Raw genomic sequence first — 57,671 nt, forward strand, 5'->3', positions numbered from 1 at the left:
ACACACACACACACACACACACACGTAATATAACGTTTTTCGGGCGATTATCCAAATTTTCAACTAATAAAATTCACCTCCCCCCGTCCCCCTCCAGCAGAGGGGGAGTAAAAATATACACTCTTTTCCTATCTCCTCCCCTTGTGGGGGAGGTAGGGAGGGGGTGCCCGAATGCTTGTGTTAATGTCAGGGGTATTTCCGGCTGCGACAGCCGTACCTACCTCCCCCCAGCCCCCTCCACAAGAGGGGGAGCGAGGGGCTATCTTTCAGTTATCAGCAGGCCCCCTCAATCCCCCGAAGGGGGAAGTATATCATCCTCTTCTATCAACAATAGAACCCTTGTAGGGGCGCACCTGCGTGTGCGCCCGCAAACCGATATATCGGGCAGACACACAGGTCTGCCCCTACACAAAAACCGAAAGAGATCCCTCGCATCCACTCGGGATGACAAAGCTAACAGCTATCAGCTAACGGCTTACAGAATTAATTTCTTAATGTGCCAATGTGTTGATGAGCTAATAGAAAAGCACCTCTTCGCTATGGGGCTGTCCGGCATTATCACATTAGCATATTACCACATTATTATATCAGCACATTATCTCATTATCATATTCACTAATTATTTTTTATTATGAAAAAATTCTTGACACAGGCTATCATTATATTAGCCTTATTTATGACAATCGGCTTGCATGGGCAGGTAACGATAGGAAGTAACCAACCGCCTGTTGCGGGGGCTTTACTTGACTTGAAAGAAGATGGGACTACTAAAAAAGGACTGGGATTGCCACGGGTAGAGTTGCAATCCTATAAAAAACTAAAGATGGGAGCAGCCGCTGAGATAACAGGTACCCTTGCCACAGAACATGCAGGACTTATCGTGTATAACACACTTGACCAACCCGAATGCGGAACGCCCACCGGCTTGTTTGTCTGGGAAGGGGCGCAATGGATGCAACTATCAGGCGAACAAGTTGACCTTGATGAATTAGGTAGTTACGAAGAAGATGTACAGGCATTGAAAAACCTTTACAATGCGAACCCTGGGAATACCCTCGGTTGGAATCTGGCAGCAGACCCGTCTACTTTCGAAGGGGTTACGTGGACAAGCATTTGCGGGGAGCAACGGGTAGCAGGATTATCAGTTGAGTCAAAGAACCTCACGTCCTCCACAGGTATAGAAAAATTGTATAAGTTGGTAACTTTACTCTGTAGTGGCAATCTATTAACTAGTTTAGATGTATCGAATAATAAGGACTTGAGATTTTTAGGCTTTCATGCTAACCAACTGACAACCTTAGATGTATCACATAACAAAGTATTAATAGAATTGTCATGTAGTTCTAATCAACTGACCAGTTTGGATGTGTCGAATAATACAATATTGAGAACCTTGAATTGCCATTCTAACCAATTGGCTGGCCTGGATATATCGCATAATACTGCATTAGAGAGCCTAAGTTGTGATGCTAACTTGTTGACATCTTTGGATCTATCGAATAACATAGCACTGGGAGGTTTATACTGTGGGGCTAACCAATTAACTAATTTAGATATCTCAAATAATGTATCATTAACACGTTTGATGTGTCAAGGGAACCAACTTGCCAGTTTGAATGTGTCGAATAATACGCTATTAACAACTTTATGGTGTTATGGTAATCAATTAACCACACTGGATATATCAAATAACATGCTATTGACAGATCTCGAATGCCAGAATAATTGGCTACCCCAGAGTGAAGTGAATAAATTTAAGCTACATCCGAACTATTGTCCAAACAATTGGCAACCCAAAGTCTCTTCTCAGTATTTTCCCGGGACAACAACCGTAGATGGCTCTATAACAGCACCTACCTGTCCGTAATGAAATAAAACAACTTTATCTATACAGGGAGATAGTCTTCGCGGACTGTTTCCCTGTGTTCTTTGTCATCCCGAGCGGATGCGAGGGAGCTCGTTACGCTTTGCGCTGTTCATCCTCGGGTCGGGATGCTTCGCCAAAGGCTCAGCATGACAGAACCGTTCTTTTACTTTGTGCCCTTGGTGTAGAATCTTTGAGCCCTTCGCGGTTAAATAATGAAAAAGGAACCACAACAAAAAACGCACAAAATATATATACTTTTTGTATGCCTTTTTGTTCTTATTTGCTCATAATGAACACAAACGAAACCCCACAAAGGTAACAGTAGGGTAACAAAAAGGTAACACAATTATCACCTTTTTGGGGGAGGTTATTCGTATATCCAGTTGACGAGCGCGTCGCCCAACCATACGGCGAGCAGCCCGACAGCAACACTGGCAAGGATATATAACCCTAAGGTGGCATAATTCCCGTTCTGCAAAAGGAACATATTCTCGGCCGAGAAAGTCGAAAAGGTGGTGTATCCACCACAAAAGCCCGTGATAAGCAACAACCGCAGGTCTTCGTTGAGGTATTTGCCCGCCATTGCCATAAGCAGGCCTATAAGGAAGCACCCGACGATGTTGACGACGAATGTCCCCATGGGAAAAGCTTGTATATACCAGCGATTGATATAGGTGGAGGTGAGGAAACGCAGAATGCTGCCCAAGCCGCCTCCCAATCCGACCAAAAGAATTTTTATAGCCATCGTTCCTGTAATTTGGGATATAAATGTAATCATTTTTACTATCTTTAGGCTGATCTTCGAATAAGAAGTAAAAGATTAAGATATTCTATTTTAGAATAGAAAGTTTATCATTTTCTAAATCTGATAAATCATGAGAACGCTATACTTATTGTTTTTCCTATTGATATGCAGCTTGTTAAAAGCTCAGGAACCTACTGTTTTTATAAAAAATAGGGGGTATGTGGGCTATATATTTCCTAAAGAATATTTCGTACCTGAATATGAGAAAATCGAGGGAAAACGTTATACGCCGAATATAGATGAGATTCATCTTGCAGAATCAATATTAAGAGATAGTATCGATGTAGAGATGGAAAAGTATCTATCCCATCCGTATTTGCTTAATGGAGAACCCCGTTTAACAAGAAAGATGCTGAATAAATATAAACGACAATATGCCGGTTATTTAACAGATGAAGGGGATGTTATCATTTGGATCAATTTATTGAGAAATAAAGAGATCTCCATGGAAGCATTAGGTTCAGAGATAATAGGCGTATTAGATGGCGGTTCGGATTATTGGAATATCTATATCAATATAACAAAGCGGAAATTGTTTGGTATGCATATAAATGGGATCGGTTGATTTTCTCAATAAATAAAAAGGTGCAAAGAAATATTGAAAATACAGGATTGGTATTAGAGGGAGGAGGCATGCGCGGTGTCTTTACCTGTGGTGTCCTCGATTATTTGATGGATAACCATATCCGTTTTCCCTATGCTATCGGTGTTTCGGCAGGGGCATGCAATGGCTTGTCGTATATGTCGAACCAGCGGGGACGGGCTAAGTTCAGCAATATAGATCTGTTGGAGAAATATCGCTACATTGGCTTCCGTCACTTTATCCGTAAGAGGAATATTATGGATTACGACTTGCTTTTCCATCGTTTCCCCGAAGAGATCCTTCCTTATGATTATGAGGCGTATGCGAATTCCGAAGGGCAGTTCGAGATGGTTACGACCAACTGCCTGACAGGCGAACCGAACTATTTCGAGGAAAAACACAATCCAAAGCGGATTATCGACATTGTGAAAGCTTCCAGCAGCCTGCCTTTTATGTGCCCCATTACCTATGTAGACGATGTGCCAATGCTGGATGGGGGTATTGTAGATTCTATCCCGCTGAGGAGGGCAATAGCCAAGGGATATAAACGGAATCTGGTCATCCTTACGCGTAACAAGGGATATCGGAAGAATGGGAAAGATATTAAAGTCCCTTCCATTTTTTACCGGAAATATCCGGCATTGAGACAGGCGCTGTCGCAGCGAAACAGCCTCTATAATGCGCAACTCGAATTGGTAGAGAAGCTGGAAGCGGCGGGCGAAGTACTGGTTATCCGCCCCGAGAAGCCGGTAGTTGTGGACAGAATAGAAAAGGACGTATCTAAATTGCAGGAACTATACGAAGAAGGGTATGCGTGTGCCGGCAAATTCTTTGCCCGGACTATGGCGAATATGGGGAGAGAAGATTTTTGATAGTGAGGGGTAGGCGTTTTCGCCTTTTTTGCGTCTGCATGGAAAAAGATAGCCGATTCCTATCATTAATCCCTGTCATTTTGTCTATTTAGATACTGTTGCGTATATTTATGAATTGAATAATTATATTATCCTTTCAACCTTGAATGAATATATGAGAAAATATATCTTTTTGCTGATTATGATTCTGTGCAGCTTGGCTTTGCAAGCTAATAAGCCTCATATTATCAATCTGTACAGGGAGTATTACCATGCAGATAATAAGAACTGGGCTATCGGGCAGGACGAGAAAGGAATGATATATTTTGGCAATGACAGGGGATTGTTGCAGTTCGACGGTATCGAATGGCGCCTGAGCGAGTTGCCTAACTCCTCCATCCTGCGATCGCTGGCGGTACAATCGCACAATACTATTTTTACGGGAGGGTATGAGGAATTCGGACGATGGGACAGGGATATCTCGGGCGAATTGGTCTATACCTCATTGAGTAGCGACATCGACAAAACCCTTTTCGGGAACGATGATTTCTGGAAGATATGGATTGATTCGGCAGGTGTTTATTTTCAGTCGTTCAATTCCATTTATATATATGACTATGAGACGGTAAAGCGTATCCCTTTCGATAGTGGTTTCTTATTCCTGATGAAGGTGCGCGATGAGTATCTCGTGCAGAGAATGAGAGGTCCGCTATACAGGCTTTCGGGTACCGAGCTGGAAGAGATAGGAGGGAGTGATATTTTCAAGGATACCGATATCCGGGTTATTTTACCCTACGAAGAAGATAAATATCTGATAGGCACGGCTACACAGGGATTGTATATTTACGACGGTGAGACTTTTACGGTTTGGAACAAGTCACTTTCGGCTGTTATCAACCCTAAAGAATTGAATTGTGGTATCTATACTTCGTATGGGACATATATGCTCGGGACGATATTAGACGGGATTTACGAAGTAGATACCGAAGGAAATATACTCAACCATATATCGGCAGTCAATTCGTTGCAGAATAATACGATTTTGTCTTTGTTCGAGGATAACTTGCACAACATCTGGGTGGCAATGGATCGGGGAGTGGCGTATGTCCACTATATAGAGAATATGGATTGTTATACCGCCCCGCGCGGGAATACGCCCGCTATCTATGATGCTCTCATGTGGAACGAGAAGCTTTTTCTGGCCACCAATCAGGGGGTATTCTACTTGTACGAAAAAGAATTGGAGCAGCCCAATACATTGAATAATCTCCGCCTGATAGAAGGGACGCAAGGACAGTCGTGGCAGTTGGAAATGATAGACGGCAAACTCTATTGCTGCCACAACAGAGGGTTGAAACAGATTCTCCCCAATCTGCAAATCAGAGACGAATATGCCATAAGGACGGGTGTGTATAACATTTCTAACTTAAACCTCCATAATAAAGAGCGAATTATACTATCCACATATAGTTCGGTGAGGATAGTCGATCCCACTACGGGAGAAGTATCCACTCCGGCTAAACCCCGCGAGCCTATCATGACGGTGATAACGGATCATCTGGGCAATGTCTGGCTCGAACATTTCAACAAAGGGGTATACCGTTGCCGCCTGAATAGCGACCTGACGGATATAGAAAGTTATACCTATTACGGCGGCGATAGCAATGACGGCCTGCCTTATAAACTGAAGATCTTCAAAGTGGGAGGACGTATCGTCCTGCACGGAAACGATCAGTTCTTCACCTACGATGATATTGAGAACCGTATTATACCGAGCACCTTGCTGAATAACTGCTTCGAAAACATCAAAGGGATTAAGAATATTGTCCCTATATCGAACGATACATTCTGGGCATTGGGTAATACCTCTGTCTATAAGTTCAAATACGATGGCTATGAAGCGACAATCTTAGAAAACTATACGTTCGATATCAGCCTTCTGTTGGTAAACAATTACGAGAATGCCTCGCAACTGAATGAGTCGAACACCTTGATTTGTCTCGACAATGGATTCCTTATCTACAAAGCTCTGGGAGTCAGCCATTACGAAAAGTCGAAGAAACTGAAGCGCCCTTACCTCGATGTGTTGCAGGCAACAAATATTGACGGCGATAAACAATGTAAAAATCTGGACGAGTTTGCGAAAATCGCATACCAGTATAATACGATAACATTTCACTTCTCGTCGCAGGATATCTTTTCGTCCAACGTCCTGTTCCAATATAAGTTGGATCAGGTAGATCACAATTGGTCGGAAGGAGAGAAGATAAACAAAATCTCTTATGCCCGTTTGCCTGCCGGAGAATATCGCTTCCTGTTGAGGACGGTGGACAAATTGGGTAATACCTCCGAGCCCGTCATTTATGAGTTCGAAGTCTTATCCCCGTGGTATCTCACCGGATGGGCTTATGCCTCGTATGTATTGCTCACGATGCTTATATTCTATATCGTATGGGCGCTCGTATTGCGCCGCTACCGGAATCTGCACCTGCAAAAGATCAGGGCACGCGAAACCAAGCGCTTGAAACGGTTGGCAGGTAAACTGCAGACCGAATTGGAATTGAAGAATGCCGAGCTCCTGACGCAAACATCTTTTATCATCCAGAAGAATGAATTGATAATGAAGATAAAAGATATTATCGACAATTTCCAGAAAGGCAAGAGTACAAGGAACTTAGAGCCGTTAACCCAAAAGATAGATCTGCTGCTGAACAATGTCGATACCGAAGGCGACTGGAAGACCTTCCTTATCAAGTTTGAAGAAAAGCATAAAGACTTTTTCAAGAAATTGAAGGCTATGTATCCTCAACTTACAAGCAGCGATCTTCGTTTATGTGCCTGCCTCAAGTTGAATTTAGAGTCGAAAGAGATAGCTTCCTTAATGAATTTATCAGTCCGTGCGGTCGAAAATAGCCGTTACAGACTACGCAAGAAGCTGTATTTGAAGCCTTCGCAGAACCTGAATGAATTTATTTTGGATCTCTAAAGTGTATTTGTAAAAATCTAATAATCAATATTATAAAAATTGGTGAGAGGTAAAAGTGAGGTCGGGTTTTTGTTAAAATCCGACCTCATGTACTCAGGGTGTATCGATTTCTTTTTCATTTTGCCTCTTCCCCCCTACTTTCGACTTTGAATCAAACTAATAAAACGACCGGCTAAATAATCCCTAACCACATATTATTTGCCGGGTCGTGATTTTATTGTTCGATTTAGAAACATTATAGTTTAAATAAAAATTAATAACCATGAAGATTAATCTACTAAGAAAAACATTAGAACAGAGAACAATCTCCTTGAAAAAGTTTTTACTGGTTGCATGTCTGCTCGTCGTTAGCGTGGCGGGATATGCGCAGTCTCAGACTATTACAGGTACGGTTGTGGATGAATTCAACGAACCGCTTATCGGGGTGTCTGTTGTCGTACGTGGCACAACGAATGGCGTCAGTACCGACATCGACGGAGCCTACTCTATTTCGGCTTCCTCTTCCGACGTCCTGGAATTTAGCTATGTCGGGATGAAGGCACAGAGTGTGACCGTTGGTTCGCAAACAGTAATCAACATCAAAATGGAAGAAAACGCAACCATGCTGACAGAAACAGTTGTTATCGGTTACGGTACATCCAAGAAACAAGATTTGACAGGCTCGATCGGTAGCGTTAACTCCGAAGCCATTATGCGCCAACCCGCATTGAATGCAGCACAATCTGTGCAAGGAAAAATTGCCGGTGTGAACATTATCGGTTCCGATGCTCCGGGATCTTCTCCTACAGTGGTTATCCGTGGATTGGGTACTGCACTCGGAGGACGTAATCCGCTTTATATTGTTGATGGTTTCCCTGTTGATGACATCAAGAATATCAGCCCTTCGGATATCGTTTCGATGGATGTGTTGAAAGATGCCTCTTCGGCCTCTATCTACGGTTTGCGTGCAGCGAATGGTGTAATTATCGTTACAACTAAAAAAGGAAAAGAAGGCCACAACAAAATTTCGGTGGATTCTTATGTGGGTATAAAATCGGTATTGAACCGCGTGAAAATGGCAAATGCCGAACAGTATGTGACATATTACAACGAGAACCTGACTGCTCAGGGAAGTGCTACCGGTTTTCTTGCTCCGGCATCTCAACAACCGGCAGACACCGATTGGTACGATGAATTGTTGGAAACAGGACTGTTCAACAGCAATACGGTTTCTATCTCGGGAGGAAGCAGAGCTGTCGACTATTTCGTAAGCTACAACTACTACGACGAAAAAGGTATTCTGGATGAACAGAAATACAAACGTTCTACGATCCGCAACAACAACGTCTACAGATTATTCAATGACCGGTTGAAGATTTCGCAGAACCTGAATATTTCATTTACTAACGAAACACCTAAACCATACGGCGCATTCAACGAAGCTTATCGCCAATCTCCGATTCTTCCTACTCACTATTCCACAGGTCGCTATGCTTCTCCATTCTACGATCAGGGAACAGGTACTGTCTGGACGGGAGGCCCTTACAGTGGAGCATCGGGAGAGTTGAACAGCTATGGTAACCCATTGTTTACTATCGCCAACTCAAACGAACGCGCTAAGACATTGACATTGCAAGGTGGTTTCGAAGGTGAACTCAAAATCACAGACTTCTTGAAAGCGACTTCTCGCTTCGGAGCGACAAAATACTACTACAAAAACCGGGTATTCTCAGATATTAGACGGGCATATCTCAATACAGGAGACGCAGTCTCTAAAACAGAAGCTCAGTTCGACGCATTGAAAGCAGCTTCTCCGAGTGCGACCAGTTATGCCAATAACTCTCTTGCATTAGAAGATATCGAAACTTTCCGTTGGGTGTGGGAAGGATTCCTCTCGTTCAACAAAGAGTTTGATTTGCACCATATCGATGCGGTTGCAGGTATGTCTGCAGAACGCTATAATATCGGAAGCCGCTCGTATATGAAAGGATATGACGTGCCGGCAAAAAGCCAATACTGGAATTTGAGCGAAGCATCGAGTTTATACGAAAAGACAATCGAACATGTCAATTATACTCCGACAGCTTTAGCCTCTTTCTTTGGCCGCGTACAATATAATTATGCAGGCAAATACTATGCTACTGCAACAATCCGTCGCGACGGAAGTAGCAAGTTCAAGGAAAACAACAGAAACTGGGGTAACTTCCCTTCATTCGGTTTAGGATGGACTATTTCCGAAGAAGAATTTATGAAAGAAAATGGTGTTTTCGACTATTTGAAACTAAGAGCGACATGGGGTAAATTAGGTAACCAGAATGTTCCGTTAAACGTTTCTCAGATATTGTCAAAACCTACAAACTCGAACTACAACTATGTCTTCGGAGATCCGGCAGGATATTATATGGGTGCGGCATTTGGTACACCAGTGAAAGATATTTCATGGGAGATTACTCGCGAAACGAGTATCGGATTCGACTTCGCCATGTTGAACCAACGTCTGACCGGGGGATTCGACTTCTACGATAAGATGAATACCAATACTATCCTGCGGGTAAATCCTGTTCTGAACTCAGGCTTCGATCAGGCTTTCTATGATCATGGAGCAAAAGTAAGCAACAGAGGTTTCGAATTCAATCTGGGATGGACTGATAAAATCTTAGACGGCTTGAGATATGAAGTGAGCATGAACTATTCTTACAACAAGAATAAGGTGAAAAATGTGAAACCGGCTTACGACGGCGATACTGGTGGTAGTTTGTCGAACGGGCACCTTTCGAAACGTTTGATGATAAACAGACCAATCTACGGATGGTGGCTGTACGAAGCAGATGGCGTATGGCAGACACAAGCCGAGATCAGCTCTAATCCGCATGTAGGAACTCCACTTCCGGGTCACCTGAAATACAAAGATCAAAATGAAGACGGCATTATCGATGAGCGCGACAAAGTTTACGCAGGCTCATACCTTCCTATCTCTACTTATGGTATACATATCGGAGCCGAGTACAAAAACTTCGATTTCAGCATTGACGGATATGGCGTAGCCGGAAATAAAGTTTTCAATGCATTGAAATACGGACGTATCGACGGAGGAGAAAACATCTCAAAAGATACATTCAAGGACAGATGGACAGGTGCAGGATCGACAAACAAACATCCGGGAGCAAACCGCGACAAAGAAGCGTCGACATACTATCTCGAGAGTGGTTCTTATTTCCGTATCAACAACATCACGTTGGGTTATACTTTCAACGATTTGGTGTTCAAAGGGTCGAAACTAAGATTGTATGCAACAGCTCAGAATCCGTTTATGTTTACAGACTACTCAGGATTTACTCCTGAAATTACCGGAGACGGCTCACCTAACGGTACAGCAGGTATGGAGATGTCTGCTTATCCTACAACGCGTAATTTCTTATTTGGAGTTAACTTACAATTCTAATTAAACCTTAATCAATAAAAAATAGAATCATGAAGAAATTATATATAAGCATAGCTATAATTTTATCGGTGTCTCTTCTTACGACGAGCTGTAACAGCTTCCTCGATGAAGATTCGCGCGAAAAAGTAGAAGCCAAAGATCAGGAAGTTTACTCGCCGGAGGAAATATTGACCGGCGTATATGGTATGTTCGATAGCTGGGACTACTCTTTCTCATTCCTCGGTGTAACCGAAATAATATCCGACAATGCCGATAAAGGAAGTTCGCCGAGTGATACAGGAACAGACAAACACGAGTTGGACGGATTGACATTCACCACTACTTGCGGCTCGGTACGTGCCATGTGGAAATACTGGTATACCTCTATCGGGCGTGCTACACAATCGATTGAATATACTCAAAACTATGGTCTTACAGATGCAAGCTACAGAGACCGTATGATTGGCGAAGCTAAGTTCCTGCGTGCGCTCAACTACTTCTACCTTGTCCGCGGATGGGGAGCAGTGCCTATTCAGGAGCAGGATCTTACACTACGCGCCGATGTTGACGTTGTATATGACTATATCGAAGCCGATCTGATAGACGCAGCTGCCACTTTGCCGCTCCGTAGCGGATATGCATCGAGAGATATGGGACGTGCAACCAAAGGTGCAGCTCAGGCTCTTTTGGCGAAAGTACATCTGTATCAGAAAGACTGGCAAAAAGCATACAACTATGCCGATACGGTAATCAATTCGAACGAATACAATTTAATGTCGAGCTATTTAGACGCATTCAAATCAGATGCAGCATATCACAACGGCAGCGAATCTATCTTCGAATTCCAGGCAAAAGATGCTACTAATGGAATAGCACACGGTATACAACAATACTCGCAAACGCAAGGTGCGCGTGGTACAACCGGTTGGGGTTGGGGTTTCAACACGCCATCTCAAAACCTACTCGATGCATTCAATGCTGCCGGAGATACACAACGTCGCGATGCGACTATCATTTTCCGCAACTCCGTACTTTACGACGGACGTGTAGTCGGTTCTACCGAAAATGCGATGTACAACTACAAAGCATATTCAAGCTCTGACCCGGGTGGTAGCCAGAATGACAGATTCGTTCCATACCTGCGTTATGCCGAACTGCTCCTTATCAAAGCAGAAGCTGCAAACGAATTGGGACTTACAACAGATGCACTTGCCGCATTGAACCAAGTACGCAACCGTGCCGGATTGTCAAGTCTGACAATAACAGCTCAAGCTGCTCTCCGTCAGGCTATCTGGGACGAACGCCGTCTTGAGTTGGCAATGGAGCACGACCGTTGGTTCGACCTTGTTCGCACAGGACAAGGAGCAACTGCCATGGCTGCCGATGGTAAAACATTCGTAGTAGGCAAACATGAATATTTCCCTGTTCCGAACGAACAGTTGCTACAAACACCGGAATTAGGGCAAAATCCTAACTGGTAGTTAAATAGAGGGCTTTAGGTTTGATTCATTTTTTAGCCGGTTACATGATAAACAAAAATGCCAAGTGTAACCGGCTAATTTAACCCTCAGATAATAATTATGAATAAATATATACCATTCTGCCTTATCGTAATATTGGCGATGTTCGCCTGCGGTGATTCCGACGATTCACCTACCCCTCCTCCTCCCCCCGGTGGCGGAGACGGAGACGGCGAAGTCGTTATAGACCTGACTGATGAGGAATTGCTTGATTTCGTACAGGAATCTACTTTCCAATACTTCTGGCAGTACGCCGAATCCAATTCCGGCGCAGCCCGCGAACGCTACGAAGTTCAATCGCCCAACAATGATGCTCATGTAGTGGCAACAGGAGGCACAGGATTCGGGCTTATGGCATTGATTGCAGGAATCGAGCGAGGTTTTATATCGGCCGACGAAGGTACAACACGCATCGGCAGGATATTGGACTTCTTCGAGCATGCCGATCGTTTTCACGGAGCATGGTCACATTGGATCGACGGTAATACAGGACACGTTCTCCCGTTCAGCCAGAAAGACAATGGTGGCGATTTGGTCGAAACGGCCTTTTTCGCACAAGGATTGATTGCTGTCCGCAATTACTTCAAAGACGGGAATACCGCTCAACAAGCACTATCACAACAAGCCGATCAACTTTGGCGCGGAATAGAATGGAACTGGTACACCAATGGCGATAATGTTTTATATTGGCATTGGTCGCCCGACTACAACTTCGAAATAGGACTTAGAATAGAAGGATACAACGAATGCCTGATAACATATGTTTTGGCGGCTTCCTCGCCTACACACACTATCACAAAAGATGTATATACACAAGGATGGGCAAAATCCGGAAATATAAAGTCGACAGCAAGTAAATACGGTTACCCTTTGGTCGTAAAGCATGCAGGAAATCAAGAATATGGAGGACCTTTGTTCTTCTCGCACTATTCTTTCCTCGGACTCAACCCCAACGGATTAGCCGATGAATATGTGAACTATGGCAATGCTGCCGTAAATCATACGTTGATAAATTATAACTACTGCATCGACAATCCGAGAGGATATAGCGGATATAGCAAAAATTGTTGGGGATTGACAGCCAGCTATTCGCCTAACGGCTATGCGGCACACTCTCCGGCTAACGATTTGGGCATAATATCGCCTACCGCAGCACTTAGTTCTTTACCATATGCACCCGAAGAATCGCTCGATGCAATGCGCTTCTTCTATTCAATCAAGCATATGACACATGGCGTAGCCGGATTCTACGATGCCTATTGCCCGCAAAACAATTGGGTGAAGAAAGGCTATCTGGCCATCGATCAGGGACCTATCGTGGTGATGATAGAAAACTATCGCAGCCAACTCTTCTGGAGGCTTTTTATGAATGATGCGGAGATGAAGGCCGGTTTGACGAAGCTCGGCTTTACAAGTCCGAATATATAAGATTAATTGGAAAAAAGATGACAATGAAAAAATTACTGACACTTCTCTTAGTATGTTTGGTATTTGCTGCTTGCGACGACAAAAAAAGCGGGAATGCCGAGATGGATAAATTTATCGACGATTTGATGGGGCAAATGACCCTCGAAGAAAAAATAGGGCAGCTCAACTTGCCGAGTTCGGGAGACATTACGACCGGAGAGGCCAAAAGCAGCAATATTGCCGAGAAGATAAAAGCCGGACAGGTGGGTGGCCTGTTCAACATAAAAGGAGTAGAAAAGATAAAAGAAGTACAACGTATCGCTGTGGAAGAGAGCCGTCTGAAAATCCCGTTGATATTCGGGATGGACGTTATCCACGGCTACGAAACCGTGTTTCCTATTCCATTGGGGATGGCAGCAACCTTCGACAGAGCCGCTATCGAGCAATCGGCGCGCATAGCCGCAACCGAAGCCAGTGCCGACGGTATTTGCTGGACATTCAGCCCGATGGTCGATATCAGCCGCGATCCGCGCTGGGGACGTGTTTCCGAAGGTAGTGGCGAAGACCCGTATCTCGGTGGCGAAATAGCCAAAGCCATGGTTTACGGCTATCAGGGACGTGGCGACGATGCCTACAAAAGCAACAACCAGATAATGGCCTGTGTGAAACATTATGCCTTGTATGGCGCTGCCGAAGCCGGACGCGATTATGGAACGACTGATATGAGCCGCATGCGCATGTTCAACGAATACATGTATCCTTATCAGGCAGCTGTGGATGCCGGAGTAGGTAGCGTGATGGCTTCGTTCAACGAAGTAGACGGAGTGCCGGCTACAGCCAACAAATGGCTGATGACTGACGTTCTGCGCGACCAATGGGGATTCGACGGATTTGTCGTGACCGACTACACAGGTATCATGGAAATGATAGACCACGGCATTGGCGACATGCAGGAAGTATCAGCCCGCGCATTGGATGCCGGAGTGGATATGGATATGGTAAGCGAAGGCTTCCTATCGACACTGAAACAATCCGTGGAAGAAGGAAAAGTTACGGAAGAGCAGTTAAACCTTGCTTGCCGCCGCATCTTGGAAGCGAAATATAAATTAGGCTTGTTCGACGACCCGTATAAATATTGCGACGCAGAACGTGCTAAAAAAGAAATATATACGGACGAACACCGTACCATAGCCCGCCAAACGGCAGCTAAGAGCTTCGTATTGCTCAAAAACGACAACAATACATTGCCGCTCGATAAAAAAGGTACTGTCGCTGTGATTGGTCCTTTAGCCAACAGCTCGTCCAATATGCCGGGCACATGGAGTGTGGCAGTCAATCTGGTAGCACCTAAGACTTTGGTCGAAGGCATCAAAGATGTTGTAGGCGACAAAGCCCGCGTGACTTACGCCAAAGGTAGCCACCTGATTAGCGATGCTGCATACGAAGAACGGGCAACCATGTTTGGACGCACATTGAACCGCGAACAGGAGAAACGCACTGATGCGCAAATGTTAGCCGAAGCCCTTTCGGTAGCGCGCAATGCCGATGTTATTGTAGCCGCTCTGGGCGAATCGTCGGAAATGAGTGGCGAATCGAGCAGCCGCACAGACCTCGGTATTCCGGATGTGCAGAAGACATTATTGAAAGAATTGCTGAAAACGGGTAAACCTGTCGTATTGGTATTGTTTGCCGGCCGTCCGATGACATTGACATGGGAAGACGAAAACGTTCCGGCTATCCTCAACGTTTGGTTCGGTGGAACAGAAGCCGCTCCGGCTATCGGAGACGTATTGTTCGGCGATGTGAGCCCAAGCGGAAAACTGCCGGCTACTTTCCCGCAGAACGTAGGGCAAGTGCCATTGTTCTACAATCATAAGAATACCGGCCGTCCGTTGGCGCAGGGACAATGGTTCCAGAAATTCCGCAGCAACTATCTCGATGTTAGCAACGAACCGCTTTATCCGTTCGGATATGGTTTGAGCTATACACAATTCGACTATAGCGATGTCAGACTTTCGGCTACCGAGATAGATGGAAATGGCGAACTGACAGCTACCGTGACCGTTACCAATAAAGGAAAATACGATAGCGACGAGGTTGTTCAGCTATATATCCGCGACTTGGTAGGAAGCGTTACCCGTCCGGTAAGAGAACTGAAAGACTTCGAACGGGTGACAATCAAAGCGGGCGAATCGAAAGACGTTTCGTTCACTATTACACCCGAAAAGCTCAAGTTTTATAATGCAGACATTCAGTTTGTAAACGAACCGGGCGATTTCGATGTAATGATTGGAGGCAATAGCCGCGATGTAAAAACAGCAAGGTTCAAGTTAAAATAAAATAGGTTTTGGTTTTTTGAGGTTAATGAAGGGAAGGGGTACTGCTCTTTGTCAGATGCTCCTTCCCTTTGTTCTTAAATTCTAAATTATCATGAAAAAAACATTTTTATTCCTCCTATTCGCTACTGTGGCAATAATTTTCGCTGCATGTGGCGGTAATACACAGAATACCGGTTCGACGGCGATGTCGGACGAGGCATTGCTCGATAGTGTTCAACGCAGGACTTTCCAATACTTCTGGGATGGCGCTGAGCCTGTGAGCGGCATGGCTCGCGAACGTCTCCATGTCGATGGCGATTATGGACAATACGACAAAAATACCGTGACATCGGGCGGTAGCGGATTCGGAATCATGGCGCTTATCGCCGGAGTAGACCGTGGCTATGTAACCCGCGAACAAGGTCTTGAGCGTTTCGAGCGTATTGTTACTTTCCTCGAAAAAGCTGATTCTTTCAAAGGCGTTTTTCCGCACTGGTGGAATGGCGAAACAGGCAAAGTAGTCGGTTTCAGCGATAAAGATAATGGTGGAGACTTGGTGGAAACATCTTTCCTCTTCCAAGGGCTATTGACGCTTCATCAGTATTATGTGAATGGAACGGATGCCGAAAAGGCACTGGCAGCCCGCATAGATAAACTCTGGCGCAATGTGGACTGGAACTGGCACCGCAACGGAAAGCCTGTCCTCTACTGGCACTGGAGCCCTGAACATTCGTGGGAAATGAATTTTGCTATCCGTGGATATAACGAGTGCCTGATAACATACGTTCTGGCGGCATGTTCGCCGACACATGGCATTCCGGCCGAAGCCTATACTGAAGGGTGGGGCGAAGGCGGTAAAATCGTCGGACCACACGAAGTAGAAGGTTATAAACTGAATATGCGCTATCAGAGCATCAGCGGCGCAGGACCTTTATTCTGGGCACACTATTCGTTCTTAGGATTGAACCCGAATGGGTTGAAAGACCGCTACGCGGACTACTTCGAAGAAATGAAAAACTATACGCTCCTCAATCGTGCCTATTGCATCCGCAACCCGAAAGGATATAAAGGATATGGCGAAGATTGCTGGGGATTGACAGCCAGCTATTCGGTGAAAGGCTATGCAGCCCACGAACCATTCGAGAAACACGACCACGGAGTGATTGCCCCTACGGCGGCACTCTCGTCTATCGTTTACACGCCGGAAGAATCGATGAAGGTTATGCGCTATCTGTATGCCAAAGGCGATACGTTGATGGGGCCTTATGGTTTCTACGATGCTTTCAGCGAAACAGAAAACTGGTATCCGCAACGTTATCTGGCTATCGATCAGGGGCCTATTGCCGCGATGATAGAGAATCATCGTTCGGGCTTGCTGTGGAAGCTGTTTATGAGCCATCCGGATGTTCAGACGGGATTAGACAAATTAGGGTACGAATATAAACGACCTTAGTTTATCTATATTTAGTTACGAGTTACTTCGTGCTTCGCACAGTTACAAGTTACGAGAAAAAGTAATTCGATAAAGAAACTTTCGAAAATAAGTATACTTGTGTTACTTTTTGGGAGTTTTGTCATGCCGACAGTAGGAGGCATCTCGTTCCGATTGATGTGGTCTATATTTTTCACCACAGCATTTTACGGTGTTTTTCACGGAGTTCGCGAAGGAAAAGTAACTCAATAAAAAACATCGAAAATGAGTAGAGGAATGTTACTTTTTAACTAAATAATCGCTGATAAACAACGTATTAGTGTTTTAAGAAAATAAACCAATATGAAAAATAGAATGAGAATACTACTAATATCTCTTTTATTGACTATTCCGATTGTTGGATTCAGTCAGCAAAAGACCTATTGCAACCCGATAAACGTGGATTACGGCTATTGCCCGATTCCCAACTTCACCACTTGGGGTAAGCATCGTACATCAGCCGACCCTGTAATAGTGAATTACAAAGGCGATTACTACCTTTTTTCGACCAACCAGACAGGCTATTGGTGGAGTAGCGATATGTCCGACTGGCATTTCGTTTCCCGCTCATTCTTCACGGATGAGATAAAAGAAGCCATGCCTGACAATTGGGACGATTTATGCGCTCCTGCGGCTTGGGTGCAGGGCGATTCGCTGTGTGTTTTCGGTTCCACCTATTCGCGTATTTTCCCTATCTGGGTGAGTACAAACCCGAAAGGAAACGAATGGACAAAAGCTGTCGAACATTTCGACATTGGCGGATGGGATCCGGCATTCTTTGTCGATGATGACGAAAGGCTCTATATGTACAACGGAAGCAGTAACGTATATCCAATGTATGGTATAGAGTTGGACAGAGCAACTTTTCAGCCGCAGGGCACACGCAAAGAAATGCTGTTGCTGAATGATGACAAAATCGGCTGGCACCGCTTTGGCGAACATATGGATAATACCTTCCTCAAACCCTTTATGGAAGGGGCTTGGATGACGAAGCACAACGGCAAATATTACCTGCAATGGGGTGGCCCGGGGACGGAGTTCAGCCATTACGGAGACGGCGTAGCCGTGGGCAATAGTCCGCTGGGACATTTCGAGCATGTATCGTTACCTTTCAGCATGAAGGCGGGAGGCTTTATCCGCGGAGCGGGACATGGTGCTACATTTCAAGACAATTGGAGCAACTACTGGCACACATCGACGATGGTAATCAACGTGAAGAATAACTTCGAGCGCCGCATCGGCATCTGGCCTGCCGGCTTCGACAAAGACGATGTGATGTATTGCAACACCGTTTTCGGCGATTATCCGCATTACCTGCCTGCCGGGAATGCCAATCACCTCGAAAGCCGTTTTGCAGGGTGGATGCTTCTCAATTATAACAAGCCTGTACAGGTGTCGTCTACCTTAGGCGCGTATTATGCTAACAACTTGGTGGATGAAGATATCAAAACCTATTGGAGCGCCAAAACCGCAAACAAAGGCGAATGGCTGATAACCGATTTGGGCGATGTATCGACAGTGCATGCCGTACAGATTAACTATGCCGATCAAGATGCTGAGTTCAGAGGCAAACAGCAAGGGATTTACCATCAGTATGTCGTGTATTACTCGATGGACGGTAAAAAATGGAACAAACTGATAGACAAGAGTAAGAACAAAAAAGACGTTCCACACGATTATGTCGAGCTCGACAAGCCTGTCAAAGCGCGTTACCTGAAGATGGAGAATATCCACATGCCGACAGGGAAGTTTGCTATCTCCGGATTCCGTGTTTTCGGTTTGGGTAGTGGCGAAAAGCCTTCTCCTGTAGAGAATTTCGTTGCCTTGAGGGGAAACGATACCGACCGTCGTAACGGATGGTTTAAATGGAAACCTGTGGAGAATGCCTATGCTTATAATATCTATATCGGCACGCACCCCGACAAACTGTACAATTGTGTGATGGTGCACGGTAAGAACGAATATTACTATCCGGGAATGGATAAGACATTGCCTTATTACTTCGCTATCGAAGCCATCAACGAAAACGGTACTTCGGAGTGGGTAAGGGCGAGCGTAGAATAGGGATTTAACGAAATAGAAGATAGAGTTACACGGGATCAAAAAACCCCGTGTTTCTTGTTTATTGGCTATTAATAAGCTGATATTCTAAACTATTTTGTAATTTTGCCTACTCAAATTTTATTTAATTCATAAACTACTTAAAAGCATGGAATTAGCAAGTAAGTACAATCCGTCCGACATCGAGGACAAATGGTATCAGTATTGGCTGGAGCATAATATGTTCCACTCCGAACCCGACAATCGCGAGCCATATACTGTCGTCATCCCTCCGCCGAATGTTACGGGAGTGCTTCACATGGGACACATGCTTAACAATACCATACAGGATATTCTGGTGCGCCGTGCCCGTATGCTCGGCAAGAATGCCTGCTGGGTTCCCGGTACAGACCACGCCTCTATCGCAACCGAAGCGAAGGTAGTAGCTAAGTTGGCGGCGGAAGGTATCGGCAAGAATGATCTTAGCCGCGAGAAATTCCTCGAGCATGCTTGGGAATGGACACATCTACACGGTGGTATCATACTAAAGCAGCTTCGTAAGCTGGGAGCTTCGTGCGACTGGGATCGCACAGCTTTCACGATGGACGAAAAACGCTCGGAGAGTGTATATAAAGTATTTGTCGACCTTTACAAAAAAGGGCTGATATATCGTGGTGTTCGCATGGTAAACTGGGATCCGAGCGCTAAAACGGCTATCTCGGATGAGGAAGTGATCCACAAAGAAGAGCATGGAAAGTTGTACTACCTCCGCTATAAGATAGCCCCCCTAACCCCCCAAGGGGGGGAATCAGAGCTTCCGAAGTATCAAACTGCAAAGAGAGAAAATTATGCCTTGCTGAAAGAGCATGCTAAAGATATGAGGAAATTCTCTACCGAAGCTGAAAGTGCCTTGTGGGAGATGCTGCGTAAGAAGCAATTAGGAGATAAGTTTAGAAAACAACATATTATTGAAAATTTCATTGTTGATTTTGTCTGTTTAGATAAAAAGCTTGTGATAGAGGTTGACGGTAAATATCATAACCAACCTGAAATCGAAGAGGCTGATAAACAGAGGGATGAGATTCTACAAGATTTCGGCTATACGGTTTTGCGCTTTACTAATGAAGAAGTAATTGCAAACACCGAATCAGTTTTAGAAAAAATAAAAACCGAGCTGGACAATAGCTCCCCCTACGGGGGAGTTGAGGGGGCTTACTGTGTCGTAGCCACTACTCGTCCCGAAACGATATTCGGCGATGTTGCTGTATGTATCAACCCGAATGATCCGAAAACAGCCTGGCTGAAAGGCAAAAAGGTTATTGTGCCGATTGCCAATCGTGTTGTGCCTATTATCGAGGACGATTACGTAGATATGGAGTTCGGTACAGGCTGCCTGAAAGTAACTCCTGCCCACGATGTGAACGACTACATGCTGGGTGAAAAATATAACCTCGAAGCAATCGACATCTTCAATGATGACGGTACACTGAACGAACATGGACTGATGTATCAGGGCATGGATCGTTTCGATGTGCGCAAGAAGATAGAAGGCGACCTCGAATCGGCAGGACTGATGGAGAAGGTAGAAGCCTACACCAATAAAGTCGGTTTCTCTGAAAGGACGCATGTTGCAATCGAACCGAAGTTGTCGATGCAGTGGTTCCTCAAGATGCAGGGACTGGCTAAACCAGCATTGGAAAATGTAGAGAACGATACAATCAAATTCTATCCGGCACGCTATAAAAATACATATCGCTACTGGATGGAAAATATCAAGGATTGGAATATCAGTCGCCAATTGTGGTGGGGACACCGTATCCCGGCGTATTATATAGACGCCCCCCTTAGTCCCCCCGAAGGGGGAAATTGGGGCTTCGTTGTTGCGGAAAATGAAGAAAAAGCACGAGAACTTGCTATTGCCAAACACCCCTCCTTGGGAGGGGCTGCGGGAGGCTTCAGTTTGCGTCAGGATGAGGATTGCCTCGATACGTGGTTCTCGTCGTGGTTGTGGCCTATCTCGGTATTCGATGGTATCAACCATCCCGATAACGAGGAGATAAACTATTACTATCCGACCAGCGATTTGGTGACCGGTCCCGATATTATATTCTTCTGGGTGGCACGTATGATAATGGCAGGTTATGAATATCGCAAAGAACCGTGTTTCCATAACGTTTACTTTACCGGAATCGTACGCGATAAGCAAGGACGCAAGATGTCGAAATCGTTGGGTAACTCACCTGATCCGATCGAGCTGATGGAGAAATACGGTGCCGATGCTGTACGTATGGGCTTGTTGCTCACCGCTCCGGCCGGAAACGATATTCCGTTCGATGAGGTGCTTTGCGAACAGGGACGTAACTTCAACAATAAAATATGGAATGCTTTCCGCCTAGTGAAAGGCTGGGAGGTGAGCGATGCTATCGAACAACCCGAATCGGCTAAGGCTGCTATCGAGTGGTTCGAAAATATCTTAGCCAAAACGGCTGCCGAGATGGACGATTTGTTCAGCAAATACCGTTTGTCCGAAGCGTTGATGATGGTTTACAAGTTATTCTGGGACGAATTTTCGTCGTGGTATCTCGAGATGGTTAAACCCGCTTATCAGCAACCGATAGATGCCAAGACGTACGAAGCTACGTTAGGTTTCTTCGATTCGCTCCTGCGGTTGTTGCATCCGTTTATGCCGTTTATCACGGAGGAATTGTGGCAGGCACTTGCCGGGCGCAAAGCGGGCGAAAGTATCATGTTGGCACCGATGCCGGAGTTGAAGAAACCGAGTGAGGCACTACTCCAAGCCTTTGAACAGGTGAAAGAGATTATCTCCAATATCCGTACCATCCGCTTAGAGAAGAATATCCCGAACAAAGAGGAGCTTTCGCTCGAGGTGCTTGGCGGATACACTTGTACATACGATAGTGTAATCGAAAAGATGGCTAATCTGACTGAAATAAAGCTTGTCGAAGAAAAAGATCCGATGGCGGCTTCTTTCCTCGTAGGGACGACAGAATATGCCGTTCCGTTGGGTAATAATATAGATGTTGAAGCCGAACTGGAAAAATTGCAGGCCGAATTGACGTATCTCGAAGGATTCCTTGTTTCGGTAGAGAAAAAGCTCGGCAACGAACGCTTTGTAGCCAATGCCAAGCCCGAGATTGTAGAGAATGAACGCAAGAAAAAGGCAGATGCCGAAAGCAAAATTGCTACAATCAAAGAGACAATAGCTTCTTTGACAAAGTAAGAAAACGCTGAAATAGGTTTTACCTCTCCTTTTGGACAATATATCTTTTCCGGAGGAGAGGTAATTTATTTTAACTCTCTCTGTTAATATATTATAGGTTCATCCAAACACACGATAAATAACTGACAAACACTGAATTTCTTAAGCTATAAAATGCTTTCGTCTACAAATTGGCTTCTTTCATCTACTAAAAAGGGGCTTTCATCTAATAAAAAAAGTTCGGGCTGTTTATAATATAACTTTGTAACCAGTAAAATAAAACGATGTATTATTCGTCTAATAAAACTATAACATATATTTCGTCCTATTACAACCGGATATAATAATTTTAACTTATGACTTTAAAAAGAACAGGTCTAATCTTGCTATTACTACAAGCATTTTTATCCATTTCGGCACAGCAATACATTCTGAGAGGGACTGTGACCGATTCGCAATCGAAAGAAACATTGGTAGGGGTACCTCTTGGTATCAAGGAATTGCCACGCGTCGGATTTTCGACCGACGATGAGGGAGTATTTAATGTGAAGCTGGCACAGGGCAGATATACCTTGGTCATCAACTACGTAGGGTATGAAAATTACCAGATAACTGTACTGTTGGATGGAGACAAGAACGTGAATGTGGCGTTGATGCCCTCTTCGATCGGTCTTGGCGAGGTCGTTATTTCTGCCGACAGGGTGGATAAGAATATCTCGAGCCCGCAAACAGGGGTAGAAAAACTGACCACCGAGCTGACTAATAAACTTCCCGTTTTGTTAGGCGAAAGAGACATTATCAAAGCTATGCAGCTGCTTCCCGGCTTCAATACAGCAGGAGAAGGAAGTTCGGGCTTCTTCGTCAGAGGCGGAACTACCGATCAGAACCTGATATCGTTAGACGATGTGCCGCTATATAATGCATCTCACCTGATGGGCTTCTTTTCCACATTCAACTCCGATGTTGTCAGAGATGTGACCATGTACAAAGGGTCGATGCCTGCACAGTACGGAGGACGTCTATCTTCGGTGATGGATGTGCAGATGAAATCGGGCGATAAGTCTACCTATAAAGGTAGCGGAAGCATTGGGCTTATCTCTTCTAAGTTGAGCATAGAAGGACCAATCCAACAGAACAAATCGAGCTTTATCATCGGAGCACGCCGTACGTATGCCGATGCCATAGGACGGGCGATGGGTATAGAAGAGGTAAAGAATTCTTCTCTTTATTTCTATGACTTGAACATGAAAATGAACTTTACCTTATCGGACAAAGACTACTTGACGGTATCGGCTTTCAACGGTAAGGATAAGATGGCGATAAAGAAAGTAGTGGCTACCGATTGGAGCAACCTGTTCGGGGCAGTTAAGTGGACAAGGATTATGAATGACAAATGGATGTCGAATACCTCTTTCCAGTATAACAAATACAACACCAATACTAAGATTAGTATGGATGTGGACGCAACAATTACCTCTAAAATAAACGATTATACATTCAAACAGGAATTCCGTTTTGCTCCGACAGAAAATCAGGAATGGAAAGTAGGGGTGAACAGTACCTACCATAACATTATGCCCGGAAAATACAGATATGCCGAGGGCAAAGGGCAGGGACGTAAGCTGAAGAACCGCTATTCGTGGGAAAACGGCTTGTATATAATGAATACCTTCAAACCTGCAGAGCCGTTGGAAATCGTTGCCGGAGTACGCTTGTCAACCTTCTCGGCACTGGGGAAAGGAGAATTTTATACGCTGGACGATAATAAAAATGTCGTAGACTCCACATGGTATGGTTCAGGCAAATTTGTAAAGACCTATTTCAATGTCGAACCCCGTTTGTCTATGGCATATAAACTGGACGATGTTTCTTCCATCAAGGCAGCCTACGGGCGCAATGTCCAGAATATCCACATGCTTACCAACTCGGCTTATAACACACCTTATGACAGGTGGACATCCAGTTCGAATAACATCAAACCGCAGATAGCCGATCAGGTGACATTAGGTTATTTCCGCAACTTCTCTAATAATATGTTCGAATTCAGTGTCGAAGGTTATTACAAGAATATGAAGAACCAGATAGACTTTAAGGATAATGCCGAACTGGATTGGAACGACGATGTAGAAACGGAATTACTCTTCGGAAAAGGACGGGCTTATGGTGTAGAATTCCTGCTTCGCAAGCAAACCGGGAGACTTACGGGATGGATTGGTTATACCCTGTCTAAATCGGAGAAAAAGATAAACGGTATCAATAATGATAAGTGGTATAATGCCCGTCAGGACAGGACGCACGATATTTCTATAGTGCTGATGTACGAACTGAATAAAAAATGGTCGCTTTCTACCGCATGGGTTTACTACACCGGTGATGCGGTGACTTACCCGAGCGGGAAGTACCACATAGATGATAAGAATGTCCTTTATTTTACCGAGCGGAATGGCTACCGTGCTCCGGCATACCATCGCCTCGATTTGGGAGCAACCTGTATATTGGTAAACGAAAAGAACTTCTTTTCCGAACTCTCGTTCAGCTTATATAATGCATATGGTAGAGAAAACCCTTATATGATCGATTTCAGGACGAACGATGACGACTCTTCCAAAATGTCGGTATATCAATATACCTTATTCAGATTTATTCCTTCCATATCGTGGAACTTCAGATTTTAAACAACAGCAAATACTATTACATTATGAAAGTTATCAATATAAAATCATTGTTTCTCTTACCCCTGATCCTTTTTCTTTTTGCCTCTTGTGAAAAAGAAATAGACCTGAAACTTCATTCCTCCGAACCTCGTATTGTTATCGAAGGATTGGTACAACTCGACACACTTGCTATTGTAAAAATAACAATGTCAAAAGATTACAATACCGATAACGAATACGATACGGTAGATAATGCCACCGTCGTAATATCCGATGACCTCGGCCATACCGAAACGTTGGTTCAAAATGCCGATGGCGTATATGCTGCCAGCACTATACAGGGAGTAGTGGGCGTTACATACTCTCTTTCGGTGACAATCGACGGGCAGGAATATACCTCCCGGTCGACTCTTCCTACTGCCGTACCGATCGATAGCATAACGATGTACGATATTCCCGCGGCTGAATATCCTTATCCTCAGCTACATTTCCTTGACCCGCAGGGTGAAAAGAACTACTACCGTTACCGGTGCTATGTGAATGGCAAGCGCATCTTAGTCGATTATGAAATAATAGAGACTAACGAAGGGAAGGATGGCTTGGTGATAAGTGATGTTATCCCCGTACATGAAGCATATAACGACGATAAGCCCATCGAACAAGGAGATGAGATAACCGTGGAACTGTATTGCATGGATAAGAATGTAGGCACCTATTTCGAGCATGTATATAAGATGACGGATTCGTTGACCAATCCCGCTACTAATATCACCGGGGGATGCTTAGGCTACTTCAGTGCCTATGCCAAAGACCGGAAAACGATATATGCCAGCTGGTAACTTGTAAAAGAGAACATATAATAAGCTAATCAGGCTGAAATAGCTAACCGGAAAGGGCAATCGGGAGGATAGAAATAATCCCCTGATTGTTCTTTTTGCATTTTTCTAAAATGAGGCTTTTGTACATAATAAGTAAAAGGAAAAAATAAAAAAAGCACACAATAATTATGATTCCTTGATTTTATTGCTATTTTTGTGTGATAACCAGTTGTTTCACGAATAAATTTACTATTTGTCAGGAAAAGCGGGTCGTATGGCAAACTTTCTCGCAAAAACTCTATCAATATTCTATTCTTTCTAAATTCAGATTTTATAAAATAAATTTAATTATCACTTATGAAACATTGTTTAACAATCCTAAAGGGGACGCTTATCTTGAGCTTACTTCTTTTAGCGGCTATTGGTGTATACGCCCAAGATACGGGTGTATATAAAAATGGTGTCCGTCAGGGAGTTATAAATGTCAAATTTACCCCTGAGATGGCCGAAAAGATGCAAAAGGCCAAAATAAGCACAAAAAGTGACAAACTATCGACAGGAATTGCAACGTTCGATAAAGCAGCAAAGAGTATCAATGCCATGAAAATGAAAAGGGCATTTCCTGAAACTCCTCAGACTGCAGCGAAATTGCGTAAATATGGTTTGCATCTATGGTATACGATAGAAATGGATCAGAATGTAGATCCGCAACAAGCCGTAGAAGCTTTCCGCAAACAAGAGGGTGTAGCCCTTGTAGAAGTAGACAGGGAAAAAGGATTGCCTCCTCACACCATCTCGCGGTACATCCCCGGAATGGTAAAGGCTGGCTCTACACAACCTTTTGACGACCCCTTGTTGAAAGATCAATGGCACTATAACAATACAGGGCAGTATGGAATGCCCGATGTATACGATGCTAACGTATACAAGGCTTGGAAACTGACTGCCGGGAAATCGAACATAATCGTCTCGGTACATGATGCAGGGATAGATACAAACCACGAAGACCTGAAAGACAATATGTGGGTAAATCCGGGAGAAATTAATAGCAATGGCCTGGATGATGATATGAACGGTTACGCCGATGATATTCATGGTTGGAATTTTACTTATGACATGCCCACTATGGTACCTGCCGATCACGGAACACACGTAGCAGGAACAATTGCTGCCGTAAATAACAACGGAAAAGGTGTTTCGGGTGTTGCCGGAGGTACAGGAAACGGCGACGGTGTGAAGATAATGGCACTGCAGATGATTGGAGCGTCAACCGTCAACACAGCCAACTCTTATATATATGCCGCAAACAACGGAGCGGTAATCTCTCAGAATAGCTGGAGCTACACACGCGAAGGAGTTTTCGAACCGATGGTTCTGGATGCAATCCAATACTTCATCGGCGAAGCTGGAGACTACGACGGAAGCCCGATGAAAGGCGGAATCGTTATATTTGCATCGGGGAACAAACTTTCCGAAGCAGTAATCGGTGGCCCGTGGAATCCGCAGGGAGACTGGTATCCGGGAAACAGAGAATACGTATTCACTGTGAACTCGTTAGGTCCTGATGGGAGAATTACCGGTTATTCCAACTTTGGTACCTGGACTAATATATCTGCACCGGGTGGAAATTCATCTGCCTATGGTTCTCCCGCAAGCGTGTTGAGTACTTTGGTCGGAAATGAATACGGCTATATGGACGGAACGTCTATGGCTTGTCCGCATGTATCGGGTATTGCCGCTTTGGCATTGGCTAACAGCCCTACCAAGATGACTAATACCATGCTATGGAAAAAGCTGGAAAATGCCGGAAGAAATATAGATGCCTTGAATGCTGACACCCTTGTCGGTAAGATGGGAGCAGGTGGTATCGACGCATTACTTGCCGTACAAAACGATGAAAAAATAGCTCCTAACAGGATTCAGGATCTCGAGATTAAAATATTCGACGAATCTTCTGCTACATTAGAGTGGACAGTTCCGGAGGATCAAGATAATCTCAAGCCGGAACAATATACTGTATACTACTCTAAAGAGCAGATTACAAGCAGCAACTACAAAAATGCCTATAAGCTGGAATTGCTGAACACTGCCGAAGCCGGCGAAAAAATAACAGCAACAGTCGAAGGCCTGGTTGGTAACACAATATACTATTTCGCTGTTACATCGGCAGATATCTTCGAAAATGTATCCGATCTTTCGAATATCATATCCGGCAAATCGACTATATTCGCCTCTATCGATGTGAATACAGGCGTGCCGACCAAGGATATAACAATGGCTGCGAACGTACCCGTTTCGCCGATTGCCACCACTTCGTTCGATATCCTGAACAACTCGACAGGAACACTTTCGTGGGATTACTCGATGCGCAATGTAAACTCGGTAATGGCGACTATGAGCATGGCTCCGTCATACAATCCTATTGTGAGCATTCAGAATGCCAGCCGCCAGTATAACGTTGGCGAATCGTCGGATCGCACTGTGATAGGTACAGCTTATCCTACCGCTATCAAGACCAAAGCAGGATTTACTCCATTCGAGCAGGTAGAGAAAAGCTATACGTTGCCGCTGAATATAGCATTCATCGGAGATAACGATACCTCTATCCCTGTCTCTTCGGCAGTGAAATATATCGTAGACGAAGAAGAAGGATTCAACCTTACGCACGTCTATTTCAATCTGAGCTATAAAGCCGGAACAGGGAATGTAATTGTGGAAGTATATAAGGATGATCTGGATAAAAAGAATTTAGTTCATAAACAATACTTCAACTACCACTTAGACCTTTACCGTCAGGACGTTTCCGTAGATTTCAAAGAACAATTATTCTTCGAAAAAGGAAGCACATTCTATATTGCCATTCATGTACCGAAAGGCAACCTTTACCCGTTGAGAATAGAACAGGAAGCATCGCAGGAATATTCTACCTATTGTTACTATTCATCTTCCGAAGGCGAAGAATGGGTATTGCTCGAACAAGTTCTCTCATCATGGAAAGGCCCTCAGGCGGCACTATTCGCATGGAACACCATAGCAGTGAGCGCAACGCCTGATACCGGCAAATACCTGACCTTAGATCCTGCTTCGGGAACAGTCGGCGGCAATTCGTCTTCTACTATTCAGGTGACGGCCGATGGTACTTACATGATCAACGGTGTGTACAAAACAAATCTGATATTGAACTCCAACTCTTCTGTAGATAGCGAATTGAGAGTTCCTGTCACTTTCACCGTTTCGGGACATAAACCGAAAATTGTATATCCTACAATCACTTCTTTCGGAAACCTGATAACTGCAACCGACACGCTGATCGATGTCGTTTTCGAAAATCATGGATATGGATTGATAAAGAACCTTACAGCCAGCATTACCGGATCTTCCGACTTCACGCTTGTCGGCACGCCTGCTGATAAGATACTGGCCCGTAACAATGCCCGTTTCAGGGTTAAATTCTCGCCATCGGTGGCAGGAAATATCAATGGAACGTTGAAAATCACCGATGGAACAAGTACATTCAATGTATCATTGAACGGTATAGGACTGGGTGCTCCTGAGATCGATCTCGATCCGGCAGCCCAAACCAAACCGGGATTGACTCTTGGAAGTACTGTACAAGCCGAAATTAAAGTGAAAAATATCGGAACCTATCCGTTGAAATATTTCGTTCCGGGATTCGACGACCGCGAAATCAGCAAAGACTGGCCGGATAGCTATCATAGCTATGGCTACATAGTGAGAGGAAACAATGCGAGTGTAACCACCGATACATCGTTGCCTAATGCGTTCTTAGATATTTCAACAACAGGAACGGATATTACAAACCAGTTTATTGGAGCAAACCTCTATGTGGCTGTACCGATGGAATTCAAATTCCCGTATTACAACACCGAGCAGGATACTATTTATATCACAACCGGAGGATTTACAACATTCGATAATACAGTGAGGCCGGTCAATGTGCCGCAACTGAATGGTCCATCCTCGCCGCGTGGTTATATCTCCATGCTGGGATACTCCATCTACGATGCATCTTATCCTTCAGGAAAAGTCCTTTATAAGAGCGAGCCGGATCGTTTGATTATACAATACGAAAATGGTGTGCACAAAGCCAGCGGAGATATTTATACTGCTCAAATGGTGTTACACGCCAATGGAGATATCCGTTTCTACTACCAAACAGTACCGCCAAGCGGCGTATGGGGTGGAGATCACATAATGACTTTTATAGAAGATGTAGAGAAAAAGGATGCTCTTCTTGTAAGGGATGAAGAAGATACTTTCTTTATAACCAACGGAACGGCTATCGGATTCGACTATCCGGGCAAACCGGTTATTACAAGCATCGAAAATGCTTCCGGTAGTGTAAGTCCGGGCGAATTTGTCACAATGAAAGTCAATATTGCTACAGATCAATTGGCCGAAGGCACTATCAACCAATATGTAAATATCGTCAGCAATGACCCGCTCAACAAGCAAGTGCATGGTTTGATCGAACTGGATATTACATCCGGAGGAACTGAGAACTATAGAATGTCGAAAGACACTGTCGACTTTGGCGGAATCTACAAGAGTATTAATTATCAGGATCTTGTGAGAGTATATAATACAGGAACAAAAGATTTATCTGTTGGTTCTGTATCTTTCGATCCGGCTAAATATACTATAACTTATCCAGCTCTTATCAAAGCAGGACAATATGGCGATTTCGTAATTGTACCTAATACAGCAAACACCGGTTCGGTGGATGATGAGTTAGAATTCCAGCTCGGAGGAGGTACTCTCGAAACAATCCCATTGTTGGGCGATGTTTCTCTTTCTCCGATAATCACAGCAGATGCATCACTCGTAACCCGTACGATGAATCTGACTGACACGGAAGCTATACCGTTCACTATTACCAATACAGGCTATAGCGATCTCGATTATACGGTGCAAAGAGGTACGGTTGTCCGTTTCGACGATACTACAAGTCCGATCGAGAAATATGGATACGAATATGTAGTGCATAGCAACGGAGAAGCTACCTACAACTGGATAGACATCACACAGACCGGAACCAAAATACCGGGAAATGGACTTGCTAATATCTGGCAGGATGTGCCTCTTTCATTCAACTTCAAATTCTATGATGTAGACTATAACGCTATCAAGATCAATAACTGGGGATTAGTTGCCTTCGGTGGAACTCCACCTGCGATCAATAACAGAACAGCCAGATTGCCGATGGTAGAAAAAAGTCCTTCATATATTGCAGCCGGACTGGCAACTTTGCAATATAATCTTTCCGAATTTGGAGATGCGGCCGGATTCTATTATCAGGATATGGGTGATTATTTTGTTGTATCGTGGGAATATTATACTATCAGAGCTATGGGAACAAACTCTATGCAGCTTATTCTTTACAAAGACGGCTCGTTTAAGTTCCAGTATAAGATGCATACAACCTTTAGTGCGATGACTCAGTATCAGAGTATTGGTCTCCAAAGACAAGGCGAAGCCACAGCAATGACCTATCCGGTGAGACAGGCTCTTCCATTTACGAAAGATATGCCTGGCGTAGCCATGCTATTTTCATCAGCCAATGAGTATAAACTGGCTCCGGGTGCATCTGCAAGCGGTAACATACATGTTGAACCGGCTAAAGCTTATGCAGGAACAATCACCGATACATTGATGATCAAATCGAATGATCCTACAACTCCTGTATGGAAGAAACCGTTTAACCTCACAGTGAATGGCGCACCGGGCGTGTCGGCAAGCAGTACGCTCATCGATTTCGGTACAGAAGAATTAGGTTTCGATACAGAAGGATTCTATAAGAAATATGAACTTCCATTGGACATCGTAAATACCGGAACGGCACCATTGACCATCACAAATGTGCGGATGGATCTTGATAACCAGTTCTTTACAGACGAGATCCTTTGGTATAACGGAAACCTCAATGTCTGGGATAGCATTTCGAATATATTTACCGGAGGAAGAACGATGACCGTATTGCCTGGCGCAGGTAATAAACTCCGGACGAAAGTAAAATTCGGACCTACAACCGATGGAAATTTCGCAGATGTAATTATCTTCTCAACCGATGCCGGAGAAGTACGCGTCGATGTGAAAGGTAAAATAGAACTACCTCAATCTCCGACATTGAATGTGAATACTAATCCTATCGAATTCCAGCTTGATAATCATGCTGCTACTGAAATCAGAACAGTTAACTTTGATAATATCTCCGGAGATATCGATTTGGATTATACAGCATCTATCAAGTACAGAAGGTATGCTTCCGAAGCACATCTCAACTCGGCAGGTGAAGCAGAAACAATAGGTACCTTAGCCGAACCGATATCTTTTTCGGAAAGCGTGCAACCGCTTTTGGCTGCTTCTACTAAAGCTGCAACTGACTATAACAGAGTTCTGGAATATACCGAAGATTTCGATGCCATCAATATAGTCATCGGATTGGGAGGATCAGAGCGTTTTACTGCTGCAACCCATTTCAATGCAGGACCTGAAGGTTTCAATGTGGCAGCTGTAGCAACCTGGTTCCGGGCTGAAGGTATTACTGAAGGAATTGTCGAAGCGGAAGTCAGAGCAGGTGGAAATAATATTATAGATGCTGTGACCGTGGCTAAAGGTACATTCTCATTTACGAATCCAAATGGTAACGATAATTATGGAGGCATAAAAGTAATAGAATTGGATAATGAAGCAACTATTTATCCAAATGAAGACTTCTATGTCATATTCAGATATCCGTTATTGCTCAGTTCTCCTCAGGGGGCGGTAGACTCGCTTGATGTAGAAACTGTTCCTTTCCGCTATATGTTTAGAAGAAACAATAGTTGGTATGATCTTCAAACAGGATTTGTGGGTACTACTCATACCGCATATATGCATATAGCGCTCGAAAAAGATGCTAAAGGCAGTGGCTGGGTGAGAATTCTTAACAATGAAGCAGGTATTGTTCCTGTAGGAGGTTCATCATCATTGCAGCTGGAAGCTAATGCGGCCAATGCTATACAAGGCGAACAGAAAGCATCCTTGATATTCAAATCGAACGATTTGGTAAATCCGCAAATAGAAATTCCGGTAGTATTGAATCTGAATAAAGGACCTCAATTTGTCAATGCTCCACTTGCAGTAACAGTGGCAGAAACCGAAACACGCAATTTATCGATTGCGGTCGAAGATGCCGAAAACGATGTTATAAGCAGCGTTACAGCAACGACAACGTTAGACTTTGTGACTTATACTTACAATAGTGGAACACTGAGACTTGTCATCGCTCCGGGTTATGCTGATGCGGGAACTCATACAATGAACTTCAACGCAACAGATGAACATGGTATGATTACCGAATATGCATTGCAAATTAAGGTGACGAATACGAACCGTCTCCCTTACTACTCGGGTAGTGTGACAAGCTTCACCTACAGTGTACAGAATGATGAACAGACTTACAATATCAATGACTTCTTCTCAGATCCTGATGATGATGATGTGCTTTCTTTCGTTGCCACATCTCAGAATCCTGCGCTTATGACCGTTTACGGATCAACGGAAACGTTCAAAGTGAAGCCGGTAGCAGTGGGTAATACATCGCTTGATTTTGTGGTGACAGACGACCATGGAGGACAAGTCCTTCACTCTATCCCTGTTCAGATAGAAGATTGTATTGCATCGGAAGTCATTGTACAAAAATGGAATTCTGTACTATTGGTCAACAATGCTAATGGAGAATACAGAGCCGATGGCTACCAATGGTATAAGAACGGTACTCCTATAGATGGTGCTACAAAACAATATTATACACCAACTGATGGTTCGCAAGAACTCGATTTCAGTGCAGTATACTATGCACGTATGACTAAGCAAGACGGGCATGTCGTTTATAGCTGTAACTATACTCCGCAACGGATGGATGTTTCGTTAAGTATCTATCCTAATCCGGTGAAGAGAGGCGAACAGCTGACATTGAGAGCCGAATTGCCTGATTTGACAACTAATCCGATAACTATCCAGATTGTGAATATGTCGGGTCAAATTGTGAAAAAACAGGTAAGCAAAGATTCTACGACATCTATCGATGTACCTGCTAATATAGGATCGTATGTTCTCAAAGTATCTCAGGGCGACCTAAGTAAAACATTTAAAATCATTGTAGAGTAAAAAAAGCATCATGAGAAAAATAAATAGTATACTTATACTTGTTGTGTTCTTGATCTTCCCTTTGGGGAAGATCAGTGCACAAACTCCAACACATGAGATATCGGTTCAGGGGGGCATGGGACTTTCGGGATTGAAATTGAGTATGAATCATGGAGATTCGAAACAGAAATTCGGAGGAAGCTTCGGAGTAGGCTATACCTATTTCTTTAACGAAAACTTCGGGCTGAATACCGGGTTAGAAGTTTCTTTCCTGTCATCAGAAGCTAAGTTTGCCGGAATGAGCGATCGTTATAATACGGTGGATAGTAGTGGAGATTCTTATCAATTCAGATCCGAGATTGGCAGTTATAAAGAAACACATAATACGACTTATCTGAATGTTCCGATAATGGCTCAATACCAAAGGCCGGTATGGAATTCTCACCAGTTGTATTGTGCGCTTGGATTCAAAATCGGACTTCCTGTTACGTCTAAGTATGAGACCAATGGAACAAGCATCAAAACATCGGGATATTATCCACAATATGGGATGATAGTGGATGATATGGCATTTTTCGGTTTTGGAAACTACCAGAGCCGGACAGTAGATAAAACGGTGGATCTGAAAGTAGCTTTTATGTTGGCTGCCGAAGTGGGAATGAAGTGGGAGCTTACTCAATCTCTTGCTGTTTACACAGGAGCTTATTTGGATTATGGGTTGAATGATGTAAGTAAAAGCGGCAAAAAGTTTATGATTTACGATGCATTCGAGCCTACTCATTATGTCAACAACAGCATACTCGAGTCTCAATATACGAACAATGGTAATACAAGAGATATTGCAGATAAAGTGATTCCTTTAAGCATTGGATTGAGGGTGAGAGTTGCCTTTAATGCATTCCAATAATTAGGGAAAGAAACGAAGAAAATACGTTGTAAAGAAGAGGCTGCTTCACTGTGAAGCAGCCTCTTTTATGTCGGAGTATCCGGTATTAATTATGAGAACAATTGCTTAGGATATACTTTGTTGTCTACCAATTCCTGAATCTTCATCATCACTTCGGGCTTATCTTTGGCATAAGTGACTCCGAACCACTTAGACGGTGTGTTCTTCATCATCACTTTTACTTCCCCTTTGCTGACAAGCTTGTTTATCTCGGTCGGAATCAGGAACTCGGCTTTCGGGTTATTCTGGTTCTCTTTCAGGAATTCGACAAAAGCCTTCTCGGATAAGTCGAAATAGTCGGGAGTGAAGCCCCACATGTTCATAGAGACGAGCGTCGATGTCGATAGGTTCTTCCATTCGCCGTCATCGTCCAGGAAACGCGGAACACCATTTACCTGTTCTATTTTGGTGCGCTCAACAACCTGTGTCAGATAGTTGTCGCTGTCCACTTCGCATATCCCTCTGGCTACCGTTCCACTATCCGAGAGGGTATAGCCCAGCAGATAACCTATCATGCAATAGCGGCGTTCTGTATTGGCCATTTGCTTCAATTGTCCGGCAAGAATCTGGAAACTTTCGCGGCCATAGAAGTCGTCGGCATTGATGATGGCGAAAGGCTCTTTTATTACATCACGTCCCATGAGTAGAGCGTGGTTGGTTCCCCAAGGTTTTTCACGTTCGGGATTGAGTGTAAATCCGTCGGGCAGGTAGTCTAATTCCTGAAATACGACTTCTACCTCGGTTATTTTCTCATATTTAGAGATAATCTTTTCTCTGAACTCTTTCTCGAAGGAATGACGAATCACGAAGACGATTTTTCCGAATCCCGACTTCAGAGCATCGTAAACGGAATAATCCATGATTGTTTCGCCACTGGGACCGACCTCGTCTAATTGTTTCAAACCTCCGTAGCGGCTACCCATACCGGCAGCAAGGATAAATAATGTTGGTTTCATTTTTTAGGGTTGTTTTGGTTTTAGTCTTAATTATTTGGATACTTTATGCATGACACATTGGTGCCTGAATTGCATATCAGCCATTAAGACAAGGTTTTTTGTTAAAAGGTTAAAGTGTCGGCACAAAAATAAGGAGTATCTGTTGTTTTTCCAAATGTGGTGGAAAGGAACTATATAAAAAAGGAAAGGTTGTCATCACGACAACCAATCTTCATTGTTAACCTTAAATCTAATACTATGAAAAACACATTACAAATATACGGTGGATTTTGACATGATGCAAATAATTAGCCTGATAAATAGGATAGTTTAAAATTGTTTAACTTTCGTGCTTTTTGAGCGACATTTTGTTAACAAAAATTCGAATAAACGTGATTAATATTAAGGGATATTTCGAAATATAAGGGGGCTAAAATAGCATAATGAAAGTCCTGTTGCCGGGGAGAATAGAAAAAAGACACCATAGGACGCTAAACAACTATTGCATGCGCAATGACTTGAAAATCAAAAAAATAAAATCAAAGTTTAACATGGTTTCTTTTGAAACTAATTTGCAAAAACATACCTTTGCCAGCTATAATCAACAGCATAATACATGTCAAGAAAAATCTACTTATCGATTCTAATCACATTCCTTTGTGTTTCAACCGCTTTTGCCGGAGGTATCTTAACCAATACGAACCAGACTGCTCGTTTTGCCCGTCTGTTGTGCCTCGATGCATCCACGTCTATCGATGCGGCTTATTCTAATCCGGCAGGGTTGGTCATGTTAAAGGATGGTTTTCATTTCTCGTTCAGTAATCAAAGTGTTTATCAGACCCGTAACATTCGTTCCGAGTTTGCCCCGTTAGCCGGGAATCCGGAAGGGAATGGATGGAAAAAATATAAAGGGGAAGCATCCGCTCCTATTGTACCGAGTTTGCAGGCAGCCTATAAAAACGGCCCTTGGGTTATTTCGGCCAATCTGGCGGTATCAGGAGGCGGAGGTAAGGCTACTTTCAACAGAGGCTTGCCGATGTTCGAAGCGCCTATTGCCACTTTGCCTTTACTCATCACGCAGGCAGGACAGGCTTTGCCTCCGATTCCGGGAATCGGTCTTTCTGCACAGGGATATAGTGTCGATCAATTTATGGAAGGATCTTCTTTCATATATGGAGCACAATTGGGAGCATCTTATCAGATAAATGAACATTTCTCATTGTACGGCGGATTCCGCTTGAATATTGTCAACAATTCATACGAAGGTCATTTGCGTAACCTGAAGGTGGGTATTACGTCGTCAGGGCTTACAGGATTAGGATTGCCTATCTCTGACAATGACGGCTCGTTGACAGACCCGTCGGGATTTCTGGATTATGCTATTGCTAATGCCTCATCGGAGGCGCAAAAGGCATCTTTGGGATTGTTGAAGAAAGCGACAACCGAAACGGGCGCTCGCCTCAAAAATAAGCAATCGGGATGGGGTGTTTCTCCTATCATCGGATTGAATTATAACTATGAAAAGCTGAATATTGGGGTGAAATATGAATTTCGTACCGGCTTGAATGTAGAAAACAAAACCAAGATAGATGATACCGGTATGTTTACCGATGGAGTTAATACGCCGCATGATATTCCCGGTTTGCTGACGGTGGGTGTTTCTTACCAGATAACTCCCAAATTGATGGCAACGGTTGGGTATCACCATTTCTTCGATTCCGAAGCCGATATGGATCGCGGCAAACAGAAATATGTCTCCGGAGGAACGGACGAATATCTTTTTGGTGCAGAATATCAAATAGACCCCATTTTTTTGATAAGTGCCGGCGGGCAGATAACCCGTTATGGAGTAAAAGATGAATTTCAGAATGATTTGAGTTTTTCGATCAATTCTTATTCTATCGGATTTGGTGGAGCGGCAAATGTTTCGAAGAATGTAAAGATTAATATCGGTTATTTCTGGACGACCTATTCTGACTGGAAAATCAATTATAGCAATTATAATAATACAGGATTGGCCGGAACGAATATATATTCGCGTACCAATAAGGTATTTGCTGCCGGAGTCGATTTCTCTTTCTAAGAAGACATTTAATATACTATAAATATAACCAGCCGGTTCTTTGCGAATCGGTTGGTTTTTGTTGATACGATAGAGGTATCGGAAAAATAACTACCTTTGGGTTGAACTAACAATTGACAATCTGATGCAACGAACAGAGATAGCCAGCCTGGGAGAATTCGGGCTTATTGAGCATTTGACAAAGAATATAACATTAAAGAATCCGTCTTCTGTTAAAGGGGTAGGGGATGATGCTGCGATATTGGATTATGCAGCCAAGAAAACACTTGTGACGACAGATTTGCTTCTCGAAGGCATTCATTTCGATTTGATGTATGTACCTCTGAAGCATTTAGGTTATAAGTCGGCAGTTGTCAATTTCTCCGATATTTATGCCATGAATGGGCAACCTAAGCAGATAACTGTTTCTTTGGGCATCTCCAAGCGTTTTTCGGTGGAAGATGTAGACGACTTTTATGCAGGAGTATACCTCGCTTGCGAGCATTATGGAGTAGATGTTGTCGGTGGCGATACTTCGGCTTCGTTGACCGGATTGACGATCAGCATAACCTGTCTCGGCGAAGGAGAAGATAATAAAATCGTTTGTCGCGACGGAGCTAAAGATACAGATTTGATTTGTGTATCGGGCGATCTGGGTGCTGCTTATATGGGATTGCAGTTGCTGGAAAGAGAGAAACTCGCTTTCACAGGGGAAAAGGATTTTCAACCTGATTTTTCGGGGCATGAATACTTGTTGGAACGCCAATTGAAACCCGAAGCAAGAAAAGATATAATCGATTCCTTGGCAAAAGAAGGTATTATCCCTACATCGATGATAGATATTTCGGACGGTTTATCTTCAGAGATAAAGCATATATGCCGGCAAAGCAAAGTTGGTTGCCGGGTTTATGAAGAACGTATCCCAATTGATTACCAGACAGCTGTAATGGCTGAACAGTTCAATATGAATGTGACCACTATTGCGCTAAATGGTGGCGAGGATTATGAGTTGCTTTTTACGGTTCCCTTGCATCAGCATGATAAGGTTTCAGCGATTAAGGGCGTAAAGGTTATAGGTCATATTACGCAGGAGAAATTCGGCCAAGTACTCCAAACTCGCGATAATTCGGAGATAGAACTGAAGGCTCAGGGCTGGAATTCTTTAGATGGGGAATAAAATTTTCTCAATATATTTGGAGTATACGAAATTTGTCCTATCTTTGCACTCGCCTAACGAAACTAACAAACAAAACTACAGTATTGGTGCCATAGCTCAGTTGGTAGAGCAAAGGACTGAAAATCCTTGTGTCCCCGGTTCGATTCCTGGTGGCACCACGAATGAGAAAAGCAAAAAAGAGAAAATCCCTGAAAGTCAATCACTTTCAGGGATTTTTGTTTTCTCACGAAAGTGCAAAATAGGGCGAAAAATAACGTTCTTGGTGGCGTAATCGGTGACTTTTTTGAGACTATTAAAAATAGTCACCAATTCGATTCTAATTCGCTGGTATTCTGTGTTTTGCATAAGTTTAATTCAGGCTTATTTCCGTAATTTTGAACCATTAAAATTGAAAGGAAATGAGAAGAAATTCATTTGGAGTTTTGTTCTTCTTAAAGAAGAACCAGTTGCTTAAGAGTGGAGATGCTCCCGTAAGTATGAGAATCACTGTCAATGGACAACGTGAGGAGATTCGTACGAAAAAAAGTATTAACCCTTCGCTTTGGAATCAAGCCAAAGAATGTTCCAGAGGTCGCGATAGAAAGTCCAGAGACCTTAACGATTACATTGAATCGGCACAGATAAGACTATCACAACTCTTCAATGCTATGGAGCAGGATGGTAAAGCGATTACCGCTAAGATTCTACGAAATAAGTTCTTGGGGATGGATGAAGAAGACCGTAAAACCTTAGTCGCTTTTTTCAATGAACATAACGAACAATGCCGCAAACTAATTGGAATAGACTATGTGGATATTACAATCAGGCGGTATGAATGTTGCGCCCGCTATCTGCAAGAGCTTATTCGCGAGAAATACGGTGAAGACGACCTGTTGTTGAGGGAAATTAATAGTGAATTTGTCCGAAGCTTTGAGTTCTTTATGAAAACGGAGAAGAGATGTGCACAGAATACGGTTATTCGTTATATGAAGTGTTTTAAAAAGGTGATTCACTTGGCAATTGCCAATGAATATATAGTTCGTAATCCGTTTGCTGGAATCAAATTTCATGAAGTTCCGGTCAATAAAGAGTTCCTGACAATGGACGAAATCAATCGGCTTGCCGAAAAAGAATTTAAGATTCACCGATTGGAGTTGGTACGGGATGTCTTTTTATTTTGCATATACACCGGACTGGCATTCATTGATGTTTATAATCTGAGGAAAGAACATATTGTAATGGACAACAATGGTAATCCTTGGATTCGTAAAACCCGTGAAAAGACAAACAATATGTGCAACATCCCTTTGTTAAGCGTGCCTGTTAAAATTTTAGCGAAGTACGAAAATCATCCGATTTGTTTGGAAAAAGGCGTTTTACTTCCGGTAATGTGCAATCAACGCATGAATTCATACTTGAAGGAAATTGCTGATTTATGCGAAATTAAGAAGCATCTAACTACGCATACAGCACGCCACACGGCGGCTTCGGTAATTTTTTTGGCAAATAATGTATCGCTATCCAATGTGGCAAAAATGCTCGGTCATTCCAATACTCGTATGACACAACATTATGCTAAAGTTTTGGATCAAAGTATTTTAAAAGACATGCAAGAGGTTGAGCTGAGAATAAACAGTTAAAATGTCTAATTCCAAATTTTCCTTCTCTTTAACCGATATACAAAGATATGCTCCGACCCAAAACACAAGACCAAGCTTCGTTTCCGATAAAAATCTTCCGAATCCTGTGGATTAGTGTATTTTTATCGGAAAGTCTTGCTTATTTAGTTCTCCGCATAGAAGATGCATATCGGTTGAAAAGAAGAAAAACATTAACCTAAAGTTTTTTGGTACCCTTCGTCCAACATACGCTGAATATCCGACTCCCGATAGAGTATTTTCCCGCCCAGCTTACAATAGGGCAATAGACCTTCGTCTCGATAATTCTGTAAAACACGACGGCTCAACTTTAAACGTTCTGATACTTCTCTATCAGTCAGATAACGTTCTCCCTTCAGCATTGGACGATAATTTTTAGTCAGATTTTCCAAACCATCCAGCATATTTTCAAGGGATTTAAAGAACGATACGATTCGTTCGTCGCTATGCGTTATCAAATTATCATTATCCATTATTTATGCTCCTTTCTTTTATAGGTTAAGTCTTTCTGTTTTTGTATAATAAGCGGAGTAATCCGTTCTATATCATCAGGTTTGTAATACATTTTATGCCCGATTTGGGTATAAGGTAACGTACCATTATCCCGATAGTTCTGTAGCGAGCGTTTGGAGATATTCAGAATCACACAAACGTCCTGATTGTCCAGCCATTTCTTCATGCTTTTGTCACTATTCCGATTACATATAGCTTCTACCTTTTGAGTAAATGCACCGAATCGCTCCATCATTTTCTCAAATACTGATTCTTCGATATTAATAATCTTCATGCTATCTATATTTTAGTTTATATTCTTTTTCTCGGCTCAAATATATAATAACATTTTCGCTTAACTATCACAAATTCAAGAGGTGGCAGCTTGTGGCGTCGGTATGTGGACAAAAAGAAGTCTTATCAATGAAAAATACTGCATATCACTGCATAAAAATCGGCAACTATCTGGTAGTCAATTACTATTTGTTTCTTTGCTTCAAAACTGAATTCAAAACAGAAGTAAATACTATGTTCTGATTGGAAGTCCTAATATAACTCAGAATTGACATAGAAAATAGAATCTGTTATTAATTCAACAAAAAGGTAATTAATGATGCCGATATAAGCTTCAATAAGAAACTCTATTTCGACATAAATATCTAACACTAAAATAGAATAAGAAATGAAAGCAGGAAGAAAGAAAAAACAGATTTCAAAAGAGGATTACATTAAGGCGTATTGTCAAGAAAAACGGATAAGAGGACGATTTGCTATATATATCAGCCCGGAAACACATGACAATTTAAAACGTATTGTGAGCTTATTCAAGTGGAAACATTACACTACAACATCTTCATTGGCGGATTCAATAATCTCCGACCATATCGAAGTCCATAAAGAGCTATTAAACAGTCTTCACAAAGAAGAAAAAATCCGGTTCAAAGTAGATTTCGACGAAGATATAAGGCGTAATAGAGAGAAAATGAGAAAACTCTTGGGTGATGATTATATTGATGATGCAGAATCGGAATCATCTCAACACAATGATTCCGACCAATAGAAATTGCCTTTTTACATTGAACGGCTAAATGATGTCCGCCAGCAGACAGATTTGAGAGCAAGAAACATTTATGTTTCGGCTCTCAGCAAGGTGTGTTTTGAGTTACTCATTTCATTTCACGTAACTCAAAACCTCCTTGCCCGCAAGGGGGGAAACGCACCTCCGAAGTCGGCGCTTTTAATGAAACCCATTGCATGGGTAATGATATAGAAACAGGAAATTATTTATCGGTGGAGACATGCAGGCTCCACACATTTGATGATTTTATGAAAGAAGAAACAAATTCACGCTCAAAATGGAGCAAAGGAGGACGTCCAATAAAAAATGATCCAGCCAAGAACTGCGTAATGGTTCGCTTTTCGGATCAAGAATATGCAAAGTTCTTATCCATGTATGAAGAATCCGGTGTTTATGCGAAGTCGATTTTTGTCAAAGCACGAGTATTTAATGAGAATTTTCGGGTGATAAAAACCGACGAAGGAACACTAAAATATGTGGCAAAACTAACTCAACTTCATGCACAATTTCGAGCAGTTGGAGTCAATTATAATCAAGTTGTCAAACAACTTAAAAGTAATTTTTCGGAGCAGAAAGCACTCGCATTGCTTTATAAATTAGAAAAAATAACGCTTGAATTAGTCACCACTCAGCAGAAAATCATTGCGCTTTGTGAAGAGTTTAAGCAACGATTCTTTTAGGATTATTTAAAATGCGAAGATTTTATCAATGTATCCCTTGAAATTTCCTATCTTTGGAGACGAAACAAATAAGTAATTCGATGAAAATGAATCGTATTAAGGAGGCTTTGCAAGAGAAAGGATTAACGCAGGTATGGCTGGCTGGAGAGCTTGATAAGAGTTTTAAGATGGTCAATGCTTATGCTTGTAACCGGAAGCAGCCAAGCCTTGAAACGCTTTTTCGGATTGCGGAGTTGTTACAGGTTGGTGTAAAAGACTTGATTGTGGATAACAAAGAAGATTAATAGATACATGGCAATTAAAAAATCAGAATTATATAGTACTCTTTGGCGTAGTTGTGATGAACTGCGTGGAGGGATGGACGCTAGTCAATATAAAAATTATGTATTGACTTTGCTATTTGTTAAGTACGTTTCAGACAAAGCAAAATATAATGTAGAATCGTTGATTGAAGTTCCTGAAGGTTGCTCCTTTGATGATATGGTCAACCTAAAGGGAAAAACGAACATTGGCGAACAAATGAACATTAAACTTGCTGCATGGGAAGAAGCCAATGATTTAGACGGAATGTTTAAAGAGGCAGACTTCAGCGATGAGAGCAAGTTAGGCAAAGGGAAAGATTTAGTTCAGACAGTAAGCAACTTAATTGGCATATTTCAATCCTCAGGATTGAACTTTGGAAAAAATCAAGCAAGTGATGACGATTTAATGGGCGATGCCTATGAATATCTGATGAAGCACTTTGCCACTGAAAGCGGAAAGAGTAAAGGACAGTTCTATACTCCGGCAGAAGTAAGCCGAGTAATGGCAAAAGTGATCGGATTAAATAAGGAAACACGCCCCAATGTGTCCATATATGACCCGACATGCGGATCGGCATCGCTATTGTTGCGAGCCCTATCAGAAGCCCCTAATGGAGCAGCTTTATATGGACAGGAGTATGATATTACTACTGTGGGATTAGCTAAAATGAATATGATACTACATGGGTATGAGACTTATGATATTCGTTCCGGTGATACGCTTAACAATCCCCAATTTGTAAAAGATGATAATTTGACAACGTTCTCCTATGCCGTGGCAAATCCTCCATTCTCACAGAAATCATGGCTTAAGAGTGCAAAGACAAATGATAAATATGAACGATGGAATGAACATACGATAGGAGTGCCTCCCGAAAAAAATGGCGACTATGCTTTTCTGTTACATATCATTCGTTCGTTGAAAGATAAAGGAAAAGGAGCATGTATTCTTCCGCATGGTGTTTTATTTAGAGGTAATGCTGAGGCTGATATCAGAAAATATCTTATAAAAAGAGGCTATATAAAAGGAATTATTGGATTGCCTTCAAATCTCTTTTATGGAACAGGAATTCCTGCCTGCATTATAATTATTGACAAAGAAGATGCAGCAAGCCGTAAAGGCATATTTATGATAGATGCCAAAAATGGATTTGTCAAAGATGGCAATAAAAACCGTTTACGGGAACAGGATATTCGGCGCATTGTTGATACATGGGATGCTTTTGATGATGTGCTTCATTATGCCCGATTTGTAAAAAACGAAGAGATAAAGAAAAATGAATATAATTTGAACCTGCCTCGCTATATTGATGCAGAGGACGATGAAGTAATCCATAACATTGAGGCTCATCTAAAAGGAGGTATTCCGGAACACGATGTAGAACAGTTTTATCGCTATTGGGAAGCATGTCCTTCTTTACAACAAGTCCTATTTAAGAAGGGCAACAGAAAAGGATTTTTCCAATTTATCCCTGATAAACAAAATATAAAAGAAACAATAAACAATCACCCTGATTTTGATAACCAACATAGAGAGTTGTTCCAAAGCTATGCGGAATGGAGCCAAATCTGGATGCCTCAATTTGAGGATCTCCGACCAAACTCTTTCAACCCCAAGCAAATGATTGAAGATATGGGGGATTCTGTATTGGAGAAATTTGCCAATTCTAAGTTGGTTGATAAGTATGATGTGTACGACCAATTGATGAATTATTGTGCGGAAACACTTCAGGACGACCTTTATTTAATTGAATCAGACGGTTGGAAAGCAAATTGGCGTACTATCCAACCTGCTGAAAAGAAGAAGAAAAACGATGAGAGCGAGGATGAGAAGCCTAAGAAAAAGAAAGAAGCCAAAACTATAAAAGATATTGAGTGTGACCTACTTCCTGTTGATTGTGTTGTAGATGAATATTTTTCGACCGAAAAAGAGAATATCTCATTTTTAGAAGAAAAGCTATTAAGCGCAGAAACTAACATGAATGAATTGGTCGAAGAATATTCCGACTCTTATTTAGATGCAAGTAATTATGCAGATAATAAACTGAATAAAGGGAATATACAGAAAAGGCTGAAAATAGCAGAAGGCGAAGAAGCTAAAATATTACAAGAATATATCAATCGTTCCAATATTATTGCCAGTTATAAAAAGCAGTTGAAGGATGATAACTCCGACTTGTTGGAACAAGTGTTGCAGAAATACACCTCTCTCTCTGAAGAAGAAATAAAGAAATTAGTAACAAACAAATGGTTAGTCGCTTTTGGGAATAGATTAGTTTCTGAAATCCAACAAGTAAGTCAATCATTAAACAGCCAATTGCAAAGTTTGGAAGAACGTTATGAACAAACTCTACCTGAAATAAACAAGGAGGTAGAATTGTTAGAAGCGAAAGTAATGCAACATTTGGAAAAGATGGGATTCCAGTTATGAAAAAGCTCAAAAAAGGATATAAGGATACTGAAATAGGAATTATTCCAGAAGATTGGATGATAGATGTTGTTGAAAATTTGGCATCTGTAACAACTGGAAATAAAAATACTCAAGATAATAAACCTCTTGGGAAATATCCCTTTTTTGTAAGATCTCAAGAAATAGAAAAAATTGATACTTACTCATACGATGGAGAAGCTGTTTTAACTGCAGGAGATGGAGTTGGTACAGGTAAAGTATTTCATTATGTAAAAGGGAAATTCGATTTTCATCAACGAGTATATAAAATAAGTGATTTTAGGAATAATATGAACGGATATTATTTCTACTTATATTTCAGTAATTATTTTTATGGACAGGTAATGCAAATGACTGCAAAATCTTCCGTAGATTCTGTACGCAGAGAAATGATTACTAAAATGACAATACTCCTTCCTCCAATTCAAGAGCAACAAGCCATAGCAGAAGCTCTGTCCGATATTGATGCTTTGATAAATGCTTTAAATAAACAGGTTGAAAAGAAAAAGAATATCAAACAAGGTGCAATGCAGGAGTTGCTTACAGGCAAGAAAAGATTGCAAGGATTTACAGAGAAATGGGAAGAAATTACACTTGGTTGTTTATGTAATATATATGGAAGAATAGGTTTTAGAGGATATACTAGAAATGATATTGTCGGAAAAGGACAAGGAGCTATTTCATTTAGCCCTGCGGACATACATTCTTTTAAAATCAACTATAATAATTGTACTTACATTTCGGATTTTAAATATGATGAGTCTCCTGAAATTAAGGTCTATAATGGAGACATTATCTTTGTAAAAACAGCTTCTATTGGTAAATGTGCATACATTGAAGGTCTTCATGGAAAAGCAACTATTAATCCCCAGTTAGTAGTTATGAAGAAGTTTAGATGTAATAGCAAATTTCTATTTTATAAGATAATAGACAATGATTTTCAACAAAAAGTTTTGACAATAACAGGAGGGAGTACAATCCCGACAATGTCTCAAGAAAAACTTTCCGAAATGTTGTTATTATTTCCTCCCACAAAAGAAGAACAAACGGCTATTGCCCAAATTCTAACTGCTATGGACAATGAAATTGATCAGTTAGAGAAGAAGCGAGATAAATATCTGAATATAAAATCAGGAATGATGCAGCAATTATTAACTGGACAAATACGGTTGATAAATACTATCTCCTGTTCAGAAGCACAAGAGGCGGAAATTAAGAATTATTCGCCTGATAATAAGAAAAAACATAGCAAGCAATTTGACGAGGCTGTAATAATTAGTTTTTTGGTCGATAAATTTGGATCAACAGCAGAACCGTTATCCCGCTTTATGTATACAAAACTATCGTATCTTATTCATAGAAAACATGATTGCATAGTTGTCGACTACAAAAAGTTTGCCGCCGGACCTTATAACCCAAAGTCAAGATATGGAGGTCCTGAAAAAATAGGAAAAGAAAATGGATACTTCGATTTGGTAAAAGATGCTAAGGGTTATGATGCGTTTGTTCCTCAAAAAAATATTCAAGAAGCCGTTGATTATTTTACTCAATGGTATGGAACAGATATTCAGAACTGGATTGAACAGTTTCGACAATACAAACCGTGGGATTTGGAAACATTAGCAACTGTAGATATGGCAATAAACGATTTGGAAGAAAAAGGAGTAAAAGCGACTGTAAGTACAGTGAAAACATATCTTTCTTCCATACCTAAATGGAAAGCAAAATTAGATAAACCGCATTTTTCAGATGTACACATTCAAAGAGCAATCAATGAGAGTATAAGACTATTTAAAATATAAGACCTATGGATTCTCACATTGGCGAAAAAGAAATTCGGACACAAAAACGTTTAATCGGACTATTCGAGAAACGTTTAGGATATACTGTTCTGGGCGATTGGAAAGATCGTGAAAATAGTAATATCGAAGAAAAACAGTTGAAGAAATATCTAAAAAAGAAAGGATATTCCGATTCCGAAATTACTAAAGCAATCACAATTTTTAAACGTGATGCGAATGATTTGAGCGACAGCTTGTATCAAGCCAATTTGAGAGTTTATAATCTTTTACGTTATGGAGTTAATATCTTGTCGGAGGTGGGCGAGCAAAAGAAATACGTTCACTTGATAGATTGGAATAATCCGCACGAAAACGATTTCTACATAGCAGAAGAAGTAACCATAAAAGGAAGAGAGAAAGCAACGAAACGTCCGGATTTGGTTATTTATGTCAATGGTATTGCTTTAGGAGTTATTGAGTTAAAACGTTGTACGAGCTCTGTCCATAATGGTATCCGTCAAAATCTGGACAATCAGAAAGATGCTTTTATTCCTCACTTTTTCACTACCATGCAATTTCTTTTTGCAGGTAATGATACCGAAGGATTATATTATGGAGTAATTGATACACCCGAGAAATTCTGGCTTCGTTGGAAAGAGAGTAATCCCGAAGAAAAAAAAGAATTGGACAGAAGTATTCTTCAGGTTTTCGATAAAGACCGCTTCTTAGAGCTAATCCATGATTTCATTATTTTCGATGGAGGACGAAAAAAGGCATGTCGCCCAAATCAATATTTTGGAGTAAAAGCAGCACAACCTCGTGCTAGAAATAAAGAAAGCGGTATACTCTGGCATTCACAGGGTTCCGGCAAAAGCTTGACAATGGTATGGCTTGCACGTTGGATTCATGAAAATATAGATGACGCACGTGTAGTAATTATAACCGACCGCGATGAATTAGACAAACAAATCGAAAATGCATTCAAAAATGCAGGAGAAGAAGTAAAAAGAGCTAAAAGTGGTTATCAATTAATTGGCATGCTGAATAATGCCAATCCTTGGCTTATTTGCACACTTATTCACAAATTTGGAAAGGGTTCAGCCGATGAAGAACAAGACTTATATGGTAGAAAACGCCGAAAGCCATTAGATAAGTACTTAGAAGAAGTTGCAGATTCACTACCTACCGATTTTAAGGCTAAAGGCAATTTATATGTGTTTGTAGATGAGTGCCACAGAACTCAGGGTGGTTACATGCACGAAGCCATGAAAAAAATCATGGGTGATGATGTAATGCTAGTCGGTTTTACAGGAACTCCATTGTTGAAAACAGAGAAAAAGACTTCGTTAGAAACCTTTGGTAGCTATATCCACACCTACAAATTTAATGAAGCGGTAGAAGATAAAGTTGTTTTGGACTTACGTTATGAAGCCCGAAATGTGGAGCAATATCTTGGTAATAAAAACAAAATAGATGAATGGTTTGAAAAACGGACATTAGGTCTTTCTAATGTTGCCTCTGCTATATTAAAACAACGTTGGGCACGTATGGAGAAACTATTTAGCAGTAAAGAACGAGTACAACGTATTGTCGCTGATATTTGTCAAGATATGGATACTAAGCGAGCATTGGCAGGAGGTTATGGTAATGCCATGCTTGTTGCCGACAGCATTTATCAAGCTTGTCGTTATTGGGAAGTATTTCAGGAAACAACATTAAAAGGATATTGTGCGGTTGTTACAAGCTATGGTGCAGAACTGAGCGACATAAAAGGAGAATGTGTAGGTGAAGGAAAAACCGAAGAAGAATTCAAGTTTGATATCTACAAAAAAATGTTGGATGGTAAAACACCGGAACAATATGAAGAATGGGCTAAAAAAGAATTCATAGAAAATCCGGCTTCAATGAAGCTCCTTATTGTAGTTGATAAGTTATTGACCGGATTTGATGCACCTTCGGCAACATATTTATATATTGATAAAAATATGGTAAATCATAATCTGTTTCAAGCTATTTGCCGTGTAAATAGAGTGAATGGAGAAGAAAAAGATTATGGTTATATTATAGATTATCAGGATTTATTCAACTCAATAGCCTCTTCTATTAAAGATTATACGACCGAAGCATTTGAAGAATACGACCAAGAAGACATACAGGGATTACTTACCGATCGCCTTCAAGAAGGTCGAAAAGCACTGGAAGATGCATTACAGGCAGTTGTTACATTGTGCGAAGTTGTTTATCCGCAAACTCGTGAAAAGTTTTTTGAATACTTCGTTTACAGCGAATCAACTCCTTATGAGCTACAACCACAAGAGAGAGAGGACAACGCAGAAAAACGTGATAAACTATATAAGTTGGTGAGTAATCTGGTCAGAAAATATATCGACATAGCCAATGATATCGATGCTGCCGGATATACTCAGGAAGAAGCATCTAGAATAAAAGAGCAGGTTGATTTTTATAATGACCTAAAAGACGAGATTAAACTTAAAAGTGCCGATGCTATAGACCTTAAGATGTACGACCCTGCCATGCGTCAGCTAATCGATGCTTATGTCAGAGCCGATGATAGTGAGGAATTATTGATGTTTAATGATACTTCATTTCTTGATTTAGTCGCAATAGCAGGAGAGAATGCATTTGGAAAACTTCCTAAAGGAATTCGGAATAATTTGAAATCCATTGCAGAAACTTTGCAGGCAAACATGCGGAAGGTTTTCATTTATGAAAGACCAAATAATCCTGCATATTATGATAAGTTGTCGGATATTTTGCAAAAGTTGATAGATGAAGTCAAACAGGGAAAGACGGATTATAAAGAACATATCAAAAAGCTGATTGAACTTGTTCAGAACAATAAAAATAAAACTCAATTCACATATCCGGAAAAGATAAAGACCGATGCACAAAAAGCTTTATATGATAACTTAGATAAAGATGAAAAATTAGCATTAGTTGTCCACAACAGTATTCTTACAAATGCAATGGATGGATGGAAAGATGGGATTCCGCCGACAAAAACAAAAAAAGTAAGACGGGCTATTGCTAAAGCTATGGAGTTGCAAGAAAATGATGAACGAGTTACTGATGTTTTAAACATAGCGAAAGGGCAAGGAGAATATTAATGGAGCGAATAGTTGTAAATAACATTCCAATTGAAGTCGAATATAAAAAGATTAAAAATATTCACTTGTCTGTTTATCCTCCTAATGGAAGGGTTCATATTTCTGCACCGGAAACGATGAAACCTGATTCTGTGCGATTATATGCCATATCAAAACTAAGTTGGATAAGTAAACAGAAAGAAAAAGTCCTTCAACAAGAAAGACAAACTCCTAGAGAATATGTTTCAGGTGAAAACCATTACTTCAAAGGACAACGCTATCGCTTAAAAGTCATATATCACAAAGACGTTCCTAAAGTTGGATTAGGTGGAAAAAAATTCATCAACCTTTATGTGAGAGAAGATTCAACGGTTGTTAAGCGAGCAGAAGTTCTAAAAGAATGGTATCGAAAAGAGCTAAGGGAAACTATATCGCCTTTGGTTGAGAAATGGACGCAAATACTACAAGTATCTCCTAAACATTGGGAGATAAAACAAATGAAAACAAGATGGGGAAGTTGTAACACACGAACAAAAAGACTGCTTTTCAATCTTGAACTGGCAAAGAAACCAACTCATTGTATTGAATATATTGTCGTCCATGAACTTGCTCACCTAATTGAGCGACAACATAATGAACGATATATTTCAATTTTGAATACTCACTTGCCTCAATGGGAAGTATATAGAGATGAATTAAATGAATTTATAGTATAAATAATAATATCATGACACAAGTAGTTATAAAGCTTTCCGAGAGCACGAATGCGAAAAGATTCGCTGATAGCAATTTAATTCATTCAGATGAATTAAAAAAGGCAAAAGGCTGGATAAATGACAGAATAGAGAAAATAAAAAAGAAAGAAATAGATGAAAAAGAACGTCTTCATGATACAATCACTATCTTAGGAAGCCGAGGAAGTGGAAAAACATCATTTTTATTAAGTCTGTTAAATACATATACAAGTAGCGAAGATATTGAAGTTATTGATATTATTGACCCTACATTAATAGAAGAAAAAGGGCATATTTTCCTCACCATTATATCGCAAATTGCAGATGTGGTAGAGAAAAAATTGTCAAAAAGCGATTGTAATCCTGAAAGCAAAGCTTATCTAACTAAAAATCAGTGGAAGGAGAAGCTAAAATCATTGGCAGCCGGAATTCCCTCGATAGATGGTATCGGTGGCAACTATGATAGTTGGCAAGATCCGGAATTTATAATGGATAAAGGACTAAAAAATGTACGCGCTGCAAAAAAACTTGAGTCTGATTTTCATGAATTACTCAAATTAGGATTAAAAATATTAGGTAAAAAAGTTTTCATCATTGCCTTGGATGATATTGATATCGATTTTAGAAAGGGGTGGCCGGTACTTGAAACCATCCGAAAATATTTAACCTCACCATATCTCATCACATTATTAAGTGGCGATCTGAAACTGTTCTCCAAAGCCATCCGCAAACAACAATGGAAAAATTTCGGGAAAGCATTGCTAAAAAATGAGGGTGAGCAACTTCATAAAATGGATGATTATGAAGATTTGGTTACCGAAATGGAGGGACAGTATTTGCAGAAAGTAATGCAACCCCAAAGAAGAATTCATTTAACGACTATACAGGAAAAAATAAATATTAAGGGTAAAGAAAATATTGGAATTTATATCAATAAAGAAGATGATGAGAACAGAATTGATTTATTCTATGACAGTAAGTTAAGTAAATTTGGAATAAATAATCCATATCAAGCCGAAGCTTATCGTTCATTTTTATTGAGTTTACCAATTAGGACACAAATTCAATTTTTGTCGGAATTTGAAAATATCAACTCTATAAAAGAGGTAAACTTTATAGATGCATTCTTAAGTGATCTCTATGAAAAAAGGGTAGATATTGAAATTGCCAAATCAAGTAGTAAGTATTTAGATTCGGTTATATTGAAACTTTTGATACATGACAGAGTATTGGATGAGGCTTATCAACTTCAACCCACAACCACAGATATCAGCTTGAACAGCAGTTTGACCGCATTAAGTTTTCTTTTCAGTCAGAAAACGATGGATAACCCATATTTAATTTTTGATTATTTCATTAAGGTTGGTTATCTCAGAAATCTATTAAGTGTTTTGGGTTATCAAGAAAAAAATGAAGATAAAAAAGCTATTTCTATGAAAACTCCTTCTATCGAAGGTTTATGCTGTCATTCAGCAATTTATAAAGATGGTGTATTAAGGGATATTGCGTGCTATATGACTGCTTATTTGCAAGCAATTTTAGAAAATAATAGGAAAGGAAATAGTTCATGGGGAATGATTAAATTACCTGCACTAGGATTAAAGCAGAATGAAAAGAAAGAAGATATCCCATGGCGGATGGATGATGTATTTCGTAATGCTACTAAATATCAAAGAACAATTGCTTTTTTTCCTTTAAGCATATCTCAACATAATCATAGAAATGAAGGATTTCCTGTATATTCTATTTATGTATTATTGGCAACAATTGGAGAATTAATAAAAAAAGTAGATGAAAATGATGTTACAAAAGGGATACTTGAACTTTCTCAAATAAGATCATATCCTATGCCTAATTTCAATGTCACAGGATCAACGGAAACATATGATATTGAAATGCCAGATTATGAGGGAGATAGCAATGATGAGAGATTAAATGATGAGATTAGAAATTGGGTCAATCGCTATCCTAAAGGAAAATCAGTATCACCTCATCTATTAGGAAAAATAAGTACTCGTTTTTTCTATTCTCTTAGTAATATAGAAGGAAAAAGCGGAGCAGAAAATTTAGCAGAAAGCATACATGCTAGAATTATAATTCTAATGAATTCTATTTTGGTAGAAGATGCTAAAGAAAATTTGAAAAATGTTAATGGTCTAAATATTAACAATCCTAATTATAAAAGCACAATATTTATCAATAATCTTAAAGCTATAAAAGCAATTATCGATAAAAACAACACTGACAAAACAAAAGTTTCTATTGATTTAACATTCTCAAAATGGATATTATCATGCCCATTATTTTTATTATATCTGAATCCGAATGATAAAGACCAAAATGATAAGTTAACAGATATCTTAGTTCCATTTATTTCAACTAAAAAATTTAATGCTAATGAAGTAATGAAATATTCTGTTTTTAATAAGCTTTCGCAGGTAAAACATTCTAATCCGAATGAAAAAAAAGCAGAGGAAAATAAGTCACAAATAAGAATTGTTGGGAAAATAGATTTCAATTCCTTATCGCTTCCTATGTTTAGGAGTCAAAAAGAATCAGAAAGAAAAAGAGTTAAAGAAACACTTAAAACAAATAAAATCCCTCGTGAATGGTTTGATAATAAAGTCGATAAAAAGGAACAAGAGTCTTTAAATAAGCTTATACGAGAAAATACTAGTCATTTATTTAAAGAAGGAGAAGAAAAGAAAAGGCTAGAATCAGATTGGATTAGACAGTTTAGAAACTATTTAGCCGAAAATGACATATCATGGTAACCTCTTCCATCATAAAACATCTGTTGTCCGACAAAGATTCTTTGTCGGATTATGTCAATGGTAACATTCCTACATTTGATGATATTAAGCGTAGGCTATTTTTATTAGAGAGAGAACAGAACAGACATATACCCGATCACTACTACCGGTTGAATCAGAAAAAAAGTTTAAAGGGAATAGAATCATTAGGAGAATTAATCAGAATAGGACTTTTTCGTTTAGCTGATGAACACTTAGAATTAAGAGAGAATAGAATATATATAAAACAACTCAAACAGAATAAGTGGCAGGAACTTATAACGTATATCCCTCCTTTACTCCTACAAATGGCTTTTTTACATATAAAGAAACCATTAGTTTATGATAATTCGGTTGAGCTGATAGAATATTGTAATAAATATATTATACCTAATACCAAATATACGGCATTACCCTATCCATATATACCACAAATTAAAGAATATATAAAAGAAAAAAGAGGCTTGCACGATCTGCACATGCACCTAAATGGCTCTACTGAAATAGATATCGCATGGCAAGACTTTTTAATGGAACCCGATAAGATATATAATGACCTACAAAAAGGAATGAAATCACCTTTGGTCAAGGAACAATTTGAACAAGAAGCATATTTACCTTCTCCGTTATCCTTTCGAAATTTATTATTGTGCGCCAGAAGTATGAGAATATATTTACATAAAATATTGTTTCATACTTCAACTTCTGAAATAAATTGGGATAATATTAAATCGACTAATTATATTCTAGGCTACATTCTGGACTCTTGTGAATTAATTCCTGGTTCGGAGAATCCCTTTATTAATAATTCAGCCGACCATCCTTTTGCCGGAATAGTATGCAACAACGGTGAAAAGCCTAAATATCCAATGGCAATTGAAGGCTTAATGTATATGCTTGTTTTTAATTATATTGCTCAGGAACAAAGGGAGTCAACCGCATCCATCTTTCATTTTTATTTGCTGATACTTGGATTATCCAACCGACTTTTAGTACAACAAGTTCATCAATTCGGATTCGAACAATTTCAAAAACTGACAGTAAATGAATTGCGGGAAAACAGTGAAAAGGCATACCGGAATAGATTTTTTCAGTTACATGGAAATGATAAGCATAATATTTATTTTTTAGAAGGTCGGTTTTCTCCAAAGCCTACAGATGTGGGAAACAAAGCACTCATAAACGCTATAAATAAGGGATGGGAGGCTTTACTAGAACACATACAAGTAGAGTTACAGCTTCCGGAAGGAAATGTTCCGAAGCTAAAGCTTATAGCTCATTTTATAAAGAAAAAAGATGATGAAGAATCAGAAGATATAAGACATAAAAATCTTCGTTACGAAATTTGGTCAAAGGCAAAAGTCTTGGCTCTTATGAAAGCTAATGATCCTGCAATCATGAAAGATGTTGTCGGTATTGACGCAGCATCCAGCGAATTCGATGCACCTCCCGAAGTATTTGCTCCATCATTCCGTTATTTGAGACGTAAGGGCTTCAAACATTTCACCTACCACGCAGGAGAAGATTTTTTTCATATTATCAGTGGATTGAGAGCTATGTACGAAGCCGTAACATTTAATGAATTAGGTTGTGGTGACCGTATTGGACATGCTACTGCTGCGGGAATATCCCCCAAACAATGGATTAAGAATGTAGGAGAAACTATTTTTGTCCGGCAAGGTGAATATATGGATGATTTATTGTTTACATACCACCTTATTTTATTCAAAAACGATGAAAATTTAAAACAGAACATTCCTTTATTAATCAATAAAATTCATGAACTCTCCTATCTAATTTACAAAAAATCGTATTCATTGAAAACACTTGAGGATGCTTGGAAAATGAGACGGTTTTGCCCGGCTCTTCTATTTTCCGGCTCCAGAGACAACGCTTTAGCAAATGAGGTGTTTGACGATAAGGAATGGAGCGATATTGAAAATGAACTGATTGATTTGAAACAAGACGAAAGAGTTGAAATATTAAGAAAATACCATAGCAAAAAGGTTAGAGAAGAATATGATAATATCATTGAAATTAAAACAGAAGAGTTTTATTCTTTATCAGATTTAGAACTTCTTCAGCTTTTAGTTCTAGAAATACTGCATGAAAAAGAAATCGTGATTGAAACATTACCCACCAGTAATGTAAGGATCGGACATCATTTTAATTTTGATACATATCATCTTTGGAATTGGCTCAAATGGGAGAAAGAAGGCAAAACAATACCGCCGATTGTTGTTGGCACAGATGACACAGGTATATTTGCTACAAACATTTACAATGAATATGCAAATATTTATTGTAATTTGATTACATCCAATAAAGTAAGCCATAATGAAGCGATGAGAATTATTGAGAATTTGGATAAAAATGGAAGAATATATAAATTTGGGTGATGGTGTGTTGAAAAAATGTTTAAACAAGCTTAAACAGCGAGCAATAACTATAGGTACTATTAAAACAATAAGAATCATATGAGAATTTTTCAACATAATAAAAGCACATTAAACAGCTTAAAAGAAAAACCTTTTAAACTCGAAAAAGATATTCAAAAAGTAGTCGAAGGTAACTTAAGTCAAATTTCAGGTTATCGGTTTGTCAAGTCTGAGTTTGTTATCAAAAACAGTCGTATTGACACCTTGGCTTTTGATGAAGAAAATCATTCGTTTGTTATTATCGAGTACAAGCGAGACAGGAATTACAGTGTAGTTGATCAGGGCGTTTCCTATCTGAATTTAATGTTAGAATATAAAGCTGATTTTATCGTAGAATATAACGAATCGCAAAAACAAAACCTAAAACGTTCTGATGTGGACTGGTCACAAAGTAAGGTTGTTTTTGTTGCTCCTTCTTTTACTGATTTTCAGCGCCAGTCCTCTAACTTCAAAGATTTGCCTATTGAACTTTGGGAAATCAAGAGGTTTGATAATGATATTATTGTTATCAATCCAATTAAGAAATCTCAATCCGCACCGAGTATTAAGCAAGTACAAAATAAAGAAGAATCAAACATAGGGAAAGTCGTAGAAGAAATAAAAGTTTATACAGAAGAAGACCACTTGGTTGGAAAATCAGAAGAGATAATAGAATTGTATGAAACATATAAAAATGCTATCTTGAATTTAACTTCTGATATAGATGTGTATCCAAAGAAACTGTACATTGCATTTAAGAAGGATAAAAATCTTGCAGACATTCATATTCAACATAAAGGGTTGAAAATATGGATTAACATGCATAAAGGAGATTTGGATGACCCAAAAAAAATAGCCAATGATGTATCTCGCAAAGGACATTGGGGTAATGGCGATTATGAAATCACCGTAAATGACACTAAAGATTTGGAATATATCATGAGTTTAATTAAACAAGTAATAAACTGAATTAGAATATGATCACTCAAGA

The 57,671-nt window shown here is 40.8% G+C and carries 33 protein-coding genes and 1 tRNA gene (1 of these 34 running past the window's edge); 30 read left to right on the forward strand and 4 right to left on the reverse strand.

The window, feature by feature from the left end:
- Positions 1–631 precede the first annotated feature (631 nt).
- On the forward strand, positions 632–1,867 hold the full coding sequence (locus D0T66_RS10330) for a leucine-rich repeat domain-containing protein (RefSeq protein ID WP_163357216.1): 1,236 nt from the start codon (positions 632–634) through the stop codon (positions 1,865–1,867).
- A gap of 367 nt (positions 1,868–2,234) precedes the next feature.
- Here the strand turns inward: D0T66_RS10330 and crcB are convergent, their stop codons facing one another.
- On the reverse strand, positions 2,235–2,645 hold the full coding sequence (gene crcB / locus D0T66_RS10335; protein ID WP_255489801.1) for a fluoride efflux transporter CrcB: 411 nt from the start codon (positions 2,643–2,645) through the stop codon (positions 2,235–2,237).
- A 97-nt stretch (positions 2,646–2,742) separates the two neighbouring features.
- Here crcB and D0T66_RS10340 point away from each other — a divergent pair, with 97 nt between their 5' ends.
- The 14 genes from D0T66_RS10340 (at position 2,743) to D0T66_RS10405 (ending at position 34,998) form a co-directional block, all read left to right on the forward strand.
- Positions 2,743–3,237, forward strand: a complete 495-nt coding sequence (locus tag D0T66_RS10340) for a hypothetical protein (protein ID WP_163357217.1) — start codon at positions 2,743–2,745, stop codon at positions 3,235–3,237.
- A 20-nt stretch (positions 3,238–3,257) separates the two neighbouring features.
- A complete protein-coding gene (locus D0T66_RS10345; protein ID WP_370520790.1) occupies positions 3,258–4,127 on the forward strand; it encodes a patatin family protein in 870 nt (289 codons plus the stop codon).
- Between the two features lie 154 nt (positions 4,128–4,281).
- Positions 4,282–7,092 carry a triple tyrosine motif-containing protein gene (locus D0T66_RS10350; protein ID WP_163357218.1) on the forward strand — a complete coding sequence of 937 codons (2,811 nt, stop codon included), beginning with the start codon at positions 4,282–4,284 and terminating at the stop codon, positions 7,090–7,092.
- 262 nt (positions 7,093–7,354) lie between these two features.
- A complete protein-coding gene (locus D0T66_RS10355; RefSeq protein ID WP_163357219.1) occupies positions 7,355–10,513 on the forward strand; it encodes a TonB-dependent receptor in 3,159 nt (1,052 codons plus the stop codon).
- 29 nt (positions 10,514–10,542) lie between these two features.
- Complete coding sequence (locus D0T66_RS10360; protein WP_163357220.1) at positions 10,543–11,973, forward strand: RagB/SusD family nutrient uptake outer membrane protein; 1,431 nt, start codon at positions 10,543–10,545, stop codon at positions 11,971–11,973.
- A gap of 99 nt (positions 11,974–12,072) precedes the next feature.
- On the forward strand, positions 12,073–13,440 hold the full coding sequence (locus D0T66_RS10365) for a glucoamylase family protein (protein ID WP_185154834.1): 1,368 nt from the start codon (positions 12,073–12,075) through the stop codon (positions 13,438–13,440).
- Positions 13,441–13,463: 23 nt separating this feature from the next.
- Positions 13,464–15,758, forward strand: coding sequence for a beta-glucosidase BglX (bglX, locus tag D0T66_RS10370; RefSeq protein ID WP_370520791.1), 2,295 nt, complete (start codon positions 13,464–13,466; stop codon positions 15,756–15,758).
- A 91-nt stretch (positions 15,759–15,849) separates the two neighbouring features.
- Positions 15,850–17,190, forward strand: a complete 1,341-nt coding sequence (locus D0T66_RS10375; RefSeq protein ID WP_163357222.1) for a glucoamylase family protein — start codon at positions 15,850–15,852, stop codon at positions 17,188–17,190.
- A 333-nt stretch (positions 17,191–17,523) separates the two neighbouring features.
- The gene (locus D0T66_RS10380) at positions 17,524–19,272 is read left to right on the forward strand and encodes a discoidin domain-containing protein (protein ID WP_255489802.1); all 1,749 of its coding nucleotides are present in this window, start codon (positions 17,524–17,526) and stop codon (positions 19,270–19,272) included.
- Positions 19,273–19,417: 145 nt separating this feature from the next.
- Positions 19,418–22,489, forward strand: coding sequence for a valine--tRNA ligase (locus D0T66_RS10385; RefSeq protein WP_163357224.1), 3,072 nt, complete (start codon positions 19,418–19,420; stop codon positions 22,487–22,489).
- A gap of 335 nt (positions 22,490–22,824) precedes the next feature.
- Positions 22,825–25,143: a TonB-dependent receptor gene (locus tag D0T66_RS10390; RefSeq protein WP_163357225.1), complete on the forward strand. Its 2,319-nt coding sequence runs from the start codon at positions 22,825–22,827 to the stop codon at positions 25,141–25,143.
- A 23-nt stretch (positions 25,144–25,166) separates the two neighbouring features.
- Positions 25,167–25,961, forward strand: a complete 795-nt coding sequence (locus tag D0T66_RS10395) for a DUF4249 domain-containing protein (protein ID WP_163357226.1) — start codon at positions 25,167–25,169, stop codon at positions 25,959–25,961.
- 336 nt (positions 25,962–26,297) lie between these two features.
- Positions 26,298–34,112: a subtilase family N-terminal domain-containing protein gene (locus tag D0T66_RS10400; RefSeq protein ID WP_163357227.1), complete on the forward strand. Its 7,815-nt coding sequence runs from the start codon at positions 26,298–26,300 to the stop codon at positions 34,110–34,112.
- A 10-nt stretch (positions 34,113–34,122) separates the two neighbouring features.
- Positions 34,123–34,998, forward strand: coding sequence for an outer membrane beta-barrel protein (locus tag D0T66_RS10405; RefSeq protein ID WP_163357228.1), 876 nt, complete (start codon positions 34,123–34,125; stop codon positions 34,996–34,998).
- An 89-nt stretch (positions 34,999–35,087) separates the two neighbouring features.
- Here D0T66_RS10405 and D0T66_RS10410 read toward each other — a convergent pair whose 3' ends face one another.
- A complete protein-coding gene (locus tag D0T66_RS10410) occupies positions 35,088–35,993 on the reverse strand; it encodes a sugar phosphate nucleotidyltransferase (protein ID WP_163357229.1) in 906 nt (301 codons plus the stop codon).
- Positions 35,994–36,588: 595 nt separating this feature from the next.
- Between D0T66_RS10410 and D0T66_RS10415 the strand changes: the two genes are divergently transcribed.
- From D0T66_RS10415 to D0T66_RS10430, 4 genes are all read left to right on the forward strand, one after another.
- Positions 36,589–38,055: an OmpP1/FadL family transporter gene (locus D0T66_RS10415; RefSeq protein ID WP_163357230.1), complete on the forward strand. Its 1,467-nt coding sequence runs from the start codon at positions 36,589–36,591 to the stop codon at positions 38,053–38,055.
- A 121-nt stretch (positions 38,056–38,176) separates the two neighbouring features.
- Positions 38,177–39,211, forward strand: a complete 1,035-nt coding sequence (gene thiL / locus D0T66_RS10420) for a thiamine-phosphate kinase (RefSeq protein WP_163357389.1) — start codon at positions 38,177–38,179, stop codon at positions 39,209–39,211.
- Positions 39,212–39,296: 85 nt separating this feature from the next.
- Positions 39,297–39,369 (forward strand) — tRNA-Phe (locus D0T66_RS10425).
- A 240-nt stretch (positions 39,370–39,609) separates the two neighbouring features.
- The gene (locus D0T66_RS10430; protein ID WP_163357231.1) at positions 39,610–40,830 is read left to right on the forward strand and encodes a site-specific integrase; all 1,221 of its coding nucleotides are present in this window, start codon (positions 39,610–39,612) and stop codon (positions 40,828–40,830) included.
- A gap of 191 nt (positions 40,831–41,021) precedes the next feature.
- Here the strand turns inward: D0T66_RS10430 and D0T66_RS10435 are convergent, their stop codons facing one another.
- Together D0T66_RS10435 and D0T66_RS10440 are read right to left on the reverse strand one after the other, a co-directional pair.
- Positions 41,022–41,321 (reverse strand): helix-turn-helix domain-containing protein, encoded by a 300-nt coding sequence (locus D0T66_RS10435; protein ID WP_163357232.1) that lies wholly within the window; start codon positions 41,319–41,321, stop codon positions 41,022–41,024.
- Positions 41,321–41,635, reverse strand: coding sequence for a helix-turn-helix domain-containing protein (locus D0T66_RS10440; RefSeq protein ID WP_163357233.1), 315 nt, complete (start codon positions 41,633–41,635; stop codon positions 41,321–41,323). The genes D0T66_RS10435 and D0T66_RS10440 overlap by 1 nt, the downstream gene beginning before the upstream one ends.
- 387 nt (positions 41,636–42,022) lie before the next feature.
- On the opposite strand from D0T66_RS10440, the gene D0T66_RS10445 reads away from it, so the two are divergent.
- The 11 genes from D0T66_RS10445 to D0T66_RS10495 form a co-directional block, all read left to right on the forward strand.
- Entirely contained in the window at positions 42,023–42,400 is a 378-nt protein-coding gene (locus D0T66_RS10445) for a DUF3408 domain-containing protein (RefSeq protein ID WP_163357234.1), read from the forward strand.
- Between the two features lie 266 nt (positions 42,401–42,666).
- Positions 42,667–43,098, forward strand: coding sequence for a conjugal transfer protein MobA (gene mobA, locus D0T66_RS10450; protein WP_163357390.1), 432 nt, complete (start codon positions 42,667–42,669; stop codon positions 43,096–43,098).
- An 80-nt stretch (positions 43,099–43,178) separates the two neighbouring features.
- Positions 43,179–43,382 carry a helix-turn-helix transcriptional regulator gene (locus D0T66_RS10455; RefSeq protein ID WP_163357235.1) on the forward strand — a complete coding sequence of 68 codons (204 nt, stop codon included), beginning with the start codon at positions 43,179–43,181 and terminating at the stop codon, positions 43,380–43,382.
- Positions 43,383–43,389: 7 nt separating this feature from the next.
- On the forward strand, positions 43,390–45,831 hold the full coding sequence (locus tag D0T66_RS10460; RefSeq protein WP_163357236.1) for a type I restriction-modification system subunit M: 2,442 nt from the start codon (positions 43,390–43,392) through the stop codon (positions 45,829–45,831).
- Positions 45,828–47,651, forward strand: coding sequence for a restriction endonuclease subunit S (locus D0T66_RS10465; protein ID WP_163357237.1), 1,824 nt, complete (start codon positions 45,828–45,830; stop codon positions 47,649–47,651). Before D0T66_RS10460 ends, D0T66_RS10465 begins: the two co-directional genes overlap by 4 nt.
- Before the next feature lie 5 nt (positions 47,652–47,656).
- On the forward strand, positions 47,657–50,758 hold the full coding sequence (locus tag D0T66_RS10470) for a type I restriction endonuclease subunit R (protein WP_163357238.1): 3,102 nt from the start codon (positions 47,657–47,659) through the stop codon (positions 50,756–50,758).
- Positions 50,758–51,453 carry a M48 family metallopeptidase gene (locus D0T66_RS10475; RefSeq protein ID WP_163357239.1) on the forward strand — a complete coding sequence of 232 codons (696 nt, stop codon included), beginning with the start codon at positions 50,758–50,760 and terminating at the stop codon, positions 51,451–51,453. Before D0T66_RS10470 ends, D0T66_RS10475 begins: the two co-directional genes overlap by 1 nt.
- Positions 51,454–51,464: 11 nt before the next feature.
- A complete protein-coding gene (locus tag D0T66_RS10480) occupies positions 51,465–54,245 on the forward strand; it encodes a P-loop NTPase fold protein (RefSeq protein ID WP_163357240.1) in 2,781 nt (926 codons plus the stop codon).
- Positions 54,239–56,662 (forward strand): hypothetical protein, encoded by a 2,424-nt coding sequence (locus tag D0T66_RS10485; protein WP_221412217.1) that lies wholly within the window; start codon positions 54,239–54,241, stop codon positions 56,660–56,662. The genes D0T66_RS10480 and D0T66_RS10485 overlap by 7 nt, the downstream gene beginning before the upstream one ends.
- Positions 56,663–56,740: 78 nt before the next feature.
- Positions 56,741–57,649 (forward strand): DUF5655 domain-containing protein, encoded by a 909-nt coding sequence (locus D0T66_RS10490; protein ID WP_163357242.1) that lies wholly within the window; start codon positions 56,741–56,743, stop codon positions 57,647–57,649.
- Positions 57,650–57,657: 8 nt separating this feature from the next.
- Positions 57,658–57,671, forward strand: the 5' portion of a protein-coding gene (locus tag D0T66_RS10495) for an RNA-binding domain-containing protein (protein ID WP_163357243.1). The gene runs 1,450 nt beyond the window's last position; the window shows 14 of its 1,464 coding nt (coding positions 1–14); its start codon is at positions 57,658–57,660; its stop codon lies beyond the right edge, outside the window.

This window comes from Dysgonomonas sp. 25 (genome assembly GCF_010501075.1).
Lineage (GTDB): Bacteria > Bacteroidota > Bacteroidia > Bacteroidales > Dysgonomonadaceae > Dysgonomonas.

What these genes read in the sequence shown, in the direction of transcription:
- D0T66_RS10440 (WP_163357233.1), bottom strand. Translation starts at nt 41,635, where the DNA reads ATGAAGATTATTAATATCGAAGAATCAGTATTTGAGAAAATGATGGAG.
- D0T66_RS10400 (WP_163357227.1), top strand. Translation starts at nt 26,298, where the DNA reads ATGAAACATTGTTTAACAATCCTAAAGGGGACGCTTATCTTGAGCTTA.
- mobA (WP_163357390.1), top strand. Translation starts at nt 42,667, where the DNA reads ATGAAAGAAGAAACAAATTCACGCTCAAAATGGAGCAAAGGAGGACGT.
- D0T66_RS10380 (WP_255489802.1), top strand. Translation starts at nt 17,524, where the DNA reads ATGAGAATACTACTAATATCTCTTTTATTGACTATTCCGATTGTTGGA.
- D0T66_RS10395 (WP_163357226.1), top strand. Translation starts at nt 25,167, where the DNA reads ATGAAAGTTATCAATATAAAATCATTGTTTCTCTTACCCCTGATCCTT.
- D0T66_RS10430 (WP_163357231.1), top strand. Translation starts at nt 39,610, where the DNA reads ATGAGAAGAAATTCATTTGGAGTTTTGTTCTTCTTAAAGAAGAACCAG.
- D0T66_RS10460 (WP_163357236.1), top strand. Translation starts at nt 43,390, where the DNA reads ATGGCAATTAAAAAATCAGAATTATATAGTACTCTTTGGCGTAGTTGT.
- D0T66_RS10350 (WP_163357218.1), top strand. Translation starts at nt 4,282, where the DNA reads ATGAGAAAATATATCTTTTTGCTGATTATGATTCTGTGCAGCTTGGCT.
- D0T66_RS10490 (WP_163357242.1), top strand. Translation starts at nt 56,741, where the DNA reads ATGAGAATTTTTCAACATAATAAAAGCACATTAAACAGCTTAAAAGAA.
- D0T66_RS10355 (WP_163357219.1), top strand. Translation starts at nt 7,355, where the DNA reads ATGAAGATTAATCTACTAAGAAAAACATTAGAACAGAGAACAATCTCC.
- D0T66_RS10465 (WP_163357237.1), top strand. Translation starts at nt 45,828, where the DNA reads ATGAAAAAGCTCAAAAAAGGATATAAGGATACTGAAATAGGAATTATT.
- bglX (WP_370520791.1), top strand. Translation starts at nt 13,464, where the DNA reads ATGAAAAAATTACTGACACTTCTCTTAGTATGTTTGGTATTTGCTGCT.
- D0T66_RS10475 (WP_163357239.1), top strand. Translation starts at nt 50,758, where the DNA reads ATGGAGCGAATAGTTGTAAATAACATTCCAATTGAAGTCGAATATAAA.
- D0T66_RS10330 (WP_163357216.1), top strand. Translation starts at nt 632, where the DNA reads ATGAAAAAATTCTTGACACAGGCTATCATTATATTAGCCTTATTTATG.
- crcB (WP_255489801.1), bottom strand. Translation starts at nt 2,645, where the DNA reads ATGATTACATTTATATCCCAAATTACAGGAACGATGGCTATAAAAATT.
- D0T66_RS10445 (WP_163357234.1), top strand. Translation starts at nt 42,023, where the DNA reads ATGAAAGCAGGAAGAAAGAAAAAACAGATTTCAAAAGAGGATTACATT.
- D0T66_RS10375 (WP_163357222.1), top strand. Translation starts at nt 15,850, where the DNA reads ATGAAAAAAACATTTTTATTCCTCCTATTCGCTACTGTGGCAATAATT.
- D0T66_RS10360 (WP_163357220.1), top strand. Translation starts at nt 10,543, where the DNA reads ATGAAGAAATTATATATAAGCATAGCTATAATTTTATCGGTGTCTCTT.
- D0T66_RS10470 (WP_163357238.1), top strand. Translation starts at nt 47,657, where the DNA reads ATGGATTCTCACATTGGCGAAAAAGAAATTCGGACACAAAAACGTTTA.
- D0T66_RS10340 (WP_163357217.1), top strand. Translation starts at nt 2,743, where the DNA reads ATGAGAACGCTATACTTATTGTTTTTCCTATTGATATGCAGCTTGTTA.
- D0T66_RS10455 (WP_163357235.1), top strand. Translation starts at nt 43,179, where the DNA reads ATGAAAATGAATCGTATTAAGGAGGCTTTGCAAGAGAAAGGATTAACG.
- D0T66_RS10385 (WP_163357224.1), top strand. Translation starts at nt 19,418, where the DNA reads ATGGAATTAGCAAGTAAGTACAATCCGTCCGACATCGAGGACAAATGG.
- D0T66_RS10390 (WP_163357225.1), top strand. Translation starts at nt 22,825, where the DNA reads ATGACTTTAAAAAGAACAGGTCTAATCTTGCTATTACTACAAGCATTT.
- D0T66_RS10415 (WP_163357230.1), top strand. Translation starts at nt 36,589, where the DNA reads ATGTCAAGAAAAATCTACTTATCGATTCTAATCACATTCCTTTGTGTT.
- D0T66_RS10410 (WP_163357229.1), bottom strand. Translation starts at nt 35,993, where the DNA reads ATGAAACCAACATTATTTATCCTTGCTGCCGGTATGGGTAGCCGCTAC.
- D0T66_RS10365 (WP_185154834.1), top strand. Translation starts at nt 12,073, where the DNA reads ATGAATAAATATATACCATTCTGCCTTATCGTAATATTGGCGATGTTC.
- D0T66_RS10435 (WP_163357232.1), bottom strand. Translation starts at nt 41,321, where the DNA reads ATGGATAATGATAATTTGATAACGCATAGCGACGAACGAATCGTATCG.
- D0T66_RS10480 (WP_163357240.1), top strand. Translation starts at nt 51,465, where the DNA reads ATGACACAAGTAGTTATAAAGCTTTCCGAGAGCACGAATGCGAAAAGA.
- D0T66_RS10485 (WP_221412217.1), top strand. Translation starts at nt 54,239, where the DNA reads ATGGTAACCTCTTCCATCATAAAACATCTGTTGTCCGACAAAGATTCT.
- D0T66_RS10405 (WP_163357228.1), top strand. Translation starts at nt 34,123, where the DNA reads ATGAGAAAAATAAATAGTATACTTATACTTGTTGTGTTCTTGATCTTC.